General features: G+C 44.9%; 57 protein-coding genes (2 of these 57 only partly in view). 30 read left to right on the forward strand and 27 right to left on the reverse strand.

Annotation, left to right across the window (positions count from 1 at the left end; all coding sequences use genetic code 11):
- A protein-coding gene (locus tag AC2D6U_RS01470) for a zinc-dependent alcohol dehydrogenase family protein (RefSeq protein WP_484719160.1) crosses the window boundary here: on the reverse strand, window positions 1-883 show its 5' portion. It extends 161 nt beyond the left edge of the window; 883 of the gene's 1,044 nt are visible here — the first part of the coding sequence; it begins with the start codon at window positions 881-883; the stop codon falls past the left edge of the window.
- 101 nt (window positions 884-984) lie between these two features.
- Between AC2D6U_RS01470 and AC2D6U_RS01475 the strand changes: the two genes are divergently transcribed.
- On the forward strand, window positions 985-1,425 hold the full coding sequence (locus AC2D6U_RS01475) for a cytochrome B (RefSeq protein ID WP_484719161.1): 441 nt from the start codon (window positions 985-987) through the stop codon (window positions 1,423-1,425).
- Here AC2D6U_RS01475 and AC2D6U_RS01480 read toward each other — a convergent pair.
- From AC2D6U_RS01480 to AC2D6U_RS01505, 6 genes are all read right to left on the reverse strand, one after another.
- Window positions 1,422-2,882: a M20 family peptidase gene (locus AC2D6U_RS01480; protein WP_484719162.1), complete on the reverse strand. Its 1,461-nt coding sequence runs from the start codon at window positions 2,880-2,882 to the stop codon at window positions 1,422-1,424. The genes AC2D6U_RS01475 and AC2D6U_RS01480 overlap by 4 nt on opposite strands.
- Before the next feature lie 48 nt (window positions 2,883-2,930).
- Entirely contained in the window at window positions 2,931-3,353 is a 423-nt protein-coding gene (gene mscL / locus AC2D6U_RS01485; protein ID WP_484719163.1) for a large-conductance mechanosensitive channel protein MscL, read from the reverse strand.
- A 45-nt stretch (window positions 3,354-3,398) separates the two neighbouring features.
- Window positions 3,399-4,436, reverse strand: coding sequence for an AI-2E family transporter (locus AC2D6U_RS01490; RefSeq protein ID WP_484719164.1), 1,038 nt, complete (start codon window positions 4,434-4,436; stop codon window positions 3,399-3,401).
- 136 nt (window positions 4,437-4,572) lie between these two features.
- Window positions 4,573-5,427 carry a ChaN family lipoprotein gene (locus AC2D6U_RS01495; protein ID WP_484719165.1) on the reverse strand — a complete coding sequence of 285 codons (855 nt, stop codon included), beginning with the start codon at window positions 5,425-5,427 and terminating at the stop codon, window positions 4,573-4,575.
- Window positions 5,428-5,433: 6 nt separating this feature from the next.
- Window positions 5,434-6,192 (reverse strand): hypothetical protein, encoded by a 759-nt coding sequence (locus tag AC2D6U_RS01500; RefSeq protein ID WP_484719166.1) that lies wholly within the window; start codon window positions 6,190-6,192, stop codon window positions 5,434-5,436.
- Between the two features lie 52 nt (window positions 6,193-6,244).
- On the reverse strand, window positions 6,245-6,544 hold the full coding sequence (locus tag AC2D6U_RS01505; protein ID WP_484719167.1) for a GIY-YIG nuclease family protein: 300 nt from the start codon (window positions 6,542-6,544) through the stop codon (window positions 6,245-6,247).
- Window positions 6,545-6,932: 388 nt separating this feature from the next.
- Here AC2D6U_RS01505 and paaN point away from each other — a divergent pair, with 388 nt between their 5' ends.
- Window positions 6,933-8,600: a phenylacetic acid degradation protein PaaN gene (paaN, locus tag AC2D6U_RS01510; protein ID WP_484719168.1), complete on the forward strand. Its 1,668-nt coding sequence runs from the start codon at window positions 6,933-6,935 to the stop codon at window positions 8,598-8,600.
- 362 nt (window positions 8,601-8,962) lie between these two features.
- On the opposite strand, the gene AC2D6U_RS01515 is transcribed toward paaN, so the two are convergent.
- Genes AC2D6U_RS01515 through AC2D6U_RS01525 form a run of 3 tightly spaced genes read right to left on the reverse strand, consistent with a single transcriptional unit; the run spans window position 8,963 to window position 12,654 of the window.
- Window positions 8,963-10,057 (reverse strand): toxin-antitoxin system YwqK family antitoxin, encoded by a 1,095-nt coding sequence (locus tag AC2D6U_RS01515; protein WP_484719169.1) that lies wholly within the window; start codon window positions 10,055-10,057, stop codon window positions 8,963-8,965.
- Window positions 10,058-10,089: 32 nt separating this feature from the next.
- Window positions 10,090-11,814 carry a M28 family peptidase gene (locus tag AC2D6U_RS01520; RefSeq protein WP_484719170.1) on the reverse strand — a complete coding sequence of 575 codons (1,725 nt, stop codon included), beginning with the start codon at window positions 11,812-11,814 and terminating at the stop codon, window positions 10,090-10,092.
- A 48-nt stretch (window positions 11,815-11,862) separates the two neighbouring features.
- Window positions 11,863-12,654, reverse strand: coding sequence for an SDR family oxidoreductase (locus AC2D6U_RS01525; protein WP_484719171.1), 792 nt, complete (start codon window positions 12,652-12,654; stop codon window positions 11,863-11,865).
- Window positions 12,655-12,736: 82 nt separating this feature from the next.
- Here AC2D6U_RS01525 and AC2D6U_RS01530 point away from each other — a divergent pair, with 82 nt between their 5' ends.
- Window positions 12,737-12,976 (forward strand): GIY-YIG nuclease family protein, encoded by a 240-nt coding sequence (locus AC2D6U_RS01530; protein WP_484719172.1) that lies wholly within the window; start codon window positions 12,737-12,739, stop codon window positions 12,974-12,976.
- A 141-nt stretch (window positions 12,977-13,117) separates the two neighbouring features.
- Here the strand turns inward: AC2D6U_RS01530 and AC2D6U_RS01535 are convergent, their stop codons facing one another.
- The 3 genes from AC2D6U_RS01535 to AC2D6U_RS01545 all read right to left on the reverse strand — a co-directional run bounded on the left by AC2D6U_RS01535 (window position 13,118) and on the right by AC2D6U_RS01545 (window position 15,806).
- Complete coding sequence (locus AC2D6U_RS01535; protein WP_484719173.1) at window positions 13,118-13,624, reverse strand: dihydrofolate reductase; 507 nt, start codon at window positions 13,622-13,624, stop codon at window positions 13,118-13,120.
- Window positions 13,621-14,541 carry a methionyl-tRNA formyltransferase gene (gene fmt, locus AC2D6U_RS01540; protein WP_484719174.1) on the reverse strand — a complete coding sequence of 307 codons (921 nt, stop codon included), beginning with the start codon at window positions 14,539-14,541 and terminating at the stop codon, window positions 13,621-13,623. The genes AC2D6U_RS01535 and fmt overlap by 4 nt, the downstream gene beginning before the upstream one ends.
- 101 nt (window positions 14,542-14,642) lie before the next feature.
- A complete protein-coding gene (locus tag AC2D6U_RS01545) occupies window positions 14,643-15,806 on the reverse strand; it encodes an exo-beta-N-acetylmuramidase NamZ family protein (RefSeq protein WP_484719175.1) in 1,164 nt (387 codons plus the stop codon).
- Window positions 15,807-15,849: 43 nt separating this feature from the next.
- Here AC2D6U_RS01545 and AC2D6U_RS01550 point away from each other — a divergent pair, with 43 nt between their 5' ends.
- Window positions 15,850-17,070, forward strand: a complete 1,221-nt coding sequence (locus AC2D6U_RS01550; RefSeq protein ID WP_484719176.1) for an ABC transporter permease — start codon at window positions 15,850-15,852, stop codon at window positions 17,068-17,070.
- On the opposite strand, the gene AC2D6U_RS01555 is transcribed toward AC2D6U_RS01550, so the two are convergent.
- Window positions 17,032-17,820, reverse strand: coding sequence for a polyprenol monophosphomannose synthase (locus AC2D6U_RS01555; RefSeq protein ID WP_484719177.1), 789 nt, complete (start codon window positions 17,818-17,820; stop codon window positions 17,032-17,034). The two genes, AC2D6U_RS01550 and AC2D6U_RS01555, sit on opposite strands and share 39 nt — an antisense overlap.
- 126 nt (window positions 17,821-17,946) lie before the next feature.
- Here AC2D6U_RS01555 and AC2D6U_RS01560 point away from each other — a divergent pair, with 126 nt between their 5' ends.
- From AC2D6U_RS01560 to AC2D6U_RS01575, 4 genes are all read left to right on the forward strand, one after another.
- Window positions 17,947-18,459, forward strand: coding sequence for a D-glycero-alpha-D-manno-heptose-1,7-bisphosphate 7-phosphatase (locus AC2D6U_RS01560; protein WP_484719178.1), 513 nt, complete (start codon window positions 17,947-17,949; stop codon window positions 18,457-18,459).
- 203 nt (window positions 18,460-18,662) lie between these two features.
- Window positions 18,663-19,610 carry a hypothetical protein gene (locus tag AC2D6U_RS01565; protein WP_484719179.1) on the forward strand — a complete coding sequence of 316 codons (948 nt, stop codon included), beginning with the start codon at window positions 18,663-18,665 and terminating at the stop codon, window positions 19,608-19,610.
- Window positions 19,607-20,617: a sensor histidine kinase gene (locus AC2D6U_RS01570; RefSeq protein WP_484719180.1), complete on the forward strand. Its 1,011-nt coding sequence runs from the start codon at window positions 19,607-19,609 to the stop codon at window positions 20,615-20,617. The genes AC2D6U_RS01565 and AC2D6U_RS01570 overlap by 4 nt, the downstream gene beginning before the upstream one ends.
- Window positions 20,614-21,288, forward strand: coding sequence for a LytR/AlgR family response regulator transcription factor (locus tag AC2D6U_RS01575; protein ID WP_484719181.1), 675 nt, complete (start codon window positions 20,614-20,616; stop codon window positions 21,286-21,288). The genes AC2D6U_RS01570 and AC2D6U_RS01575 overlap by 4 nt, the downstream gene beginning before the upstream one ends.
- Window positions 21,289-21,340: 52 nt before the next feature.
- On the opposite strand, the gene AC2D6U_RS01580 is transcribed toward AC2D6U_RS01575, so the two are convergent.
- From AC2D6U_RS01580 to AC2D6U_RS01600, 5 genes are all read right to left on the reverse strand, one after another.
- On the reverse strand, window positions 21,341-21,676 hold the full coding sequence (locus AC2D6U_RS01580) for an avidin-fold protein (RefSeq protein ID WP_484719182.1): 336 nt from the start codon (window positions 21,674-21,676) through the stop codon (window positions 21,341-21,343).
- A complete protein-coding gene (locus AC2D6U_RS01585; protein ID WP_484719183.1) occupies window positions 21,673-22,005 on the reverse strand; it encodes a DUF2200 domain-containing protein in 333 nt (110 codons plus the stop codon). Before AC2D6U_RS01585 ends, AC2D6U_RS01580 begins: the two co-directional genes overlap by 4 nt.
- 127 nt (window positions 22,006-22,132) lie before the next feature.
- On the reverse strand, window positions 22,133-22,861 hold the full coding sequence (locus AC2D6U_RS01590) for a class I SAM-dependent methyltransferase (protein WP_484719184.1): 729 nt from the start codon (window positions 22,859-22,861) through the stop codon (window positions 22,133-22,135).
- A 223-nt stretch (window positions 22,862-23,084) separates the two neighbouring features.
- On the reverse strand, window positions 23,085-24,485 hold the full coding sequence (locus AC2D6U_RS01595) for a Gfo/Idh/MocA family protein (protein ID WP_484719185.1): 1,401 nt from the start codon (window positions 24,483-24,485) through the stop codon (window positions 23,085-23,087).
- A 75-nt stretch (window positions 24,486-24,560) separates the two neighbouring features.
- Window positions 24,561-25,985, reverse strand: a complete 1,425-nt coding sequence (locus tag AC2D6U_RS01600; RefSeq protein WP_484719186.1) for a sulfatase family protein — start codon at window positions 25,983-25,985, stop codon at window positions 24,561-24,563.
- A gap of 85 nt (window positions 25,986-26,070) precedes the next feature.
- Between AC2D6U_RS01600 and AC2D6U_RS01605 the strand changes: the two genes are divergently transcribed.
- Complete coding sequence (locus tag AC2D6U_RS01605; protein ID WP_484719187.1) at window positions 26,071-27,201, forward strand: DUF819 family protein; 1,131 nt, start codon at window positions 26,071-26,073, stop codon at window positions 27,199-27,201.
- A gap of 251 nt (window positions 27,202-27,452) precedes the next feature.
- Here AC2D6U_RS01605 and AC2D6U_RS01610 read toward each other — a convergent pair whose 3' ends face one another.
- The 3 genes from AC2D6U_RS01610 to AC2D6U_RS01620 form a co-directional block, all read right to left on the reverse strand.
- Window positions 27,453-27,830: a VOC family protein gene (locus tag AC2D6U_RS01610; protein ID WP_484719188.1), complete on the reverse strand. Its 378-nt coding sequence runs from the start codon at window positions 27,828-27,830 to the stop codon at window positions 27,453-27,455.
- A gap of 138 nt (window positions 27,831-27,968) precedes the next feature.
- Window positions 27,969-28,496, reverse strand: a complete 528-nt coding sequence (locus tag AC2D6U_RS01615; RefSeq protein WP_484719189.1) for a YfiT family bacillithiol transferase — start codon at window positions 28,494-28,496, stop codon at window positions 27,969-27,971.
- A gap of 90 nt (window positions 28,497-28,586) precedes the next feature.
- Entirely contained in the window at window positions 28,587-29,486 is a 900-nt protein-coding gene (locus AC2D6U_RS01620; RefSeq protein WP_484719190.1) for an aldo/keto reductase, read from the reverse strand.
- 289 nt (window positions 29,487-29,775) lie between these two features.
- Between AC2D6U_RS01620 and arsC the strand changes: the two genes are divergently transcribed.
- Together arsC and AC2D6U_RS01630 are read left to right on the forward strand one after the other, a co-directional pair.
- Window positions 29,776-30,117, forward strand: a complete 342-nt coding sequence (gene arsC / locus AC2D6U_RS01625) for an arsenate reductase (glutaredoxin) (protein WP_484719191.1) — start codon at window positions 29,776-29,778, stop codon at window positions 30,115-30,117.
- A gap of 280 nt (window positions 30,118-30,397) precedes the next feature.
- Window positions 30,398-31,045 (forward strand): DsbA family oxidoreductase, encoded by a 648-nt coding sequence (locus AC2D6U_RS01630; protein ID WP_484719192.1) that lies wholly within the window; start codon window positions 30,398-30,400, stop codon window positions 31,043-31,045.
- Window positions 31,046-31,357: 312 nt separating this feature from the next.
- Here the strand turns inward: AC2D6U_RS01630 and AC2D6U_RS01635 are convergent, their stop codons facing one another.
- From AC2D6U_RS01635 to AC2D6U_RS01655, 5 genes are all read right to left on the reverse strand, one after another.
- On the reverse strand, window positions 31,358-31,645 hold the full coding sequence (locus AC2D6U_RS01635) for a hypothetical protein (protein WP_484719193.1): 288 nt from the start codon (window positions 31,643-31,645) through the stop codon (window positions 31,358-31,360).
- Between the two features lie 166 nt (window positions 31,646-31,811).
- Entirely contained in the window at window positions 31,812-34,541 is a 2,730-nt protein-coding gene (fdhF, locus tag AC2D6U_RS01640; protein WP_484719194.1) for a formate dehydrogenase subunit alpha, read from the reverse strand.
- 6 nt (window positions 34,542-34,547) lie between these two features.
- Window positions 34,548-36,191, reverse strand: a complete 1,644-nt coding sequence (locus tag AC2D6U_RS01645; RefSeq protein ID WP_484719195.1) for an NADH-ubiquinone oxidoreductase-F iron-sulfur binding region domain-containing protein — start codon at window positions 36,189-36,191, stop codon at window positions 34,548-34,550.
- 87 nt (window positions 36,192-36,278) lie between these two features.
- Entirely contained in the window at window positions 36,279-36,899 is a 621-nt protein-coding gene (locus tag AC2D6U_RS01650; protein ID WP_484719196.1) for a class I SAM-dependent methyltransferase, read from the reverse strand.
- A gap of 24 nt (window positions 36,900-36,923) precedes the next feature.
- Window positions 36,924-38,309: a type III PLP-dependent enzyme domain-containing protein gene (locus tag AC2D6U_RS01655; RefSeq protein ID WP_484720573.1), complete on the reverse strand. Its 1,386-nt coding sequence runs from the start codon at window positions 38,307-38,309 to the stop codon at window positions 36,924-36,926.
- A gap of 171 nt (window positions 38,310-38,480) precedes the next feature.
- On the opposite strand from AC2D6U_RS01655, the gene AC2D6U_RS01660 reads away from it, so the two are divergent.
- The 19 genes from AC2D6U_RS01660 to AC2D6U_RS01750 all read left to right on the forward strand — a co-directional run.
- Window positions 38,481-39,455: a deoxyhypusine synthase family protein gene (locus AC2D6U_RS01660; protein WP_484719197.1), complete on the forward strand. Its 975-nt coding sequence runs from the start codon at window positions 38,481-38,483 to the stop codon at window positions 39,453-39,455.
- A 12-nt stretch (window positions 39,456-39,467) separates the two neighbouring features.
- Window positions 39,468-40,421, forward strand: a complete 954-nt coding sequence (rocF, locus tag AC2D6U_RS01665; RefSeq protein WP_484719198.1) for an arginase — start codon at window positions 39,468-39,470, stop codon at window positions 40,419-40,421.
- A 1-nt stretch (window position 40,422) separates the two neighbouring features.
- A complete protein-coding gene (gene argS, locus AC2D6U_RS01670; RefSeq protein WP_484719199.1) occupies window positions 40,423-42,225 on the forward strand; it encodes an arginine--tRNA ligase in 1,803 nt (600 codons plus the stop codon).
- Window positions 42,226-42,272: 47 nt separating this feature from the next.
- Window positions 42,273-42,725, forward strand: coding sequence for a glutathione peroxidase (locus AC2D6U_RS01675; RefSeq protein ID WP_484719200.1), 453 nt, complete (start codon window positions 42,273-42,275; stop codon window positions 42,723-42,725).
- A gap of 3 nt (window positions 42,726-42,728) precedes the next feature.
- Entirely contained in the window at window positions 42,729-43,625 is an 897-nt protein-coding gene (locus AC2D6U_RS01680) for a 1,4-dihydroxy-2-naphthoate polyprenyltransferase (protein ID WP_484719201.1), read from the forward strand.
- Between the two features lie 27 nt (window positions 43,626-43,652).
- Complete coding sequence (locus AC2D6U_RS01685; RefSeq protein ID WP_484719202.1) at window positions 43,653-44,411, forward strand: Crp/Fnr family transcriptional regulator; 759 nt, start codon at window positions 43,653-43,655, stop codon at window positions 44,409-44,411.
- Between the two features lie 162 nt (window positions 44,412-44,573).
- Window positions 44,574-45,293, forward strand: coding sequence for a hypothetical protein (locus tag AC2D6U_RS01690; RefSeq protein ID WP_484719203.1), 720 nt, complete (start codon window positions 44,574-44,576; stop codon window positions 45,291-45,293).
- Entirely contained in the window at window positions 45,290-47,680 is a 2,391-nt protein-coding gene (locus AC2D6U_RS01695; protein ID WP_484719204.1) for a heavy metal translocating P-type ATPase, read from the forward strand. The genes AC2D6U_RS01690 and AC2D6U_RS01695 overlap by 4 nt, the downstream gene beginning before the upstream one ends.
- 1 nt (window position 47,681) lies before the next feature.
- Window positions 47,682-47,870 (forward strand): cbb3-type cytochrome oxidase assembly protein CcoS, encoded by a 189-nt coding sequence (ccoS, locus tag AC2D6U_RS01700; protein ID WP_484719205.1) that lies wholly within the window; start codon window positions 47,682-47,684, stop codon window positions 47,868-47,870.
- Window positions 47,833-49,185: an oxygen-independent coproporphyrinogen III oxidase gene (gene hemN / locus AC2D6U_RS01705; RefSeq protein WP_484719206.1), complete on the forward strand. Its 1,353-nt coding sequence runs from the start codon at window positions 47,833-47,835 to the stop codon at window positions 49,183-49,185. The genes ccoS and hemN overlap by 38 nt, the downstream gene beginning before the upstream one ends.
- A gap of 166 nt (window positions 49,186-49,351) precedes the next feature.
- Window positions 49,352-51,511 (forward strand): cytochrome-c oxidase, cbb3-type subunit I, encoded by a 2,160-nt coding sequence (gene ccoN, locus AC2D6U_RS01710; protein WP_484719207.1) that lies wholly within the window; start codon window positions 49,352-49,354, stop codon window positions 51,509-51,511.
- A 6-nt stretch (window positions 51,512-51,517) separates the two neighbouring features.
- Window positions 51,518-51,718, forward strand: coding sequence for a cytochrome C oxidase Cbb3 (locus AC2D6U_RS01715; RefSeq protein ID WP_484719208.1), 201 nt, complete (start codon window positions 51,518-51,520; stop codon window positions 51,716-51,718).
- Entirely contained in the window at window positions 51,715-52,605 is an 891-nt protein-coding gene (locus AC2D6U_RS01720) for a cbb3-type cytochrome c oxidase N-terminal domain-containing protein (protein ID WP_484719209.1), read from the forward strand. Before AC2D6U_RS01715 ends, AC2D6U_RS01720 begins: the two co-directional genes overlap by 4 nt.
- Window positions 52,606-52,618: 13 nt before the next feature.
- Window positions 52,619-54,043, forward strand: a complete 1,425-nt coding sequence (gene ccoG, locus AC2D6U_RS01725; protein WP_484719210.1) for a cytochrome c oxidase accessory protein CcoG — start codon at window positions 52,619-52,621, stop codon at window positions 54,041-54,043.
- A gap of 2 nt (window positions 54,044-54,045) precedes the next feature.
- A complete protein-coding gene (locus tag AC2D6U_RS01730; protein WP_484719211.1) occupies window positions 54,046-54,486 on the forward strand; it encodes a FixH family protein in 441 nt (146 codons plus the stop codon).
- Window positions 54,486-55,193 (forward strand): sulfite exporter TauE/SafE family protein, encoded by a 708-nt coding sequence (locus tag AC2D6U_RS01735; RefSeq protein WP_484719212.1) that lies wholly within the window; start codon window positions 54,486-54,488, stop codon window positions 55,191-55,193. The genes AC2D6U_RS01730 and AC2D6U_RS01735 overlap by 1 nt, the downstream gene beginning before the upstream one ends.
- 78 nt (window positions 55,194-55,271) lie before the next feature.
- Window positions 55,272-56,120, forward strand: coding sequence for a universal stress protein (locus AC2D6U_RS01740; protein WP_484719213.1), 849 nt, complete (start codon window positions 55,272-55,274; stop codon window positions 56,118-56,120).
- A gap of 62 nt (window positions 56,121-56,182) precedes the next feature.
- Window positions 56,183-56,536, forward strand: coding sequence for a translation initiation factor (locus AC2D6U_RS01745; protein ID WP_484719214.1), 354 nt, complete (start codon window positions 56,183-56,185; stop codon window positions 56,534-56,536).
- A 23-nt stretch (window positions 56,537-56,559) separates the two neighbouring features.
- A protein-coding gene (locus AC2D6U_RS01750; RefSeq protein ID WP_484719215.1) for an alpha/beta fold hydrolase crosses the window boundary here: on the forward strand, window positions 56,560-57,060 show its 5' portion. Its footprint extends 387 nt past the window's final position; the window shows 501 of its 888 coding nt (coding positions 1-501); it begins with the start codon at window positions 56,560-56,562; its stop codon lies beyond the right edge, outside the window.

Consider the following 57,060-nt stretch of genomic DNA (forward strand, 5'->3'; position numbering starts at 1 on the left):
GCGCTTGCATGCCATGACTCCCAATGATCTCCAATTCGTTGGCCACTACTAATTGCATTGGTAGTTGAGGCTCAAAGTCAGCTCCAGCCAATAAGCCCACCTGGATGTGCTTACCTCGTTTTCTTAGCGATGCGATCGAATCATAGCAGGTTTGTCGATTGCCTAAGGCATCAATGGATACGTGGGCGCCTCCTTGCGTTAGCTCTTTTATTTGCTGAATATGTTGGTCGTTGCTTGAATTGATGATGACATCTGCTCCGAGCTCTTTGGCAAGCTTAAGGGCATTCTCATTGATATCCACCGCAAGGACTTGTGCGCCTTTTGCTTTGGCGATCATGATGGCGGACAAGCCCACACCGCCACAGCCATAGACCACCACCCACTGCTGGGCTGCCACTTTGCCTTGATGAACTACTGCTCGGTAGGAAGTGATGAAACGACATCCCAGACTGGCGGCTGTCTCGAAGCTCATTTCATCCGGGAGTTTGACCAGGTTTTCGTTCGCATAATGGATGCCTACGTATTCGGCGAAGCTTCCCCAATGCGTAAAACCGGGTTGGAATTGATTGTCGCAAACCTGTTGGTTGCCGGAATGGCATTGTGGACACTTTCCACAGCCCCCGACAAAAGGTACGGTCACCCGATCTCCGATCTTGAACTTTCTGACTTCTTTCCCAAGCGCGACAATGGTGCCGGCCAATTCATGTCCCGGAACATGAGGCAATCGGATGTCGCTGTCATGGCCCATCCAGCCATGCCAATCGGAGCGACAGAGCCCCGTAGCCTCTACGCTGAGCACTACGCCATTTGCGACAGGTGTTGGATCGGAAACTTCTTCTACGCTGAGGGCCCCTTGGAATTCATGATAAATGGCAGCTTTCATCTTATCTATGGATTAACGATGGATCGAAATTACATTCAATTTAACACTCGCAAACATTTCTTAACTTTCTATGCTTTATTTGTGCAACAAAAGAATTGACTATGTATAACGGACTCGTACATGCGCACTCAGGTTTACGTTGGGTAGTGCTCGCCTTATTGCTTTTTGCCATCTTCAATGCGTTCAGCAAAAAAAGCAAGGGGGCTGAATGGACAGACAAAGACAAGAAAGTGACTTTATTTGCCATGATCTTTACACATGTGCAATTACTGATCGGCTTGGTCCTTTATTTCATCAGTCCATTGGTGCAGTTCTCAGAAGGATTTATGAAAAACCCTGTCTATCGTTTCTATAGCATGGAACACATCGTTACGATGTTGATCGCCATCGCTTTGATCACGATTGGTTACAGTAAATCAAAACGCGCATCAGAAAGCGTAAAGAAATTCAAATCGGTAGCCACTTTTTACCTCATTGGTTTACTGCTGATCTTAGCAGGAATTCCTTGGCCTTTCCGTGATCTAGGCGCGGGCTGGTTCTAGTTTAGGGCATCCGTGTTCAGCATCAATTGTCGATAGAAACGAATGGCGTCCTTGTAATCCTCAACGGCAATGTGTTCATCGATCCCATGGAAGGAATCGATGTTTCCTTCATTGATATGATAGGGAACAAAACGATAAATGTTCGGGCTGATCTCCCTAAAATGCCTTGAGTCCGTAGCTCCCAGGACCAAGTTTGGTGCGGTCAATACATTCGGAAAAATTTCTTTAATGGTTTGATTGATCAAATTGTAGGCCGCTCCTTCTTTTGGAGAAACGGGAGATGGGTCGTCATTAAAGCCTTGAAAGCTTGTTTTGATGCGATCGTCATCGATGGTTGCCACCACATGGTTCATCACCTCTTCACCTGTTTGTCCGGGAATGATCCGAAAGTTGACGACTGCCTTGGCATAGGTAGGGATCACATTCTCTTTAATACCCGCCTCAAAAATAGTGGGTGCGGTGGTGGTCCTGATCAGTGCATTTCCCGAGCCTCCTGCACTTTCGTAGGTACTTGTGATGATGGGCTTAAAGAGCGCCCGATTGGCAAAGGCCATTTTATTGACGAAACCCATTTCCGGTCCTAGCTGGTCCATAAAGCCTTGCATCGGTTCAGTGAATTCGGCTGGCATTGGGTTGTCTTTGAGCTTTGCAATGGCATTCGCCAATACATCGATCGCCGTTTCTTTTGCAGGTTGTGAAGAATGCCCTCCTTTCATGTCGACCGTGAGGGCAATGGTGGTCGAGCCTTTTTCAGCAATGCCGATCATGGCCACATCTGCACTAATTCCAGGGATCAATCCCTGCGTCACTGCATATCCTTCGTCTAAGATCATGGCAGCTTCAATGCCTTGTTCTTTGAAAAAAGTCGCGATCGGTATTGCACCTAAAGTACCGCTGACCTCTTCGTCATGTCCAAAGGAAAAGTAGATCGTTCGTTCGGGTTGAAATCCATCCTTGAGCAGCAATTCTGCTGCTTCCAGGATCCCGATAACAGTGAATTTATCGTCTATGGTGCCTCGTCCCCAAATGATCCCCTCTTTTTCCTCCCCGGCAAAAGGGTCGACCGACCATTTGTCTGGAGAAGCAATGGGCACTACATCCAAATGGCCCATCAGTATTACCGGTTTTAAGGCATCGTTTTTCCCTGTCCACTTGTAGAGGTGACTGAACTCGTTGAAATATTGGTGCTCCAACAAGGAATCAACGGTTGGGTATCGGTTGATTAAGAATTCGTTAAACGCGCGAAAGGCAGCCGAGTCAAAATCAGCAGGATCTTCATGCGAAATGGTTTTGATCCGTAGGGCCTCCTTGAAGCGTTCTATGGCCGCATCGTCTATAGGAATGTGAGCCACTGGAACAACTTCTAATTGATTCGAGCTGAAGGTGAATGTTTTGTAGAGGATATAGCCCAAAAAGAGTAAGACCATGACCCCTAGAAGTTTGAAAAATTGCTTCATATGGAAAGTTAAGCAGTTTTTGTCAGCCAAGGAATAGTCCTTTGCGACTTATTTCTCTTTTAAAAGGTCTCGAATTTCGGTCAATAATAGTTCTTCCTTACTCGGTTCTTTGGGCTGTGCTTCTACTTTTTTCTCCCATCGCTCCTTCATTCGGTTGTACGTCCTGATGACAAGAAAAACCGCAAAGGCCACAAGAATAAAGGTCAGAACCGTATTTAAAAACTGCCCATAGGCAATGGCTACTTCGGGGATCGCATCATTCGCCCCAGGGGCACTCTCTGCGATGGCCTCTTGCAAGACAATTTTGAACTTATTGAAATTGACTCCCTTCAGTGCTAAACCCAAAGGTGGCATCAACACATCATTGACCAATGATTTGGCGATGGCACCAAAATAGGTCGCCATAATAAGCCCTACGGCTATTTCAAGTACATTTCCTTTGGCAATGAATTTTTTGAATTCGTTTAGCATACGCATGGTTTTAGTGAGCCAAGAAAATACTAAAACCAAATGACTCTATTGAGACTGGCTTCCAGACATCAGCTGTGCGAAACGCTTGGTCTGGTCGAATTGCTCCATAAGGATCTTAAAGAATACCGTAATCGGTATGGACATGATCAATCCGGGTACGCCCCAAATAAAGCCCCAAAGCATCAATGAGATCAAGATGGTGATGACATTGATGGAAAAAGATCGACCCATAAAGATGGGTTCTAAAACACCGCCAATGAGAGCCTGAATGCCAGTAATGGTGAGCACAAAGAGCAATAAGCCACTACCAAATTGTAGTTCCACAAAAGAGAAGACCGCCAAGATGAGCACACAGATCACCGAACCGATCATCTGAACAAAATTGATCAGGAAGGCAAACAGTCCCCAAAAAACAGGGAAACTCACACCAAAACCCCAGCAAGCCAGTCCGACACCAATGCCAGTGAGTAAACTGACACCAAACTTCACTTTTATAAAGGTAATTAGGTCTTTTTCGATCTTACGGAAGGTCTTGACCGACGTGAACTTACCCTTCAAAACGGTGGTGTTCATCAATTTTTGCACATTGATAGATTCTGCTAAAAAGAGCAGCACAAAGAAGAGCATTGTGAGCAACATGGAAACGGTACCACTCACCAAGTTGGCGGTAGGGAGTAGGTTTTTGCCAAGGTTCTCGCGCGTGATCAATGACTGTAAGGTCTGTTCACCCTGCAGAAACTCTACACCGAAAAAGGTTTCAATGCCTCTGATCAGCTCGGTCAGTTTGGCTTTTGCCTGTTCCAGGAAGACATCATTGGTAGACAGAATTTCCTTACTCGATAGTTGCACAACGAAACCTAAGGCCCTGAACCCGATCAATAACAAGACCACCACAATGATGATGTTCAACCATTTAGGGCTTCTTTTTGATTTGAGCCATCTCATCAATGGCAAAAAGACCAGCGCAATGAACATGGCCCCTACTAAAGGCACAAAAATGAAATCGAGCGTTTTCAACAAATAGAAGACAAAGGGCACGATCAGTACCAGCAATAGTTTATTTGTTGTTTTTATGTCGTTCATTTCATGTAAAGATCAGCCTAATAAACTTGGAAATTGCCTTTGGGTTGCATTTATCCTGAAATAATGACCAAAAACTTCCTTCCCGATTGGCGTCTAGCAACAACGCGTACGAGCTTGAGGATATTTTACCACCGTTCTAATAGGTCTTGGTCATGTTTTCGTCCACACAGATGATAAAGTCCGCCTGACCGATGTGGTCATCTGACAGTTTGCTAATGTCCGCTTGCTCAACCGTACTGATGGTCAATATGCTCATGCCGGGCTTGAACTGATTCACATACCATAAGATTCCCTCGTGAAAATCGGAGTGGTAAGCACCATTGTAATGAATGAACAGCTGGCCGCTCTCCCAATTTTGGGTAATGAAGTATGCCATAGTCGCATCTTTCGATGCTTGGGCTTTCACGAGGTTCGGTGTGGCATGTCCTGCCATCATATCTATGATGTTCTTGTATCGCGGCAACTCGGCATCGAAAGGAAAAGGCATTGGTGCGATCCAGGCTTTCTCCTGTGCATCGAGTGCATCAAGTGCTTCAAAACCTCCTCTATTGACAGCGCTTGCATGACGTCGTGGAATGTTTGTGGCAATAAACGCCAATTGATTGTTCTTGGCGATGTCGATGAGTGGCTTGTAGTCTGTAGCATAATTCTTCCATAGCCTGGCCAAGGTATCCAGGCCTTTTTGATCGATGAGGCCATTCAGGTAATCGTTCAGTTCTTTTTGATTGTCGGCCTCCATCATTTCGGCGCCCAATACCAGCTCGCGCTCCGTATTCAAAGCGGCCGTGACTTCATATTGCAGCCAGTGAGAGATGGGGTTGTTATGCAATTCACCAAAGAAGATCAGGTCTTGCTTGATGAGCGCCTTCATCATTTTGTTGTAGCTGACTTTTTTGCCTTTGCTAGTATAGATTTGATAAGGTCCATTCTGCTGCGCTAAAACGTGAACGGAGAAAAGAAGAACGGTGAGTAAGGTTAAAAAATACTTCATGTTACATTAGTTAGCTACGCGAAAATTAAGTTCATCTACCCCTGTATTTTTAGATCGTGGATCAAAAGCAGTGATCACCACTTCGTGACTACCTGTTTTTTCAAGGGTTAAATTGGAGGTAAAGGTGTTATCTGTGGAGTTTTCCATTTTGAGGGTTTGCCAAAATTCACCGTTGACATACACATGGGCTTCGACCTCCATCATATTCCCATCCCACAGTCCGTCGGGTGAAATGGTACAGCCACACATCATCACCATATTGGCTTTGATCTCAATGCTTTTGTCTTCTTCCAAAGAAAAACCTTGGTGCGTTTGCGGATAGAGACCATCAATCACAAAACCTGGTATTTCTAAAATAATGCCTTGCTCGTCCAGGTGTTTTCCGGGGATCAGCCAAACTTGCGTTGAGGTTATCACGCGAGATTCGTGATTGACTGGTGCCATGGCCTCGATGTTCACAAAGAGTGGCTTGCTGAGTGACAATGTGGTCTCAAAAGCAGCAGAACCAACATGGCTTTCATCAAAGCGTTCCTTGGGTGTGTTCATGATGGCTTCCGTGTTTCCGGTACCTCCTTTGGTCAAGCCTTTGGCAAGTACTTCAGCGGTTAAGGCATCTCGAATGACGATCAAGGAACCACCCATAGAGGTGCCAATGAATTTGGCGTCTTTGGCTTTGGTGCGGACGATGACCTTAGTTTCTTTAGCTTCTTGACCAAGTAGAGTAAAACAGGTAATCAAGAAAACAGCGATCAGTAGGTTTTTCATAGGTTAAAGTTAACAGAATCGTTCTTGTGACATTACTTGTAAATCTTGAAACTTAGTGAAAGCCTCCGATTCGATCGGATAGGTCCCTCAATTTTGGATTAAATGCGGTAATCAGTTCTTCTTTCCACCTTCTGTTCCAGCGTTTGAGTAACTTTTCTCTTTCTATGGCTGATTCAATGTGATCAAAGACTTCATAATAAATCAGGTCAACGCAGTTGTATTTCTTCGTGAATTCTGACCCAAGACCATTTTTATTTTGATATACCCTTGTTTCGAGATCACTAGTGACACCAATATAAAGAACAACTCTAGATTTATTTGACATGATGTAGACATAACCTCCTTTGGACATAGCGTGTGTGTTTTTATGCTAAAAGTGGTTTGTAGAGATTCCCAGTCAAGCTGGGAATGACGAATGCTTTTTTTAGAACGTCATCCCCGACCTGATCGGGGATCTCCATAAAACGTTAGGGATAAGATAGTCTGTAGATTTATAAATCTCAATATGATCTTTTCAGCATTGTGATGTGTGTTTTTAGGATAAAAGTGATTTGTAGAGATTTCCAGTCAAGCTGGGAATGACGAATGCTTTTTTTAGAACGTCATCCCCGACCTGATCGGGGATCTCTAAAGAACTTTACGGATAAGACCATTTGTTAATTCCCAAAACTCAACATTCTATCAATGGCATTGTTAATTGCGCATTGAAACCCTAAATTCGAACCAAACAAACGTTAGTTATGGGATTGACATCAGCACAAAAAGAGATACTCGACAAGGCGATCGACGCCTTGCATACCAGAACTTTTCACGCACAATATCCTGAGCATCCTTCTCCAAACATCTATGGAGAAACAGCCGATGAGGACGGGAAAAATGCTTTTAAAGCCTTAAGAAAAGGCAAGTTCGAAGAATTACAACAAGCAGGAGAAAGTGCATGGATAGGAGAGGAGCATTCGCCTTATTTTGACGAACCTGTGGGTGCCACCTATCCTCAATTTACCAACGAGGTATTGATCGAGCGTGCAGAAAAAGCATTCCATAGCTGGCGAAAAGTATCCAAAGAGGACAGAGCAGCTATGCTGATCGATTCGCTGGATCGTTTTTCAAAACGCTTCTTCGAGAATGCGTATGCGACCATGCATACGACCGGTCAAGGTTATATGATGGCCTTTCAGGCTTCTGGACCGCATGCAGCAGATAGGGCCTTAGAAGCAGTTGCGGCAGGCTACGAAGAATTAGGTCGTTTCCCAGCGTCAACAGTCTGGGAAAAGCCGATGGGTAAGTACAATTTGGTGATCAACAAGGAATGGAGAGCTGTTCCTAAAGGCATTGGTTTAGTGATCGGTTGCTCTACTTTCCCAACTTGGAATTCTGTCCCTGGCGTTTACGCGGATATGATGATGGGAAATTCAGTGATCGTGAAGCCACACCCGGGCGCGGTATTGCCAATGGCCATCGTGGTCGCTGAGATCAGAAATGCACTAAGAGATGCGGGCTTCGATCCTGAGGTTTGTCAGCTTGCAGTGGATACCAAAGATCATCCGATCGCGAAAGAATTGGCAGAGCATCCGAAAGTGAAGTTGGTTGACTTTACCGGTAACTCTGAGTTCGGTGCTTATCTGGAGTCTTTGCCAAAAGCGGTATTTACAGAAAAGACTGGTGTGAATTCAATGATCTTGGACTCAGTAGAGGACTTGGATAAGGTGATTCAGAACATCACGTTCTCCGTGGCGCTTTACTCGGGACAAATGTGTACGGCTCCACAGAACTTCTTCATTCCTGAAGGAGGTGTCAAAACTCCTGATGGCGTAGTGAGCTTCGATGAAGTAGCTCAGAAGATCGCTGATTTTACCGACGGCTTGATCAATAATCCAAAAGCAGGACCATTTGTAGCGGGAACCATTCAAAATCCAGCAACAGCAGATCGAACCAATGGGGCAGCGGCATCCATTGGTGGGAAGGTAAGACTGGAAACAAGAAACATCGAGCAGACCATTCCGATCTTCCAAAAAGCGAGAACACAAACGCCAACTTACATCGAGGTGTCATCTGCTGATAAAGACAAGTTCTCGAAAGAGATGTTCGGTCCGATCGCTTTCTTGATCAAAACAAAGGACACCAAAGAGTCAGTTGCTTTGGCGAAAGAGATGGCGGAAACCTATGGGGCGATCTCTTGTGGCGCTTACACCACGGACGCAGAAATGAAGGAATACATTGCCGATCAAATGTCATTGGCAGCAACACCGGTCTCGTTCAACTTGGTGGGTCAGATCTTCGTCAATCAGAATGCAGCATTTTCTGACTTCCACGTGACGGGCGGGAACCCGGCCGGAAATGCATCCTTCACGAATCCTAACTATGTGAATGGCAGATTCACTTGGGTGGGCATGAGAGAGCCAGCGTAGTCAATTAAGAATTAGCAATTAAGAGTAAAGAGCCACTAAAAAGTGGCTTTTTCCCTATTTAGATAAGAACGTCATCCCCGACTTGATCGGGGATCTCCTTAAAATTCATTGAGTTGGGTAAGGTCGTTGCTTCTCAAGAGTCAACTTGCTATAAAGCCCTCGTCATGTGTTTTTTGATGAAAGTGGTTGATTGAGATTCCCAGTCAAGCTGGGAATGACGAATGCTTTGTTAGAACGTCATCCCCGACTTGATCCGGGATCTGCGTTGTTTATGATTAGTATCATTCCTTGTCTTTTATTCCAAATGCTTGATGGAGACGACACCATTAATGGCTATTCATGATGCCGTATTTTGAGCTTGATTAATGCTTGATAGTTAATTCTTTATAGTCTCGTGGACCAAAATAAACTCTGCTTTTGATCAATTGACCGGCTTCATCCCACGCCTTAAAGTAATGACTAATTGAGTCGCTGTTGATTTGGTAATCCCATTGGCGACTCATTTGTCCGTTTTCATAAAACTCCTCTGAATAAATTTTCTTGAAGTCATCATGAAAGTCCTTGTTTCGATAATGAACTTGTCCAGAAGGATAGTATGCCGTTTCCTCATAAGTTCTCATGACATTGTCTTGCATGCTTAATATTCTAATGGTGCCATTCAGATAATACTGCGTGTCCTGAGTCATCTTGCCATTTTCATTAAAGATCCTTTCATAATGGATTTGCCCACTTTTGAAATAGTAATAACAAGTATCAAAGGGTAGGCCTTTTTTAAAATTCCACTCTCTGTAAAGGATGCTATCAGGTTTATACCAGTATTGCTTCCCTTCCAGATGTCCATTGCTGTAACTTTCGCTGAGCAAGATGTCGCCTTCCGGATAATAGACGATCCTGGAACCTTCTAGTCTTCCACTTTTATATGATTCAACTCGTTCCAAGCTACCATCGGGATAGTATGTTTTTCGCTCCCCATCTATCTGCGTTGAATCCCTTATGTGAAAGATTGATTTCAGTTTTGCGATTTCATCTTCTGAAGAGTTATGAAACCATTTCTTTATACCTAGCCGATTAGCATACATGCTTGTATACTCGCAAGCGAAGACTATTGGTTTTTGATATTCTGTTATGGTAGAAAATATGAGCCATGTTTCTCCTACACTTACACCCAGATCACAAGATGTCATCCAATCTGTTAAGCCATATAAACCACCATTGACAATTAGTCGATCGTGCTGATTTCCTTTAAATTGGATTAGTGTGGATATTGAAGATTCATAAAAATAATTATCTGCCTTTTGGTGATCGGACAAAAAAGTTGAATCAATTTTTACTAAAGCTATGTATTCATATTCTTCTAAGTCTTTCGCTGTTTCATAATCCTTATTCGGGACGCAATCACAAGCATAGCTATCTAAGCAAAAGAGTAAGAGGAAAGATGGTACTAATGTGTATTTCATATTGATTAAACAGACTCAAGGGATACTGACCCTTATTCTTTGAGTTTTGTAATCATTTTTAAAGTAAACTTGCTGACCTTTTGACTTGCATCAATAATTGCTTTATCAACCTCTTCTGAACTACTGATGTCAGTTACTTTCGCCAGTGAAGCCGTGTAATAGTTGCCCCAGGTTTCTAGGATGTCGATCTCCTTTGCTTTGGTAGATTCTCCTTTGGCGATCAAGGTTTGTCCGAGGTCAAACTCAATGGTCAATCGAGTCAAAGCAGAGGTAACAACGAGGTCTGCCATACCGATCGCAGTGGATTCATCACCATTGACCAGGACCATGGCACTGGCTAATGCTGCTGTTCCAACGTTGGTCAAGGTCTTTTTTGATACTTTGTCTATCCGGTCATTATCGGTATGATAGAACTGATCGGTGAAATGCCAAAGGAGCAAACCCGGAATGTCGGCGCGCAAGAAAGGGGTGTGGTCACTACCGCCTTCAAAAGGGTTGTTGTTCACCACCCAATTGGCATGCTGCCCTTGAAGTTTGAACATGTTGATCATAAAATCATTGAAATAGTGAGGACGCATGTCTTCTTTAGATAAAGGTCGACCTCCCCATTCTGAATGTTTGTCGTCTCCTCTGGTCCAGATGGCGCTAGGGTCAGGCATTTTTTCGATCAAGAATGAACCGCCTGTTTTCTCCGTGTCTTCACCCACCATGTCTAGGCTTATGCCCCAAATGATCTCGGCGGTGCGCTTCTCCTTTTCTTCGATATATCTTCTGGTCGAAATGATCTCATCTCCCCATAAGTAGGTGGTCGTTCGTTTGGGATCGATCTTGCCTTGCCGCATCAATTGGGCCGTTAAACTGGCCATTTCCAACTGAGCACCCACGCCACTGGCGTTGTCGTTGGCACCGGGTTCTTGAATGTGCGCACTAAATACCAAGCTTTCTTTTGGCAACTTGCTCCCCAGCACATTGGCCACCACGGTGAGCTCTTCCGAAGCATAGTGTTTTGTTTGAATGTCAATGTGGAGGGTTTTCTTACCCTTCGCAATGGCCTCTTTCAATCGTTCTTTGGCCTGATAAGAAAGGGCAATGGCCCAGGGTTCATTCTCCGCGTCATAGCGCAAAGACCTGAACTGAATCGAGGTTATGTTTTTCTCTGGTTGCAAGTAGCTGGGCATGTCGTAGGTCAATAGGCCAATGGCACCACCTCGTTGAACAGCAGCCGGATAAAGCTGCCTTGCGCTCATCTCTGCGAAAACCACCTTGCCTTTAACGTCTAGGTTTTGTAAGTCATCAAGCGTATGGATATGAACAACCTCTGTTTCTATGCCACCTGCTGGAGTGGAAAAAGAATTGAGGTAGACCATGTTGCGATTGGTCTCTTGTCTGAGAAGGGCTTGTGCTTCACCAACAATCGAAAGACTCGCTGTTACAGGCTCCCAAGTGGGACGTTCCATTTTCCGTGTTTCGATGCGGTAAACCAACCGATCGCAAGGAGCGGCATCTGCTTCATTCACATAACCAGATGCCTGGAGTTCTCGCTCGATCAAATAGACCGATTCATTGAATCCAGTATTTCCGGCTACGCGCCAGTATTTCTCAACAAAAGCCACCGTATTGTAGGCCAGGTCGCCTTTGAACTCGGGTCTGATCAGGTCGAAATAGTGCTGAGCCTCTTGGGCAATTGGGCCGACTTCTTGTTGGGCCAAGCCATTTTGAAGGAAAAGGATAACAAAGAGTAAACTAAGTTTTTTCAAAGGATGATGTTTATGTGCTGAATGCCGTTGTTGTCCGTCAAGAGTGGGTTACCTCACCTTGGCCGTTTTGATCAATTTAGCGAAAATGCCTGGAAAGAATCTTTTCACGTAGACCGCATAGGCTTCTTTACCGATATAGACCTCACGTTTTTCTTTTTTTATGACCCTGAGCATTTTTTGAGCACAGACCTCTGGAGGGATGCCGCGCTTGTGCGTCTCATCTACCGAACCATTGGGTGAGCCATCTCCTTTTAAGGCTACTTGCGAGAGCTTGGTGCCGATAAAGCCCGGGGCTAAAATGGTGAATTTGATCCCTTTATCTTCCAATTCCGCACGCATGCTATCAAAGAAACCATGAAGCGCATGCTTACTGGCGGCATAGCCGGATCGCCATGGTGTTCCGAATTTGCCTGTTAAACTGGTCACGGTGGCGATTTGTCCGCTGCCTCTCGCCAGCATGTGCGGAACGACGGCTCGGGTCAAGGCAATGGTACCAAAGTAATTGATGTCCATGATCTTACGATCAATGGCTAGCTCAGTATCCATGGCCATTGAGCGCTGCGAAACACCACCGTTATTGATCAGAATGTCAATTTGTCCAAAGAGGGCAATGGCTTGGTCGGCTTTTGCTGTCAATTCTTCGCTCTTTTCTAGATCAAGCGGTAAGATTTCAATTGAAGCCTGTCGTTCATTTGCCAACTTGACCCGTTCCAGCTCACTGGTCCTTCTTGCCGAGATGATCAGATTGACTTCTTCTTTTGATAGTAATTGCACAAGGGCTTCTCCAATTCCTGAAGAGGCGCCGGTGATCCATATGGTTTTGCTTTTGAGGTTTTTCATTTGAATGCTTACTAATATATCTAATCCAGAACGTCATTCCCGCGCAGGCGGGAATCTTCTTATTCATTCATTAAATTAATGTATGCAAAAGCTTGGGTATGTCTATATCATGTCGAATACGCATCGAACTGTTTTGTATATAAGTGTAACTTCAGATTTAGAGACCAGGGTTTATGAGCATGAAAATGGAGTTACTGGCGGTTTTACAAAAAGATACAATTGCAAAGACTTAACTTATTATGAGGTTTTGAGTGATATTGAATCCGCAATAGCACGAGAAAAAGCTATGAAAAAGTGGAACCGGGCTTGGAAAGAAAGATAGATCAGAGAGAAAAACCCTGAGATGCTAAGACTCAATGATGAAGTGCAGGGCTTCAATTGAGGGGATTCCCGCCTGCGCGGGAATGACAATTACTCAATAAGGATTATCTCAGGCGATAGAGAATCTCGGTGAATTATAGCGTTAGACCTTCTCGAAAGTAACAAAATCAAAAGCATATTGGTGCTTTTCATCAGCCGCGTGATGCACCCGCTCAGTTTCTTTCCATTGACCTTCATCAAACTCAGGGAAAAAAGTATCGGCTCCCTCAATCGTGGCCATTACCTCGGTGATCAGCATTTTATCCACAAGGCCTTTGTCTATGGATTCTTTGTAGATGGTCCCTCCACCAATGATAAAGACTTCTTTTTCCTGTCGTTGCCCTTCACAAAGTGCAAGAGCGGCCTCGAGGCTGTTAACGGCGAAATGGCCCTCAGGCGCTTGGTAATCTTGTTGCCGGGTGATGATCACAAACGTCCGCCGCGGCAATAAGCCAGGCAGTGAATCAAAGGTCTTTCTGCCCAAAATGACCACATGATCTAAGGTTACTTGCTTAAAGAAACGGAAGTCGTCGGGCAATCGCCAAAGAAGGTCGTTGTCTTTCCCAATGGCATTGTTCTTGGATACGGCAACTACTATCGTTCGTTTCATAGGCTATTTCCTCTTAAGAAGTCTTCGATGTTCATGCGTTTTTTACCCTGCATTTGCAGCTCGGTAATGGCCAGGGCATGATCACCGGTTTGAATATGCAAGTAGGTCTTGTTATCTGTGGCCATGTCTCCAGGCTGGTTTCCGGCCCGTTGACCATCGAGTTTTTCTGTTCTGTAGATCTTGAATTGCGTGCCGTTCAGGATGGTCCAAGCGGCAGGATATGGCGAAAGGCCGCGGATAAAATCATATACTGCTTGCGATGACTTGCTCCAATCGATCTCACAGGTTTCCTTAAAGATCTTCGGAGCATGTTTGATTTCCAGCTCCTCATTTTGCGGTACTTGCGGGTAATCTCCGGCTTGAATGGCTTCTACCGTTTTCAAAACGAGCCGCGCACCTTTTTCCATCAACCGAGGGTAAAGATCACCAACCGTATCAGCTTCTTCGATCTTTTCTTCTTCTTGAAAGATCACATGGCCCGTATCAATTTCATGTTTCAAGAAAAAGGTGGTTACGCCTGTTTTCTTTTCTCCATTGATGATCGCCCAGTTGATGGGAGCTGCACCGCGGTATTGCGGGAGTAATGAAGCATGTAAATTAAAAGTGCCGATCTCAGGCATGTCCCAAACGACTTCAGGGAGCATTCTAAAGGCAACCACTATTTGCAGATTGGCTCGATAAGACCTGAGTTCTTCAATAAATTCTGGATTTTTCAGGTTTGTGGGTTGAAGCACGGGGATGTGCTGCCTTACCGCATAGTCCTTCACGGGAGAGGTTGCTAACTTTTGTCCACGGCCTTTTGGTTTATCCGGCGCTGTGATCACTGCAACAACAGTGAATCCATTCTCAACTAGAATTTGCAGGCTGGGTACTGCGAATTCCGGTGTTCCCATGTAAATGATGTGGAGTTCTTTCATTGATGTCCAAATTTAGTAAGGAGATTCCTCCCGATTACTATCGGGATCAAGGGAATGACGTTCTTTTTTATATTCCTCCCGGTCTAAGTAGGGGGCGGATGCTACTCAAAATCAGGATAAAGCAAGTATTGTTTGCGCATGGCTTTGTAAGCATTCAGTTTTGGTTGCCAAAGCCTTTTAATGTCTTGTTCGCTTAGTCCAGCCTCTATCTGTTTCCGCAACTGATCTGTTCCGGCTAATAGGGTCAGGTAATCTTTGAAAAATTCCGTTTTAGGAGAAAGGTCTTGGTAAAAATCGATCAACCACTTGAGTGTAAAGCCTCTTGGCGATTCGGCCTGATAGAAGGCGTACCCAACGCACAGTTCACCCTCCAATGGCGGGTATTTGGATCCTGCATTGGGTTGAGGGGTAAAAGAAGTACCACCACTGCTGTATAGCGGATGACCTATCTGCTCGAAAGGGTGGTCTGTGCCTCTTCCTACACTCACCACTGTGCCTTCAAAAAGACCGAGACTCGGGTAAAGGGCAATGGCATTGTCATTGGGAAGGTTAGGAGAGGGCCTCACCGGTAAACTGTAGGACTGTGTGTGATCCCAACTTTTCAAAGGAATAACGGTGAGGTCAGCCGTTACACCATTGGCTAACCAAGCTTCTCCATTGATCATTTGGGCCAATTCGCCAACGGTTAATCCATGCACAACAGGAATGGGGTGCATGGCGACAAAACTATTCACATCCTCTTCTTTCACAGGCCCATCGATGTACATGCCATTCGGATTAGGTCGATCCAAGACGATCACCGTTTTGCCATTTTCAGCGGCGGCTTCCATCACATAATGCATGGTGCTGATGAAGGTGTAAAAACGAACACCTACATCCTGAATATCAAAGATGAGCACATCCACATCTTCAAGCATTTCTGCAGAGGGCTTTTTGCTACTACCGTAAATGGAGATGATGGGCAGTCCGGTTTGGGCATCACGACTGTCGTCGATGGTTTCTCCATCAGGGGCTTCTCCTCGGAAGCCATGTTCCGGCGCCATTACTTTTTTAATCGCAATACCGCGAGCAAGCAGGGTGTCGACCAGATGGGTGCTGCCCACCAATGAGGTTTGATTAACCACTAAAGCAACGGCTTTCCCTTCTAGCAAAGGCAGGTATTGGTCCATTCGTTCGGCGCCAACCTGCAAGCGGTTCGATTCATTTTGTGCTGAACAGGAGACAAAGAATAAAAAAACAAGTAAGCAGAGTCCGTTTCGAATCATTCGCTTCGTTTATATTTGAGCAAAGTCAAAAGTAAAGATAATCTTGAACCTCCCTTATTTCATATCAAAAAGAATCAGTGCTGGCGACAAAGGGAGTTTCGCTACCGTTATCCATAAAGTAGCCATTGCCAGTGTCGCTCTGGGGATCGCCATCATGTTGGTCTCTTTTTTGGTGTTGGGCGGCTTTCAGAATAGCATCAAAGACAAGATCTTCACCTTTTCCGGTCACATTCAGATCAAGAAATACACCTTTTCCAGTGATTACGATGAAATTCCTATCATCCTTACCGAGGAAGAAAAAGAAGCTGTACGCAACGATCCACATGTCGATTACCTCCAGTCCTATGCTTTGAAGCCGGGATTGATCAGTAGAAATGAAGAGGTGTTCGGCTTGCTTTTCAAAGGCGTCGGAAAAGACTTTGACACCACGAGCTTGCAGGATTACATCATCGATGGCCGCTTTCCCAGTTTCGAGACAGAGCAGCAGTTTTCAAGTGAAGTGCTCATCAGTGAATTCATGGCGCGGCAAATGCAAGTTCAGATCGGTGATGCCTTGCCGACAGTTTTTATCATGAATCCTCCAAGAAACAGACGCTTGTTGGTGACAGGAATCTTCAATTCTGGCCTGGCCGATTTTGACGAACAAGTGGTGATTGGAGATATTGAATTGATTCGTGTGCTCAATGGTTGGGCAGCGGGTTATGTTGGTGGCTACGAGGTTTTCATTAAGAACCTAGATAAGATCGCCGACGCGGACGACTCCATCCTCGGTAAGGTGGCGACAGATCACATGACGGAGCGCATGGATGAGAAATATGTGCAAGTATTTGATTGGCTGAACCTGCTCAGCCAGAACGTCTTTATTTTGATTGGCTTGATCTTATTTGTCGCTTGTTTTAACATGGTCTCCGTGCTTTTCATCCTCATCATGGAAAGAACACCGATGATCGGCATATTCAAGGCCTTGGGTGCTCCCAATAAATTGTTGAGGAGGATCTTTGCTATGAATGGGATACGACTTGTTTTCAGAGGCTTGTTCGTTGGTAACCTGATCGCACTGCTCTTCGGTTTCTTGCAATACCAGTTCAAGCTAATTCCGCTCGATCCGTCTACTTATTACATGGCCCATGTGCCGATCGATTGGGATTGGGTACGCATTATCGGTGTAAACCTGATCACTTTAGTGTTGGTAGGAGGTGTTTTGTTGATCCCAACGGCTATCATCTCACGCATCAACCCCGTTAAGGCGATTCGTTTCGATTAGGGCTTGCTGAGGCGTATTGCCTTTCCTGAAGTTCCGAAAGAGGCTATTGATCTTGATCTGAAGTACGCCAAAAACTGCTTCTTTGATGATACCTTGAGTCATTTTAGAGGCTCCTCGGGTACGGTCTGTGAAAATGATGGGTACCTCTTGAATAGCAAAACCGTATTTCCATGCCAAAAACTTCATCTCGATCTGGAAGGCATAGCCCATGAATTTCACTTTGTCTAGTTCTATGGTTTCGAGTACCGAGCGGTGATAACACTTGAAACCTGCCGTGGTGTCGTTGATCGGCATACCGGTGATCATGCGCACATAATGGCTGGCAAAATAAGAGAGCATGACACGAGACATTGGCCAATTGACGACGTTGACACCCGTCACATAGCGAGAACCGATAGCCAATTCTGCACCATCCTGTTGACAGGTGTTACGGAGCTTGACCAGGTCTTCCGGATTATGCGAGAAATCAGCATCCATCTCAAAGATGTATGCATACTCTCTTTGCAGTGCCCAGCGAAAGCCGTGGATGTATGCCGTACCGAGTCCAAGTTTTCCACTGCGCTCCTCAAGGAAAAGCTGGTCCTTGTAAAGCTGCATGCGGTCTTTGACCAAGTCAGCAGTACCGTCTGGAGAAGCATCGTCAATGATCAACAAATCAAAATCCTGTTCTAACGAGAAGATCGTATCGATCATCTCGACGATGTTCTCGGCTTCATTGAATGTTGGAATAATGACTAGGCTATCACTCATAAGGTGTTTTATTGTATCCGATGAGTCACGGCCTTGAATTGTGGCCATCAGGAGTGACTTGGCTAAATATAGAACTATGCCAATAGATAACGAAATTGTTAATTGAAGAATTTCGATATTGGGACTATGAAAAAATGCGTGTTTCTAGATCGAGACGGGGTACTGAATAAAGAGCTCGGCTATCAGATCACTGATTTTCAGGATTTTGTCTTGGAAGAACACTTGCAGCAGTCGATCTCTCAGCTTAAAGCGGCGGGCTACCTACTGATTGTGGTGACCAACCAAAGCGGCATATCAAAAGGAGCGTATAAGGAGGAATTTGTTCATGCCTGTTACGAACGTATCCAAGAAGAGGTAGGAGGCATGATCGATCACCTATATTTTGCGCCTGGTCATGAGAGCGTTTCCAACTCTTTGATGCGAAAACCGGATTCCCTCATGTTTGAAAAGGCCATCGCTAAGTTTAAGATTGATCCTGCACAAAGCTGGATGATCGGAGATAAGGAGCGCGACCTGATCCCAGCGAAGAAACTCGGAATAAAGACCATTTTGGTAGGGGAAGGTATTTCAGCATATGCTGATGCCAAAGCAGATAATATTAAAAAAGCTGTACCTATAATTTTGAGGGCATCTCAATAAAGGTTTTTAATAAGGATGAGTATTAGAGAGATTCCCAATCGAGTTGGGACTGAAGTTTTTAGACGGCGCAATCCGCAATACTCATGTCTCAATACCACCGAAGGCATGTTCGTCCGGAGAATTCACGTGTTCATCGACAAAATTTTCAGAACTTATGGTCAACAGACACCTTTGAGTCAACAACAAAACAAAATAGCTGAATTATGAAACGACTTAAAGTAACAATCGCATTTGCAGCCATCGTGCTGATCATGAACTCTTGTGTGTACTCGCTCTTCCCGATCTACACAAATGAAACCCTCGTGTTTTTACCGGAATTGATAGGCAAGTGGCAGACCAATTCAAGTGGCGACTATATTGAATTTGAAGCCGCTAACAATGACAAGAAGGACGTGAAAGCCACAATGAGTGACGTAGCATTCACCATGAATGATGATACCGATGGCAACCCGGAAACCTATAACTACGAGATTACCGGTGATGGCTGGGTAGCAAGAGGTGATGAGCCGATTACTGTGGAGGTCAATGGTGAACTCATTGATGATCCGGTGAAAGTAAAGGCCTATTATGATTCAATTTTTGGAGGGATGGAGTCGGATACTCAAAAAGCATTGGGAGCCATGGTCAATGAATTAGACTCAGCGGTGAATTCTGAGGGTAATGAGTTAGGCGATATGATGCGCGACCTTTCGAAAGGATTAGGTAAACTAGGGAAAGCATTAAAAGAGGTCGATGCCAAGATCAATGGGACTTCCTATGTTACGAAGAAAGAAAGTTATTTCATGACTGTAATGGAAGATGGATTGGCAAAGACTTATTTGGCACATGTTGTCGAGATCGGTGAGGACTACTTTCTAGACATCTATCCGATGCCCGAATTGCAAGACAATATCTTATCAGATAATCTCTTTCCCGTTCATACTTTCATGAAAATGAACCTAGAAAATGGTCAATTGAAGCTGACACCTTTCGATCTTGGAAAACTCAACGAACTGTTTGAAAGCAATTTGGTCAGATTACGACATGAGTATGTCGAAGGCAATGTGGTGATCACGGCACAGCCTGAAGAGATCCAAAAGTTCTTAGATCGTTATTCAAATGACGAGACGGTTTTCGAAGAAGCAGAGGTATATAGCAAAACGGCACTATGAATACGATAGTCAAGGTCTTGAACTCAAGATGGATACAGCACCCGGTTTTCTGGGTGCTTTCCGTGTATGCGATTGGGAATTACTTCAGTATTTCTAACATCTTCAAATTCATCGATTTTTTCTATGCCTTACTTTTCCATTTGCCCTTGGTGTTTCTTGTTTATGTGAACCTCAGGCTCCTGATCCCCAAGCTACTCGCTAATGGTAACTATTTCTACTACGCCTTAAGTATCCCTTTTTTACTAGCCGTCACGTTTGGCCTGCATGAATTTACCTTTGAGGTCTTGCTGCCCATCCTACCGACGGAGTTTTATATGGTGTCTTTTACCGAATGGCAGGTTTTGATTACCATTTTCTCGATCTATTTGGTGCTGACTACTTTGATAAAGCTATCAAAATCATGGTATGTGCTTCAACAAGTAGAAAAAGAAAAATTATCCATTGAGTTGAATTCGTTAAAGGCTCAGGTCAATCCGCATTTTCTCTTCAATAGCTTGAATAGTATTTATTCTCAGGCCCTGGTTAAAAGTGAGCAAACCGCTGAAACGGTCTTGAAGCTTTCGAATTTACTCCGCTACATGCTCTATGAAGTGGGTGATGACCTGGTGCCCCTGGCCAAGGAAGTAGAGATGCTCGAGAATTATATTGAGCTGCAAAAACTTCGGGTGGATGATGGTGCCCATGTCAATATGACGATTTCCGGAGATATCGAAGGTGTGCAAATTGCTCCTTTACTGGTCTTCCCTCTAGTTGAAAATGCGTTTAAACACGGCTTAAAAGGTGCTTCTGAAGAAGCCTTTGTGCAAATCGATTGGACCATTGGTGCCCAAATAGCTGTGAGTATTCGCAACAACCTGGGTTCGGTCGATGACATGGAAAAAGGTAAATATGGAGGGATCGGTCTTGAAAATGTCAAGCGGAGGCTTCAATTGATCTACCCGGGTCGACATGAGCTGAAGATCAACCAGAAAGACAATGAGTTTCACGTTAACTTGCTATTGAAATGATCACTTGTGCCTTAATTGATGATGAACCCTTAAGCCGAGATGTGCTCCGACAATTTGTTGCCGATCATCCGGATCTCGAACTTAATGGTGAATATAAGGATGCCTTAGAAGCCATGTCTGGACTAGAAAAGCAACCCGTGGAATTGATCTTTCTCGACATCAACATGCCGAAACTGTCTGGGATCAATTTCTATAAGTCCTTGACGAATAAGCCGAAGGTTATTTTCACCACCGCTTACCCGGAATTTGCGCTTGAGGGTTTTGAATTGAATGCGGTGGATTATTTAATGAAACCCATTGCCTTTGATCGTTTTCTTCAGGCCGTGCAAAAGGTGAAGGAACGAAGAGCGGCCAGCCATGAATCTGCTGAGCACATCATGTTGAAAGTGGATAAAAAATTATACCGTACCGCTTTTGATGATATCCTTTTCTTTGAAGCCTTTGGTGATTATGTCAAAGTACATTTGAATGATCAGGTGCTCATCATCACACATACCATGAAGAAGCTACTGACTGAGCTACCGGATGATCAATTCATCCGAACACATAAATCGTATATCATCAACAAAAGCAAGGTGGAATTCATTGAAGGCAATCAGATCAAGATGGGCGATCAAATGGTTGCCATTGGACAGGTATACCGCGAGCAGGTCTTGGCTGCTCTGAGCTAGTCAATGGAGCTGTTATCCATAGGTTCAATGACCATTTTGGGGTTATCGACCGTCAAATTTCTTCGAGTATTGAGGCCCCTCTACCACGATCTCCTGAGGTCCATTGCCATTTTTCATGCAAACTGATCTTGCCATTGGGCATCACTTCAGGTTTAGAATGACAAATGCCTGTCATCAAATCGCCCTTTAGGTTGACCTGATGATAGCGCATATCAATTTTCCCAAACTCATCCACTAATCCGATCAAATGTCCTTTTTTGATCGCTCCGCCACTGTATTCGGAGGTCAGAATTGCTCCTTTTTGCTGATATAGGAAAATGGTTTCTTCGGAAGTCTCGCCGTTATCGGTGTTCGAAATAGGTTTGAAACGCTTTTGGTGGTAGTTCATTCTAAAGGTTTACGTAAGATCTTGTCCATTTTTCTTCCCTTGGCTAACTCATCAATGAGCTTGTCAAGATAACGAACTTGTCTCGTCAGTGGGGTTTCAATTTCCTGGATCTTGTAACCGCAGATAGAACCGGTGATCAGATCGGCATTGGGGTTCACACTGGCCCGTTCGAAAAACTCTTGAAAGGTTACTTTCTCTTCTATTAATTGATTGAGGTCTCCTTCGCTGAAGCCTGTAAGCCATTGGATGACCTCGTGCAATTCGGCTTTGGTTCGTCCCTTCTTCTCCACTTTGGTCACGTAATGCGGGTATACCGAAAAAAATTTCATTTGCGCAATTTTAGCGTCATGCGCGGGTGTTGTTGTAGGCATGATTAAAAAGTTATGAAGACAAAATAATAATTTTCTGGCAAATAAGCCCGGTCATAGGTTAACTGTCAATCAATCTATGACTAGCTCACTTTTGCTTTAGGACAAAGACCATACAATGCTGCCAGGGCAGGTTGTCAATGTTTTCTTCAAGTACGAATCCTGCTGCTTCCATCTCTCTCACCGCCTGCCACTCACTCATTTTGTGGATGGGCTTGATGGGCACTGAGCGGTCTTCTGCGCGGTATTCAATGAGGTAGACCTTACCGTCAGGTTTCATGGCGTCTTTGATCGATAGCATGGTCTCATACGGGAAATTGAACTCATGGTAAACGTCTACCATCAGTACCTTATCGATACTGTTTTTTGGTAAGTTGACCGATTCCTCCGTTCCTTTGATCAACTCCACATTTGTTACTTTCTGCTGATTGATCTTGAGCTGCATGGCCGCGAGCATCTCCGTTTGGATGTCCACGGCATACACTTTTCCTTTAGAAACCTTTTCGGCCATTTTGAAGACATGATAGCCCGAGCCAGCGCCGATATCAGCGATCACATCATCCGCCTGAAGGTCCATGTTCTTAAGCAGCAAGCTGGTGCGTTCTTCTTTTTCTCGCTCCGGTCGCTCTAACCATGCCATGCCTTGATAGCCCATTACATAAGCGATCTGCCTTCCCATGTACCATTTGTCAATGCCTTGTGGATCACCCTTTTTGTAAGTATAGCGTTCTTCAGCAACCTTATCGGACTGGCTTTGCGCACAGGCAGCAAAGGATAAGAACAACAGGAGAAAGGAGAGACTTTTGATGGTTTTCATGGGCTAAGAACCGAATGAAAGAGCAAAAGGTTATGCGGCAGAATGCAGGGCTGCTTTTTTCTTGTTGGTGACAACACCAACATGGGCGGAAAGATCAGCACAATGAAATAGGTGACCCAGTAGGGTTTAAGCTTTAGTTTCATTATTGTGCCAGTTTTTGTAGGATACTTGTGAAGAAAAGGAGATTCCCGCTTTCGCGGGAATGACGTTCTCACAGAGTATACTATGCAATGATGCTCAAAGCCTTCGTTTCTTTCCAGCCGCCTCTGGTGAAGTCAGGGAATGCTTGTGGCATGCCTCCTTCGGCAACAGACTTTTCACTCAATGGCCCAACTGCCGACCAGAAGCAACCTTCGTACACATTTTGATCCAACGGTGTTCCAGTTCGAAGACATTCAATGATGCGGTAGCGCATGATGCCATCCATACCGCCATGCCCGGAGTCTTTTGTGCTTTCGTTTAGCTTTTTGTACAAGGGGTGATCGTATCGCTCTCGTAGTGCGGCCAAGGCTTCTTGTCCTTGCGCCCAGGAATGGTGACTTTTCGTAAAGCCTTCTACGCCTCCTTCTAGGGCTACCCGTGTTGGGAAACCCGCCAATGTACCGAGCGTGCCTTGAATCAAGTTCAATCGGGAATACGGTCTTGGGCTCGTTTCATCCCATTGCACCATAACGGTTCTACCCAGTTGTGTTTTGATGATAGAAGTGTTCAAATCTCCACCTTTGTAGTACAATTGATTCCACTTATGGTCCACAGCATAATTTTCTTTCGCATACTTTGCTCTTCCCATTGCCGGCGTAGAGTAGGATACCAAGGTGTCGAAGCTATCGTCTGTTCTTCCTAGGTTCATGTATTGCGCTACAGGTCCTAGCCCATGGGTTGGGTAGAGGTTGCCATTTCGGTTGGCATAATGGTGTGTTCGCCAAGAACCTGTGCCGCGTTCTTGTTCTTCCATTTGGAAGCGTAGTTCATGGATATAAGAGGCCTCACCATGCAAAATGTCGCCAATGAGTCCCTGTCGGCACATGTTGAGGAACATGAGTTCATCACGGCCATAGTTGACATTTTCCATCATCATGCAGTGCTTGCCTGTGGCTTCAGAAGTATCTACGATCTGCCACATCTCTTCCAGCGTGGTAGCAATAGGAACTTCGACAAAGGCGTGCGCTCCTTGCTTCATGGCCTCAATGACCATGGGCGCATGGTTTTTCCAATTGGTCGAAACGATCACCATGTCCGGCTTTTGCTCACTGAGCATCTGCTTCCAGAGATTTTCATCTCCATGATAGAGTTTGATGTTTTGATGGCGTTGGCCATTGCCCTCTTCCTTGCAACGCTCGGCAGAACGTTGTGCCCAGTCTTCGTAAAGATCACAGATGGCCACGATCTCCGTGCCTTCGAACGAGGCGAAATCTCGGGCATGGCCACTTCCTCTTGCACCGACTCCGATCAAGGCGATCTTAACGGTATTGAGTTTTGGTGCGGCAAAGTCCCCCATGTATTGAGCGCCTGTTGGGCGTTCCTGTTCTTGCGGAGCACAGTTATTGAATAGCGTAGCCGTGGCTACAGCAGCTGCTGAGAGGGAGGTGGTGCGTAAAAATTTACGTCTATCTAATTTGGACATGGCAGAAGAGTTAGGTTAACAATGCATAATCAGACCTTTTTGGTAAAAGTCAAAATGATTTTCCAAAAGAGGTTTTTAATTTCGGCTGATGATTCCGGGATCACGGTTTTCTTTCCCCTGTCGCTCAGTTAGTGCATCGCCGAGTCGTGCACGCATGTCTTCAGCCAAGGCCATTATTTTTTTGACCACTTCAGGATGCGCTTTGGCTACATCGTTAGTTTCGCTGATGTCTTTTGAAAGATCATAAAGAGCAATCTCTTCAAACCTGAGGTACTCATAGTTGACAGGTAAACCATCTTTGCCCCCTTCTCGACCATTCAGACTCCGGTAGTTATGAGGAAAATAAAGCTTCCAATTCTTGTAACGTACGCCTTGCAATTCATTGATATGGTAGTAAAAGAAATAGGCTTCCTGAGGCCCTTCTTCGCTTTCTCCTGTCCATACTTTCCAAAGGCTTTGACCATCAATCGTTTTTTCGGGCAACTGACTTTGGGTGATCTCAGCGATGGTGGGCAGGATGTCGATACTCATCATGGGCGTTTGGATCGTCTTTCCCTCTGGCAATACGGACGGCCATGCTATGATGGTTGGTTCCCGCTGACCACCTTCAAGGGCAGTGCCTTTTCCTTCGCGTAAGGGCAGTGCACTGCCGGAATGTTCACCGTAATTCAGCCAGGGACCGTTGTCAGAAGTAAAAATGACTAAAGTGTTCTCAGCTAATCCTTCTTCCATGAGCGTCTTCCGGATCTGACCAACTGACCAGTCGATCTCCATGATCACATCACCATAAAGACCCCTCTCAGATTTACCTTTGAAATCATCAGAAACAAAAAGGGGTACATGGGGCTGTGGATGGGCCACATATAAGAAGAAAGGGTTGTCTTTATTCCTCTTGATGAAATCCACGCTACGCTCAGTGATCTGACGAGTCAGCAAGGACTGATCGGTAAGCGTGTCAATGATCGTTTCGTTTTCATAAAGCGGTAACGGTCCAAAGTTGAAAACGGGGCCTTGCTGAGGATGATAAGGCCACATGTCATTCGAATAAGGAATGCCAAAATATTCATCAAAGCCCTGTTTTGTGGGCAAGAATTCCTGAGCGTCGCCCAAGTGCCATTTGCCATAAATGGCGGTGGCATAGCCATTTGGTTTGAGCAGCTCGGCAATGGTCGTTTCCTCCAAATGCAAACCTTTCTTGCTATTGGGCATAAATGCGCCATGGATGCCTATGCGGTTCGGATAACAACCCGTTAAGAGACCGGCTCGAGAGGCTGAACACACCGCTTGCGCTGCATAAAAGTCAGTAAGCTTGAGGCCATCGGCTGCCATTTGATCCAAATGTGGTGTCTCAAACCCCTGTGCACCAAAAACACCCACGTCTTGATAACCCTGATCATCAGTAAAAATGATCACAATATTAGGTTGCTGCGGAAGGTCGGGCGCCTGGGTGCAAGCCTGTAAAAGAGTGAGTGCTACAAAGAGGATAAGGAGTTGCTTCATCGCTAATCAATTTAAGGAATCTCAGGTAAATGCATTTCGATTCGATCAAAATTCCATTTATAAGGAATTCTGTATTTTGGGAGCTATGATCCAAAATCCGATCTATATCCTGACCGTTCTTTGTGGTTTGATCTTCCTAAGCGAATGGCTGACTAAGCACACCTTTCTCAAGCACATTTCGGGTGCGCTTTTGGTGATCATTTTGGGGGCGATCTTTGCCAACTTTGGTTGGATTCCTTCGGCCTCTAATGCCAGCCCGGTGTATGATGCTATTTTCAAGTATGTTGCCCCTGCCTCCATTTTTTTCTTGCTGCTCGGCGTTAACCTAAAGGAATTAAAAAAGGCCGGATTGCCTATGCTGATGGCCTTTGTCCTAGGTTCTGCGGGCACCATGTTAGGGGTGTTGGTGGCCATCAATTTGATCAATGGTGAGGTGGTCTTTGGAGATAACTATGCGGCGATCGCCGGCATGATGACAGGTACCTATACCGGCGGAAGTGCTAATTTCAATGCAGTTGCCCTCCATTATGATGTGGTTAGAGAAGGGGCGGTTTACACGGGTATCGTCGTGGCTGATAACATTGTGACAGCCATTTGGATGTTGGTCACATTGGCCTTGCCCGCTTTAATGATAAAGATCAAGCCTAATCCTGAATTGAAAATGAAAGAGGAGGAAGCACTTGAGGCCTATACTGAGCGAGAGCATGTCGGGCCCCTTCGATTAGGTGCTATGCTCTTTTTAGGGCTTGCCGCGATCCTAGTGTCAGATCTGTTGGCAGCGCCTAGCGGTATTCCTTCCGTTTTGATCTTGACCACACTGGCCTTGCTCTTGGAGCAGCTCAAATTGATCCAGCAGCTACCAGGCGCTAAGGTCCTAGGCATGTTCGCTGTTTACCTGTTTTTGGTGGTGGTAGGTGCTTTTTGTGAGGTCACGGCATTGGTGGAAGTGGGGGAGCATGCAATTGATATCTTGTTGTTTACAGCAGCCATCGTGTTGGTGCATGGCCTATTCCTGTTGGCATGTGGTGTCGTTTTCAAAACGGATTGGTCGATCATTGCCATTGCCTCTCAGGCCAATATTGGAGGAGCAAGCTCGGCACTGGCCCTGTCCAAAAGCTTTAAGCGAAACGATCTCTTGCTACCTGCCATTTTAGCGGGAAGTCTTGGAACGGGTTTGGGTACTTATTTGGGTTTTTTGGTAGCCGGATTGCTGTAAAGTAGCACGCTTTAAGCCGCAAGCTGCAAGGGGAGTAGCGAGTTGTGAGCTTCGAGTAGCGAGTGATGAGTTTAGATCTATTCTAGGACGTCATTCAGAGCGCAGCGAAGAATCTCCCTCAACGAAGGAGGAGAGGCCTCGTTTTTCTCATACCTCGAAACCGTCAGAGTGACGAGTCATTTGGTATCCTCATTCAGAAAGATGATGCCTTTTAAGAACGCCCTAATCTCCTGTTTCTGATCTCCTGTTAACTAAGCCTTCGGCTCAAAAAGTGCACACTTGGCGCCTCCTGGATCTTCGATGTAACATGCGCGGCCATAGGATCCCATATCTTTGATCTTGGTCAGCAGTTTTCCTCCTCTTTTTTTGACGGCTGCTAGGCTTTTGTCGAGATCTTCTACGTTGATGTAAATCATCCAGACGGCAGGAGGTATGTCGCTATTCACACCCTTGTGGTAGCAAACACCAGCAGCAGGTTGATCACCCGACATCATCGTGTAGTCGTCATAATCGCCTATTGAGACTGGTGACGACGTCCAGCCGACCACTTCGGCATAAAATTCTTGTACTTCTTTTGCATCAGTTGTGACCATGTCGATCCATCCGATAGTTCCGGGTTTGTTGTCCATGAGCTTTTATTGATAAGATAAGGATTTTTAGCGTGATTAGGTAAGGAAGTGAGGATATGAAGGGAAGGATGCAGGCTTCAAGTTACTGGATTTAAAGGTGTTAACCTCGTGGCTCGTAGCTTAAAGCTTACAACTTTTTTAAGTCCACCCCATTCTTTTCTTCAACTCTGTCACGTGCGCCAGGTGATGCTCGCCATGCCAGGCATACATGGCCAACACTTCTTTTAATACCTGCTTGCCATTGACGGGATGGATGTAGGCTTTTTCAAGATCTTGAGGGTTCATGGAATTGAGTAAGGCGACCCAGCGTTCGTGGATTAGACTGAGCAGATCCAATGAGGTCTGAATGCTCATGGTCTTCAAGTAAGGAAGTTCTGCCCATCCTTCTTCGTCATAAGCTTTGATCTGCGGAGAGTCCTCTGTCATGGCCCAATGAAAACGCACGTACGAATTGATATGTGAATCGGCCAAGTGATGAATGAGGTCTCTCACCGTCCAGCCCCCTTCTCGATACGGGGTGTCCAGTTGGTCCTGACTCATTTCCACCACTTCGATCGCAAATCGCCGAGGCAAGGTGCGGATCTGTTCTATACAGTCTTCGATCTGTTGTTTGGTGATGTTCTCGGGCTTTTGAAATTTTCCGATAGGGTATCTTGGATCACTCATGTTGGAAGTTATTCAATTTAGTGACGAGCCACAAGCGACAAGCTTCAAGGAGTTGCTACTCTTGCAGCTTGCGGCTTGCAGCTTGCAGCTCTACGGTACAGTCTGTCCTTTCGAAGCCGTCCATAATTCAAACCATTCCTGGCGACTGAGTTGAATGTCAAGTGACTCAACAGCCGCTTGGATACGCTCCAACTTACCCGAGCCGATGATGGGAACGATGCCTACTGGATGTGCGAGTAACCAAGCAAACATGATCTGATCTGTTCTTACTTCATGCTGTTTAGCGATCTTATGAATGACATTGCGCATGGTCAAGAAACGATGCGTTTCGGCCGTGAAGATGGCTCCGCCTGCCAAAGGCGACCAAGCCATCGGATGGATACGATGTTCCTGACAGTGGTCGACAGTGCCGTTCTCAAATTCTTGCAAGGCAGCAATGGAGATCTCGATTTGGTTTGTGACCAGCTTGAAGTCCAGGTAAGACTGCAAGGCATTGAATTGACTTGGCAAAAAATTGGAAACACCAAAGGCTTTTACCTTGCCTTCCTTCTTCAATTGGTCAAATGCCTTCGCTACCTCCTCAGGGTTGATCAGTGGATCGGGTCTGTGAAGCAGTAAAACATCCAGTTGCTCTCTTTTGAGCTTTTTCAAGGAATTCTCCGCCGATTTGACGATGTGCTCAAAGCTGGTGTTGTAATGCTTAATGTAAGTTGAAGGGCGCTTTTGAGACATTAACTGGATACCACATTTGGTGACAATCTTGAGCTTATTGTTCAGCTCAGGGACTTGTCCTAACGCCTTCCCGAAGAGTTCCTCGCAGCTGTAGTCTCCATAAATATCGGCATGGTCAAAGGTATCGATGCCTAGTGCCAGACAATCTTCTACCAGTTGTATGATGTCCTGATCTGACATGCGCCACTCAGACAAGCGCCATACGCCATGCACCAGGTTTGAGATACTGACTTCATCATTGAGTTGGATCTGCTTCATAGCGTTTTCTTTATTGATTGGTAAATAAAATAAATTATAGTCACATGAACCTGCCTGCGGCAGGTAGGCTAGTTTCAGAATTTAATTAACCCGAGTTCTTAATAATAAATGACGTCATGCCGGAAAAATAGGCCTTAAATTCTTCAAGGGCCTATTTTATCCGGTATCTCAGTATCGTTTAAATGAGATTGCGGATATTTTCCTTTGATTTTGATAAATTTTCAAAGGAAAATTCCGCAATGACTTTCTAATAATGAGTGAAGAAATTTCATAGTTTTTATTTTCGCATATGCTTACGATCTATCACAACCCCCGATGCAGAAAAAGTAGAGAGACCCTTCAGCTCATTGAAGACAGCGGTGAGCTAGTGGAGGTAATTGAGTACCTAAAGGAAGTGCCTTCAGCTCACGAGCTTCACAAATTAGTAGAGATGTTGGGCATTAAACCGGAACAGCTGATCAGAAAAGGAGAGGCCATTTACAAAGAGCAGTTCAAAGGCAAAAGCTTATCCGATAAAGAGTGGATCGAAGCCATGGTCGAATACCCGAAGTTGATCGAACGACCCATCGTTACCCGCGATAACAAAGCAGTGCTCGGTAGACCTCCGGAGAATGTGAAGGAGCTACTTTAGCCACGAGCCACGAGCCACGAGTCGCGAGAGTAGTTAGTGGTCAGAAGTTAAGAACTGAGAACGGGAACAAGTCAGAACATCATTCAGAGGGAGGTACGACCGAAGAACCTTCCTGCCGTCAGGTCTCCTTATCAATTTAAAAGCTTCTTCGTTTCTCTGCATTGAGCTACCCTGAGCACCAAACACGAATAACGATTAACGAATAACGATTAACCAATAACCGTCAACTGAGCACCAATTTCAGACTGAACTTTCTGAACTTCTTTGTAGTTAGTCTCACATGAGTGAAAAAGCCCCTATCAAAGTAGAGATCTGGAGTGATGTGATGTGTCCCTTTTGTTATATCGGCAAGCGACATTTTGAACAAGCACTTGAGCAGTTTGAGGACAAGGATAGAGTTGAAGTCGAATGGAAAAGCTTTCAGCTTGACCCTACCATTCCACATGACCTCAACTATGAAGGTGATATCTATCAATACTTAGCTGATAAAAAAGGATGGACCTACGAGCAGTCTGTACAGATGCATCAACGGGTAGTCGACATGGCAAAATCCGTGGGCTTGGATTATAACTTTGATAAAGCCAAACCGGCCAACTCACTCAAGGCGCACTGCCTGATACAGCTGGCCAAATTGCACGGTAAGGGTGATGAGCTGGAAGAGCTGCTCTTCAAAGCTTATTTTACTGAAGGTCGGGATTTCGGCGATGAAGAAGAGCTGGTGCAGATCGGTGAACAGGTGGGGCTTTCTGCTGAAATGGTCCGCGAAGCACTTCAGAGCAACACCCTGAAGAGTGCTGTGGCTCAAGACATCGAAGAAGGTCAGCAATTGGGATTGACAGGCGTGCCTTTCTTTGTGGTAAATCGCCAATATGGTGTGGCGGGTGCACAACCACCAGCGGCATTTACGGAGGTGCTTGAGAAGGTTTAGTGGCTGATCGAAGCTTCGGAGCACTTTCTTGCCTAATGAAAAATGCCAGTTCTGAGTGACGAATAATGCATTTTGAAAAGATGCCCAACCCTAAATAGCATTGACCGTTGGTTAATAAATTATTTATCTGTTTACCCGGAAGTCTTGACGCTATAGTTTTTGCCAAACAACGTCGCCCCCTGCTAATTTGTCTTCTCTGGTATAGCCATACCATCTCCCTCGACATTCGGTACCCAATGGATTTATCTTAAGCATAATGACACCCGAAAGTGAGACATAGTTTTGTCCCGACTCATAGATCAAATTAAGAATTTAGTTTCTTGAGAATTTTCCAGAGATGGGATAATTACCGTTTTGGTTATTTTGTCCTTCACCGAAAATGTTTTGCCCTCTTATTCGGTTGATGACTACGGTGTCTTCCAGGTAAACATCCTTAGCGCCATCTTGATACCAAGAGGCTTTCCAATGTCCTTTAATGTCTGGATAGCCTAGCTCTTTTCTTTTCCTACTTGATTTAATATCCTTTCCATAGACCGTCAAAACACCAACAGCTGTAGTTGCTCCTGCTCCGATTAAGGCCGAAAGTAAAATTGAGTCCATGTCTTAAACATACTTAAAAAAAAATCACTTTTCCCGGTTGAAAAAGAACGGGAATAATAAAATGGGTCATTCAAACATGTATTAGGTAGTATCTCTAATCAAATGATTAAACATTAAATCGTATCGAATTTCTTTCCAGGGCTACCGGATTGAACATTCATCATTCTCAAGCCTCTTGCTGCTTATACTTTCCTTTCGATTTACGGATTCGACAAGACACCACCTTGTATTCAGGACACATGGCTTCCGTATCGTGCTCATCACTGGTGATGATGTTCAGCATGATCTCAGGGAAATGGAAGGTCGAGCTGAGAATACCCGGCTTCATTTCGTCAGTGATCTTCGCCTTGATGTCCACCTTGCCGCGAGGACTTTCGGCACAGACCATGTCGCCGTCTTCAATGAAGTGTTTAGCGGCGTCTTCCGGACAGATCAACAACACGTCCTCTGTTAAGATATCGAGGTTGCCCGTTCTACGGGTCATGGCCCCGCAGTTGTAATGCTCCAGTTCTCGATTGGTGGTGATGATGTAAGGGTAGTCTTTTCCATGCTTTTCGACCTCTCGCGATTCTTCCCAATTGACAAAAGTGAATTTGCCTTTCCCCCCAGCTCGCTTGAATTGCTCGCCATGCAGAATCTGTGAATCGGTACCGTCGGCTTTGACGGGCCATTGCAGTCCGTTATCGCCCAATCTTTCCCAGGTAGCCCCTTCAAAGAAAGGAACGATTTTCGAGACTTCTTCAAGTACACCAGCACCCGAATAATCGGGTTGGTCATAGCCCATTTTGCGCATCATCTCTACGATGATCTGCCCATCGGCTTTGGTGCCCGGAAGCGGCTCCACTACTTTTTGTACGCGCTGAATTCTACGCTCACCATTGGTAAAGGTGCCGTCCTTCTCCAAGAAACTGGCACCAGGTAACACCACGGTGGCGTGTTTGGCGGTTTCAGTCATGAACAATTCTTGCACCACCAAAAGGTCAAGGCTGTCCATGGCTTTCATCACTTTTTGTGTATTCGGATCGGTTTGCACCACATCTTCACCAATGATCCAAAGGGCTTTCAACTTGCCTTCAATGGCAGCATTGAACATTTCTGGAATTTTATAGCCGATATGCATTGGTACTTTATCCGACTTGTAGAAGGTATTGTATCGATGATTCACTTCTGGATTAGTGACATCCATATAACCGGCACCCTGATGAGGTTGTGCGCCCATGTCTGCTGCGCCTTGCACATTGTTCTGGCCGCGTAGAGGATTCACCCCGCAACCGGGTCGACCAATGTTGCCAGTAATCATGGCTAGGTCAGAGATCAGCTGAACGGTAAAAGTCCCTTGGTAATGCTCGGTGACACCTAAACCGTGAAATTCCATGGCGGCATTGGCATTGGCATAGGACAAGGCAGCTTCTTGAACAAGGTTTTTGTCGACACCGGTGATGCGCTCATGCTCGTCCATGTCGAGTTTTAAGATCTCTTCCTTAAAGCCGGCATAATCTTCACAACGCTGATCAATAAAATCTTGGTCCTGACAGTTATTGGTGATGATGTAGTACAACATCATATTGAGCAAGGCCACATTGGTGCCAGGCCTTAGCTGCAAATGATAAGTAGCATATTTGGCTAACTCGATCTTTCTAGGATCTACCACTATACTGGTCACACCCTGCATAAATTTCTGCTTGATCTTAGCTCCTGTGACGGGATGAGCATCGGTAGGGTTGGCTCCGATCACAATGATGCAATCAGTATGCTCTAAGTCTTCGATGGAGTTAGTTGCTGCACCGGTACCAAAGGCACGCTGCATACCCAAGGCAGTGGGTGAGTGACACACGCGAGCGCAGCAGTCGATGTTGTTGGTGCCAACCACTGCACGAATGAATTTCTGCATGAGGTAATTCTCCTCATTAGGGGTGCGAGCAGAAGAAATACCGGCAATGCTGTCCGGGCCATCTTCAGCGATGTACTTGTTCAGTCGCTCAGCAATAAAGTCGTAGGCTTCGTCCCAAGAGGCTTCTTCAAACACACCGTTGCGCTTGATCAACGGAGAGGTCAAGCGATCCTTATGGTTATAGAATTTGAAGGCAAATCGTCCTTTTAAACAAGTATGTCCACCATTGGCTGCTGCCTCATATGGGGCTTGAATGGAGGTGATCTGTCCGTTCTTGGTACTAACTTCCAGATTGCAACCCACTCCACAGTAGGTGCAGACGGTTCTTGTTTTTTCTTCGGTGACGCGTGATTTGGATTCAAAGACATCACTAATGGCTGAGGTAGGACAAGCCTGTGCACAGGCACCACAGCTCACACAGTCTGAATCAAAGAAGTTATCATTGTCACTTTTGATGATGTGCGCATCGAATCCACGACCCGACATGCTGAGTACAAATTCGCCCTGCACTTCATCACAGGCACGCACACAGCGGTAGCAGTTGATGCACTTCGACATGTCTGATGTCATGTAAGGATGACTCAGGTCTTTCTTCCGATCGAGGTGGTTCGCGCCTTCCGGGTAGCGCACATCTCGAATGCCCACTTCAGCAGCCACATCTTGCAATTCACAATTACCGTTGACCTCACAGGTCAGGCAGTCTAGTGGGTGATCGGTCAAGACCAGCTCTACAATATTCTTTCTTAATTTTTGAATTCCTGTAGTATCAGGATAGATGTACTGCCCCTCCTGAATAGGGGTATGGCAAGAAGCCATGGTCTTGGTTTTGCCTTCTTTTTCCAAGGCCACATCAACAGAGCAGACACGGCATGAACCAAAGGCCTCAAGGTTGGGTGCGTCACAGAGGGTTGGCGGCCGATTGCCCGTGTTTCTTACTAAGAATTGAAGAATCGATTCTCCTTCTTGGATGGCATAAGCCACATTATTGATGTATGCTTTTTTCATCTTCAATTAGCTTAAATAGGTTTTCAATTCATCGTCAAAGTACTGCAGTGCATTCTTTATCGGCAGCGGGAGTCCACCACCTAATGCACAAAGTGAACCGCGTTCAAGGGTATCGATCAAATCGTCCAATAGCGCGCGGTCGACCTTGAAATCTTCGTTTTGTGCTTTTTGAAAAAGCTCTTTACCACGGGTAGAGCCGAGGCGACAAGGGAAGCATTTACCGCAACTTTCATGAGCGGTAAAAGCGAAAAGGTGTTCAATGTATTTCACTAAGGGATATTCTTGTGGGATACAGATCACGGAGGCGTGTCCAAGAAGGAAGCCGTTCTGCGAAAAGCTCTCGAAGTCTATGGTTAAATCATCGATTTTTCCAACAGGGACCAGCCCCCCTAGAGGACCACCAATGTGCATGGCTTTGATCGGCTGTTTGAATCCTTGGCCCAATTCGTCGATGACGGTACGCAAAGGCGTGCCCATTTCTACTTCATACAAACCTGGTCGATTGAAGAAGCTATCCAAGCAAACCAATTTGGTTCCGGTTGATTTTTCTGTGCCGTGTCCTGCATAAGCCTTGCCCGAGTTGGATAAAATGTAATGTAGCGCAGCAAGTGTTTCTACATTATTGACGACGGTAGGTTTGTTGAAAAGGCCTTGCTGAGTCGGATAGGGAGGTCGAGTCCGCACCTCTGGTCGTTGTCCTTCCAGCGAATTAAGCAAGGCGGTTTCTTCTCCACAGATGTAAGCACCCAGGCCTTTGACCACCTTGAGATCAAATGAGAAACCACTGCCCATCACATTGTCACCCAAGATCTGTAGATCGTAGAGCTTTTCGATCTCCTGATTGAGGATGTCGATGCTCTCCGGGTATTCGCCACGTGCGTAAATGACGCCCCAATTGGCGCCAATGGTAAAGCCCGCTGCGATCATGCCAAAGATGACCGCATGCGGTTGTTTTTCCATCAAATAACGATCCGAATAAGCACCAGGGTCGCCTTCGTCTGCATTGCAGATAATGAATTTCTGGTCTGAGACCTCGTATTTACAGGCTTCTAATTTGAAACCCATGGGAAATCCGGCACCACCTCGGCCTCGAATCCCTGAGTTTTTGATCTTTTCTAAAGTGGCATCAGCCCCTTGATCAAGTACTTGTTTTAGGCTGGCATAGTACTTATCCAAACCAGGGAAGTCTGTGGTGAGGATCTGCTTGCCGTAGTATCCGACATGATAGTCATCGGCGGTTCCTTTTTTCTCTGCCAATTCATTGACAGCCGCTTCAGCTGAATAATTCTTTCCTTCTGCGTGAAACGCATGATTCTCATGACAGCGTCCCAAACAGGTCATGTCACCGATCTCTTCTGTTGTATAATGCTTACCGAGTGCTTTTCGAAGGTTTTCTTGCGTACCGGCGAGCATACAGGCTGAGCCATTACATACATAGGCTTTCTTGCCTTGATTCTCTGCCTTAGCGAAATCATAAGCAGATATTGTTCCGGTGATGTTGGCTTTTCCGATCAGGTATTCTTCCGCCAATCCTTTGCGTTGTGCAGGATTCAGGTGGCCGCCGGCTTCTTCGGTCAATTGGCCAATTTTCTCAAAGAAGTTGTTGGCCATGCCTTTCCGACCGGAGAGGTGACTTAAATTTTTTGACATAGGTGGTGCGTTAAGCAATTCAATATAAGCAATTCTTCAATTTGAATCTTGCTTTGCCTGAATCTTCACAAGCAGGGGAGTTCTGCTTTATCGCTTTTGAAAGCTACAGAAGATGAAGTTTTGAGTGGTATTGAAAGGCGTGTGGTGGTTTACCTTTGCACAATCAAGTTGTTTAAAAGAACCGTTAAAAAGTGTAGTCAACAAGTTGGTTGAATATTGCTTGATCTCGATTCCGCTGCATTTTGTAGGGCCATCTGTTGAAAAAGTACCGATGACTAGATAGCCTCCCGTGTTGATGAATTGATTAGAGGTATTTACGTAATGGCTTATTTCCTTTTCTTCTGTAAGAAAATGAAAGGCTGCGCGATCATGCCAAAGGTCATAAGACTCAGAAGGTACAAAAGAAGCGGCGTCGGCAACGATCCATTTTACCAGAGCAGCTTTTTCACCCAGTCTTTCTTTGGCTCGGTCAATAGCCGAACTGGAAACATCGAGAATGGTGAGGTCACGAAAACCCAAAGAAAGCAAATGGTCGACTAGAAAGCTATCACCACCTCCGACGTCGATGATCTTTGCTGTTTTTGGTAGATTAAAGCCTAAAATGATCTCCAGTGAAGTCTCGGGTTTAGGTTGAAACCAACTGACCTCATCCATGGCTTTGGTCGTGTAGATCTTTTCCCAATGAGCTTGACGGTCTAGATGGTTCATCTTGATAGGACCTTACGCTAGAGATTAATACCCCAGAATGTTCAACATGGACTCATGGGTTTGCTCTTCTGCAAATAGGTTGTAGCTAAACTCTCCATTCTCGTCTTTGTCGATCAACAGGTGTTTGGGTGCCGGAATCAGACAGTGCTGTATGCCGCCATAGCCACCCAATGACTCTTGGTAAGCGCCAGTATTGAAAAAACCAACATAGAGTTTCTCATCTTCTTCGATCAGGGGAAGGAAGACTTCGGAAGAATGCGCCTCTGAATTGTAATAGTCCATACTGTCGCAGGTCAAGCCACCAAGATTCACTTTGTGAAAAGGGTGGTCCCATTTGCTAATGGCCAATAAAATGTACTTCTGATTGAGTCCCCAAGCATCTGGTAGGTGAGTAATGAAAGACCCGTCGATCATGTACCACAACTCCTTATCGTTTTGTTGTTTTTGATCGAGGATCGAATAAAAGAAAGCGCCGCTCTCACCAACGGTATACGAGCCAAACTCGGTAATGACGTTAGGTGTAGGAACGTTGTTTTTGTCGCAGATCCATTTGATGTTCTCAATGATTTGATCGACCATGTATTCGTAATCGTACTCGAAGGTCATCGAGGTTTTGATCGGGAATCCACCGCCAATATCAACTGTATCTAATTCAGGACAGATTTTCTTAAGCTCGCAATACTGGTACATAAAGCGGCTAAGTTCACTCCAATAATAGGCCGTGTCACGAATGCCTGTATTAATGAAAAAATGTAACATTTTGAGCTGTGCACAGCTGTCTTTAATTTCTTCTTTGTAATAGCTGATGATGTCGCTGTATCGTATGCCAAGACGGGAGGTGTAAAACTCAAAGCTCGGTTCCTCATCAGCAGCGACTCTAATGCCAATTTTAAAGTTCCTGTCGATGGTTTTTTTGTATTCGTCAAGTTCATTGAGGTTATCCAAGATCGGGATGCAGTTCTCGAAACCGTCATTGATCAGTTCACTGATGTATTTGACGTACAACGGACGTTTGTAGCCATTGCAAACGATCAGTAAATTCTTGTCTATTTTCCCTTTTTGGTAAAGACTTCGAACGATTTGGATATCAAAAGCTGAGGATGTTTCGATTTGGCAATCATTGGCCAAGACCCTGTCAAGAACAAATTCGAAATGGCTCGACTTGGTACAATAGCAATAGGTGTAATTCCCGTTGTAGCGATGTTTCTTGAGTGCATTTTCAAACCACTTCTTCGCGTTTTGAATATTCTCGCTGATCTTAGGTAGGTAAGTAATTCGAAGGGGCGTGCCGTATTGATCGAGTACTTTCTTCAGGGGGACACCATGAAACTCCAAGTATTTCCCTTTTACCTGAAATTCAGCAGTAGGAAAGTCAAAAGATTGGTCGATGAGGTCAAAATAGCTTTTCAATGCATTCAGTAGTTTATCGATCAAATATCACAACAATTCAAGAATTTCTTTCCTCATGCAGAATTTTTTTCAAAAAGGGTGGCGCCGAATATATTCAACAAGTTGAGATTAGCATTCATTAAAATTTCTCAATTTTACATTCAACTTATGGGCTAGAGTGCTAGTAAAAACATGTCAACATCACCAATCTCTGATTTCATAGAAAAGCATTTTTTGCATTTTAATGCGGCCAGCTTAGTGGATGCAGCCAAGGACTACAATAAACACTTAGCGGAAGGCGGTAAAATGATGGTTACCCTCGCAGGTGCGATGAGTACTGCAGAGCTAGGGATTAGCTTAGCTGAAATGATTCGCAACGATAAAATCGCCATCATATCCTGCACAGGGGCCAATTTGGAAGAGGATATCATGAACCTCGTGGCGCATTCGCACTATGAACGCGTACCCAATTACAGAGACTTGACACCTCAGGACGAATGGGGGCTTTTGGAAAAAGGACTGAACCGAGTAACGGACACCTGTATACCGGAAGAGGAGGCATTTCGACGACTTCAAGCACATATTCATAAGCAATGGAAGAAAGCCGAAGAAGCAAACGAGCGCTTTTTTCCGCACGAATTCATGTACAAGATGTTATTGAGCGGAGATTTAGAGCCATACTATGAAATAGACTCAAAAAACAGCTGGATGCTTGCTGCGGCTGAAAAAAATCTACCGATCGTAGTGCCGGGTTGGGAAGATTCTACCATGGGAAATATTTTTGCTTCCTATTGTATAAAAGGGGAGTTGAAACCGTCTACGACCAAATCAGGTATCGAGTACATGGTGTGGTTAGCCGATTGGTATACAAAGAATAGTGAAGGCCAAGGTGTTGGCTTTTTTCAGATTGGGGGAGGAATAGCCGGAGATTTCCCAATTTGCGTCGTCCCCATGTTGTATCAAGACCTGGAATGGGAAGGTGTTCCTTTTTGGAGTTATTTCTGCCAAATATCTGATTCAACCACTAGTTTTGGGTCGTATTCTGGAGCCATTCCTAATGAGAAGATCACGTGGGGTAAACTAGACATCAATACACCAAAGTACATCATAGAGTCTGATGCGACCATTGTGGCTCCTTTGTTATTTGCATATGTTCTTGGATGGTGAAACGAAAAGTAAATGAGAAAAATTAGATTAGTTGAAGTCAGGTCAGAATTAGCTGCAGGAACACGCGGAGCAAGCATGGGGGTCGATGCGATGAAGATCGCGAGCATTAAGAAGCAGTCGAACTTTTTCATGCGTTTTGAACCAGTCAATGTTCAAGATGAGAATAACCTGTTGTTCGCAGGGGAGCCACAGTTCAAACATGCGAAGTATGGAGAGGGGGTCTACACCATGGTCAGTCGTGTGTGTGATACCATTGCTTCTTTGCGAAAAGAGCAACTTTTCCCAATCGTTTTGGCGGGTGATCATTCCACCGCTGCCGGTACGATCTGTGGAATCAAACAAGCGCATCCTGACAAACGACTAGGTGTGATCTGGATCGATGCACATGGCGATCTGCATTCGCCGTATACCTCACCTTCAGGGAACATGCACGGAATGCCACTGGCCATGGTGACGGCTACGGATAATGAAACACAAGAGGTGAATGACGTAGAGGAAGAAACGGAAGCACTTTGGGAACGAATCAAACGGATCGGAGGGAATGGACCGAAGATCAATTTGGGGGACATCGTTTTCATTGGTGTAAGAGATACGGAAGCACCGGAAGACTATTTGATTGAAACGCACGGTATCAAGAACTTCAAAACGGAAGAGGTGAACCAAAAGGGTGTTTCTCAAGTGGCTCAAGAAGCCTTGAACATGCTGAAGGATTGTGACCAGGTGTATATTTCATTTGATGTTGACAGTTTAGACACCTCTGTTTCGACAGGTACGGGTACTCCGGTACCTAACGGCTTATCGATGCAGCAGGCCATGGACCTCAACATCGAATTGATCAAAGACAAGCGCGTTTGCTGCTGGGAGATCGTCGAGGTGAATCCAACCCTAGACACAGAAAACAGAATGGCCGATGTGGCCTTTGAAATTTTAGAGAATACAACAGAATCGCTAATCGCGAATTTCTAATATGGAATCAAGAATCAAAGAAGGAGTTGTTTCGGCCTTAGTAGCTCTTTATCAGCACGAGGTGAGCGTTGACGACATCCAACTACAACCCACACGGAAGGAATTTGAAGGGACCTATACCTTTGTCGTATTTCCATATGCAAGGGTGTCAAAAAAGAATCCTGAGGCTACCGCCAGCGATATTGGCAACTACCTAGTAGAGCATACAGATGAAGTAAGTGGGTTCAATGTGGTCAAAGGGTTTTTGAATTTGGTTTTGGCTGAAGGCTCACAGGTCAGTCAATTTGCTTCTTTCTTCAATCCATCGGATGTGACTGAATCAAGTCTTTTTGATCTACCCAAAACAGGTAAAACGGTAGTGGTTGAGTATTCCTCACCCAATACCAATAAGCCGTTGCATTTGGGACATTTGCGGAATAACTTCTTAGGCAACTCCGTGTCAAGAATTATGGAGGCTGCTGGTAATGAGGTGCATAAAGTCCAGATCATTAACGATCGCGGCATCCACATCTGTAAGTCCATGTTGGCTTGGCAGAAGTTTGGGAAAGGCGAGACGCCGGAAACTGCCGGAGTCAAAGGAGATCATTTGGTAGGAAAATACTACGTCGCGTTTGATAAAGCCTACAAAGCAGAGATCAAAGAATTGATGGGCAAGGGGCTCAGCCAAGAGCAAGCGGAAAAAGAAGCGCCCATTCTGAAAGAGGCGCAAGAGATGCTCATGAAATGGGAGGCCAAGGACCCTGAGGTCTATGCACTTTGGGAGAAAATGAATGCTTGGGTCTATGATGGCTTCAATGCAACCTATGAGCGCCTGGGTGTCGATTTTGATCGCTTGTATTACGAAAGTGATACCTATTTGATCGGTCGAGATCGCGTACTCGAAGGACTCCAAAAAGGTGTGTTCTTCAAAAAAGATGACGGATCCATTTGGGTTGATTTGACCGATGAAGGCTTGGATGAAAAACTCTTATTAAGAAAAGACGGTACTTCGGTTTATATGACTCAGGATATTGGAACTGCGCTTATGCGGTTTGACGATTATCCTAACTTGAGCCAACTTATTTATACCGTAGGAAATGAGCAGGAATATCATTTCAAGGTCCTCTTTCTGATCCTGAAAAAACTGGGCTATTCATGGGCTGAGGCGTGTTACCATTTGTCGTATGGCATGGTTGATTTGCCTTCAGGCAAGATGAAATCAAGAGAAGGTACTGTGGTTGACGCAGATGATCTGATCCAACAAATGGCCGATACTGCGGAAGCACGGACAAAGGAATTAGGTAAGATCGATGGGTTTACCCAGGAGCAGGCGGCAGAACTATATGATATGTTAGCCCTTGGCGCAGTCAAATACTTTTTGCTGAAAGTTGATCCAAGAAAAAGGATGTTGTTCAACCCGGAGGAGTCGATCGAATTTCAAGGGAACACAGGGCCCTTTGTTCAATACACTCATGCGCGAATCAGTGCCATTCTAAGGAAGGCAGCACAATTGGGTATTGACCTAAGTCAGCTCGATCTGGCCAATTTCACAGGAGCGCAGCAGGTAGAGAAGGACCTTATCCACCTGATATCGCTTTACCCCGAACGAGTGGTTCAAGCAGCCGAGCAGTATGCCCCTTCCGTTATTGCCCAATACGCGTACGACATGGCCAAGGCGTACAACCGTTTTTACACAGAACTGTCTATTTTCAATGAAGGGGACGATGTCACGCAACAGTTTAGGGTGGCACTTTCTGCCTTAAGTGCAGAAACTATCAAGAAATGTTTGGGGTTATTGGGCATAGATGCACCAAATAGAATGTGATGATGCTAATCAATGTATTTATAAGCTTAAGTTTACTCTTCTCGGATATGACATTTCATGATTTTAAAATGAACGGAATTGATGGTACAGCCATTGATCTTTCGCAATTCAAAGGAAAGCACGTCTTAGTGGTTAATGTGGCATCGAGATGTGGCTATACGCCGCAGTACGAAGACCTTCAGAACTTGCATGAGCAATATGGCGATAAGCTCGTGGTTTTGGGATTTCCAGCGAATGATTTTGGTGGTCAAGAGCCTGGTACCAACCTTGCCATCGCTGAATTCTGTGAAGCCAATTACGGGGTCAGCTTTCAGATGTTTGAAAAGATCGCCGTCAAAGGAACACAGCGGCACGCCTTGTATCAATGGCTTGAAGAAGAGTCTGGAGAAGCTCCAACTTGGAATTTCTGTAAGTATTTGATTTCTCCAGAAGGTAAGGTACTTGGTTTCTTCCCTTCTGCTGTTAATCCGCTCGATGAGCAGATCATCGGTAAACTATAGGCCTTGAAAGTCTGGATCAGCGCATTTCGTCTTCGTACACTTCCACTTGCCTTAGCTTCTATTGGGATGGGAGCTTTTCTGGCGGCTGCTGATGGGGTCTTTTGTTGGAATGTGTTCCTCTTGTGTGCGCTCACCACCATTTTACTTCAGATTTTATCGAACCTTGCCAATGATTATGGCGATGCGATCCATGGGGCAGACAGTCAGGATCGTGAAGGGCCTAAGCGAGCGGTCCAATCTGGGCAGATCTCGCCACAGGCCATGCGATTAGCGTTGGTGATTTTTTCGATCTTGGCCTTTGGATCAGGATTACTCTTGCTTTGGGTGGCTCTTGATGATTTTGGTAAAGTCTTCTGGATTTTTCTTGGCTTAGGCTTAGCCGCCATTGCCGCGGCGATCACCTACACAGCGGGGTGGAGGCCTTATGGTTATGCGGGTCTGGGCGACTTGAGTGTATTGATCTTTTTTGGTTGGCTGGCGGTTTTAGGTTCATACTATTTATTCGCACAAACATTTTCTTGGTTATTGGTCCTGCCGGCAACCAGTATCGGCTTGCTTTCTGTCGGAGTACTGAACGTAAACAATATCCGAGATATTGCCTCTGATCAACTTGCCGGTAAATTCTCCGTACCCGTACGCATCGGTCGTCCACGAGCGGTTATTTATCACTATATTCTGTTGACGTCAGCGGTCTTATCCAGCCTTATCTACGTGCTAGCAACGTATACCTCACCCATTCAGTTGCTGTTCTTACTCGTTTTGCCTCTGCTGATCAGGAATGCCTTGGCAGTACAAAAAAAGATTGTTTCAGCGCAGTTAGACCCTTATTTGAAGCAACTGGCACTTTCCTCCTTACTCTTTGTTTTGCTCTTCGGCCTTGGGCAACTTATTTCTGTTTAAATTGTTCTACATCTTTGGGAATTATTGATGAGCTTCATATTTTTAAATTACATCAATACCGCTATGAAAGGTCGAAAAACTAACCAGGTAGACGTACAATGCCAGTTTTGTCAGGCAAGAGGGAATTCACATTTTGATTCTCTTCCTGAGGAAGAGTTACTGGTACTCAATGAGCACAAAAGCTGTGTGACGTATAAAAAAGGGCAAACTCTTTTTTATGAGGAGACACGTCCGATGGGAGTTTTTTGCATCAATCATGGGAAAGTGAAGGTGTATAAAATGGGTTCTAACGGTAAAGAGCAAATATTGTACATTGCCCAAGCGGGAGACTTTCTTGGCTACCGTGCCCTCTTGAGTGAGGAATTTTATTCGGCATCAGCAACAGTGCTTGAACCGGCGGCTGTTTGTTTTATTCCTAAAAGTGATTTCTTGACCATTCTTCAGCGTAATCCATTTTTCTTTCAGAAGCTGATGAAAGCGGTCTGCCACGATCTGGGTGTTATGGAAGATAAGTTGGCTCAGCTGGCCCAAAAATCTGTACGAGAACGATTGGCGGGAACCATTCTGATGTTAAAAGAGACTTATGGCATGGAAGGCGGCGAAAGTGGCCCGATTGATATTGCCCTTTCCCGCGAAGACCTCGCAAATATTGTAGGAACTGCTACAGAGACGGTGATCAGGCTTCTTTCAGAGTTTAAATCGGATGGCATGATCGCCCTTGAGGGCAAACGAATACGAGTGGTGGACCAGAACCGCCTGGTGCATGAAGCCGACTTCTACGGCTAAAGCATGATTTATATCATATAATTCTCTGACTGCCATCACGCCAAAGCTCTTGGGCTTGAAGCTAACTTTGGTTCATAAGTTGGCAATACCTTGAAACATAAGATCCTAATAGCAGTAGATAAACGAACCTCCACGGAGTTATTACTCTCAAAGGTTGAGTCTTTGCTGAATACAACTCACATGAAGTATGTGTCAGCTTTTAAACTAGATTCCGTCCTATCCTCTAAAGCAGTCACTGCAGGCAAGAAGAGAAGGGCCAAGCAAAACGATCTATTGGAAAAGATCGAATTCGAAATGAATTTTCAAAAGGAGGCTACCTCAAGGTGGATGAACTTTGAAGCCATGAAAGAGTTCGATGATGTGGATCAACTGGTAAGCTATTCCACGGTTTGCGACTTATTGCTTATCGAAAGTCTTCATGCCTTTGAACAATACGATCGAAATGAAATGCAGGAGTTGATCGATCGAGTACATTGTCCCGTGGCCATTCTCCCTGAAAATGTCGATCACGACAGCATCATCATTGTGAATGACAGTTCGTTGGACATCGTTCAATTGACCAAATCCTTTCTCAATCTGTTTAAACCAGAACTGAGAAAACTTCCGGTTTCCGTATTCGTCGATACCCCCGAAAATGATGCACACATCAATAGAGAACGGGCCTTTATCGATTACCTCAAACTCTATTTCAAGAATATGGGCACGCAGTTGATGGACTGCGATGCAGCATCTTGCATTGAAGACTACCTGAACAAAGAACACTTAAAGCCCATCATCCTCATGAATTCCAAAAGTATGAGGAGCTTCAGTAAACGTAAATTTTTTAACTCCGGACCTATTGAAAATCTCATAGCTTTTGTAATTAAGAGTGAAGAAAAGTGAGTGAAACGGGAGTAGTGCAAAAGTTAAGTTGTTACCATTGTGGTGAACTCTGCCAAGAGGAACATATTCTTTTTGAGGAAAAGGACTTTTGCTGTCATGGCTGTCAAACGGTCTATCAGATCTTGAATGAAAATGATCTCTGTGAATACTATGACCTCGAAAGCGCACCAGGATTAAACCAAGCCAAAAGAGCACAGGGACTTTTTGATTATTTAGCTGCTGAAGAAGTCAAAAGGCAAGTCTTGGACTTTGCCAGTGATTCACAGGAACGAGTTACCTTTTTTATTCCAAACATTCATTGCAGTAGCTGTATCTGGCTTTTAGAGCACCTGGAAAGGCTACAAGAGGGTGTCTTGAAATCGGAAGTGAATTTCAATAAAAGACAGACATCCATTGTTTATGATCCGGCGATGGTGTCCCTGCAACAGGTAGCAGAATTACTAGACCGCATTGGCTATCCACCCCTCAACAACCTCGAGAAAGATGAGTCTGAAAACGAAAAGAGTTACGATAAAAAGCTCCTGGTCAAGTTAGGCGTGGCGGGTTTCTGTTTTGGTAATGTCATGTTGCTTGCCTTCCCTGAATACCTTGGCTTTGAAACGGTGGAGCCTGAATACCAACGGTTGTTTAGATGGGTCAGTGCCGTGATGGCATTGCCGGTGCTCTTTTTTTCGGCTAGTGACTATTTCACTTCTGCCTTCAAAAGTCTCCGACAACGTTACATCAATATCGATGTCCCCATTGCCCTTGGAGTGATCACACTGGCCATTAGAAGTTATTATGAAGTGCTTACCCAGTCGGGTTCAGGTTATTTTGATTCGTTAGTCAGTTTGATCTTTTTCTTGCTCATTGGCAAGTGGTTTCAAAACTTGACCTATCGGAACTTGTCCTTCGAACGGGATTATAAATCTTATTTCCCTTTGGCTGTTCAGCGCATCAAAGGCGGTCAACAGAAGGCTGTTTTGGTAAAAGATATCCAAAAAAATGATCAGCTATTGATCCGCAACAATGAAGTGATTCCGGCCGATTCGATCCTCATTGACGACCATGTGACCATTGATTACAGTTTCGTTTCAGGAGAAGCGGAACCGCTACAAAAGAAAAAAGGAGACCTGATTTATGCCGGAGGACGATTGGTGGGCAAACAAGCCCATTTTATCGTACAAAAGGATGTTTCTCAGAGCTATTTGACCGGCTTATGGAATCAATACGACGAAAGTAAAAAGACCGGTAGAACACTGATCGATCAAGTGAGTCAGTACTTTACGCTCGTGATCATTGTAGTTGCTAGTGCTGCCGCTGTCTTCTGGCAGTTCAACGACCCTTCGAAAACATGGTTGGTTTTTACTGCTGTATTGATCGTGGCATGTCCTTGTGCCTTGGCCTTGGCGACACCTTTTACTATGGGTTCTGTACTTCGTGTATTCGCACGCAATAAGTTCTACCTCAAAAGTGCAGAAGTGATCGAACGGCTGCAGCGGGTCAACACGATTGTGTTTGACAAAACAGGTACTTTGACTGAGAGCAAAGAGCATGCTGTTGTGTTTTCGGGTGATGAACTCACTAGGAATGAGCAAGCGATCTTAGCCTTAGCCATGGCAAGTAGTACGCATCCCTTAAGCCGCGCAATACTTGGAACCTTAGGGAAGGTGGATGCCTCGGATTACCAATTGGAGTCCTTTGAAGAGATTCCGGGCAGGGGCATAGTAGCCTGTGTCAACGGTTTGGAGGTGAAGATCGGAAGTCAGAAGCTTGGTCAGAATGATAGCTCAAATCCCAAACAGACGACCGTTCATGTTTGGTTTGGAGACCAGCTTCGTGGGTATTTTTCACTTAGCAATGAATACCGAAAAGGTGTGAGATCATTGATCGACAGCCTAAGCTCAAGGTTTGACCTGAAACTGTTATCCGGCGATAATGACAGTGAAATGCAGCGATTAAAAGAGTTTTTCCCGAAAGAAAGCGAAATGCATTTCGAGCAAAAACCACACGATAAATTGGACTTTATTAAATCGGTTCAAGCCAAGGGGCAACGAGTCATGATGATCGGTGACGGGCTGAACGATGCCGGTGCACTGAAGCAAAGTGAAGTAGGGTTGGCCATTGCAGAAGATGTGTCAAATTTCTCACCGGCAAGCGATGGTATTTTAGATGCAAAAGAACTGACAAAGCTCAATCGTTTTTACGATTTGGCACATGCTGCAAAAGGAGTGGTCGTCTGGAGCTTTGTTATTTCCTTTATTTATAACATTGGTGGCTTAAGCTTTGCAGTAGCCGGTTTATTAACCCCACTGGTTGCCGCCATACTCATGCCCTTGAGTAGCATAACCGTAGTGCTTTTTACCACTGTTGCGATACAGTTTTTCGCTAAAAAAATGAACTTGTAGCATGTCTGTAATCGTAGTCCTCATCATCACAAGTATCGTAGTTGCTGCCATTTTCTTAGGCGCATTCTTCTGGGCTGTTCGCTCCGGTCAGTATGATGATACTTATTCGCCATCCGTTCGCATGTTGTTCGATGAAAAGAAGAAAAAGAAGCATGAAAAAAATCGATCAGCTGATCAAGAAATACGATAGACCCGTTCCGCGATACACCAGCTATCCTTCCGTACCCGATTGGAATTTGAATTCCTTTTCATCAAGCGCATGGAAGGAGTCGCTCAGCATGGCTTATGAAACCCATGGCGACGAAGGCATCAGTTTATACATTCACTTGCCTTATTGTGAAAGCTTGTGTACCTATTGCGGCTGCAATACACGAATTACTGTCAATCATGAAGTGGAGTTACCTTATGTGCAAGCCGTGATCAAAGAGTTCCAATTGATCAAGAACATCCTCGGAACTCGGCCTAAATTGAACGAGATCCACCTCGGAGGCGGCACGCCAACTTTTTTCTCGCCTAGTCATCTACGTTTGCTGATTGAAGGGATCGTAAAAGAAGTGGAAACAGCAGATAATGCCGTCCTTAGCTTTGAAGGACATCCCAATAATACGACTAAAGCGCACTTGCAAACTCTTTATGCCTTAGGGTTCAGGAGGGTCAGTTTTGGAATTCAGGATTCTGATCCAAAAGTACAAAAGGCCATCAATCGGATGCAACCTGATGAGGCCGTCACGCGCGTCACAAAGTGGGCGAGAGAGATCGGTTATACTTCTGTGAATTTTGATCTCATTTATGGTTTGCCATTTCAAACCCAAGAGAGTATTGGCAAAACCATGCAACTCGTTAAAGTGCTTCGTCCTGATCGCATTGCGTTTTATTCCTACGCTCATGTACCCTGGAAAAGGCCCGGTCAACGGGCATACAATGACTCAGATTTGCCAAGTCCTGAAGAAAAGCACCAATTGAATCAATTTGGGCAGGCTCTCTTGAGTGAGATGAATTATGTGGGGATTGGTATGGATCACTTTGCTTTGGCCGATGAGGAGCTTTGCCTTGCGATGCGAGAAAAGACCTTGATTCGGAATTTTATGGGCTATACCACAAATCCAGGTCAACTGCTGATCGGTTTAGGAGTATCGGCGATTTCCGACATTAGCTTAGCCTATGCGCAAAATCCTAAAACCGTTGAGCAGTATTTGGCCCTAATTGCCGAGGAAAAGTTGCCTCAAGTAAAAGGTCATATGATGACGCCGAAGGAGATCAAGACAAAAGCACAAATTTTAGAAGTGGCATGTCAACAGCAGGTATCGGATCAACTTTATCAACAATTAGCGTCCGCTCAGAAAAGTCAAATCGATGAGTTTGTTTCGGATGGCCTCCTTGAACAGATCTCGGGGGGATATGAGGTGAGCGGTTTGGGTAGGCAATTCTTAAGAAATATCTGTTCAATTTTTGATTCGCACCATGCGAAAAATCGAGCAAAGTTTACCTTTAGCAGGTCGGTTTGAGTCTATCAAAATACGCTGTTTTACCCCTCTAGGAGTGATTCAGAAGTCCTGGGTACTCCCTGCCACTAAAAACATGATATAAATCAGTTTTTATTCTAATGTCCATCAGTTCGCCCACCGCCTGCTAAATATACCTTGGCATCAAATATTGCGAAACTTTAGGTAAATGGAATTAGAACAGTTTAAGTACGATAATAAAATCGTCAAGTACTTTTCAATCGCTACAGTAGTTTTCGGCGTCGTGGGGATGCTCGTGGGCCTTTTGATAGCGACACAGTTATTTCTCCCACAGTTGAACTTAGGCATACCCTACACCTCCTTCGGTAGGTTAAGACCATTGCACACCAATGCAGTGATCTTTGCATTTGTAGGTAACGCCATGTTTGCTGGAGTGTATTATTCAATGCAGCGCTTGCTAAAAGCCCGCATGTTCAGTGATCTACTCAGCTGGATTCACTTTTGGGGTTGGCAGTTGATCATTGTGGCCGCGGCCATCACCTTACCGCTCGGATTAACTACCTCCAAGGAATATGCGGAGCTGGAATGGCCGATAGATATCGCCATTACCCTCATTTGGGTGGTGTTTGGTATCAACATGATCGGAACCATTCTGAAGAGGCGAGAAAGACACATGTATGTGGCCATTTGGTTCTACATTGCCACCTTCGTAACCGTAGCAGTATTGCACGTGGTGAATTCGTTCGAAATGCCCGTCACACTATTCAAGAGTTACTCTTGGTATGCTGGAGTGCAGGATGCCTTAGTCCAATGGTGGTATGGTCATAATGCTGTGGCCTTCTTCTTGACGACACCATTCCTTGGGCTGATGTATTACTATTTACCAAAGGCGGCCAATCGACCTGTTTATTCCTATAAACTGTCCATTATCCACTTTTGGTCATTGATCTTTATTTACATCTGGGCAGGACCTCACCATTTACTTTATACGTCATTACCAGATTGGGCCCAATCGCTCGGAACGGTATTCTCTATCATGTTGATCGCTCCTTCCTGGGGAGGGATGTTGAATGGTCTCTTGACACTAAGGGGTGCCTGGGACAGGGTTCGTGAAGACCCAGTCTTGAAATTCATGGTGGTTGCCGTCACTGCTTATGGTATGTCGACACTCGAAGGACCTTTATTGTCTATCAAAGGGGTGAATGCCATTGCGCACTTTACGGATTGGATCATTGCCCACGTACACATTGGCGGATTAGGCTGGAACGGCTTCTTGATCTTCGGGATGCTCTACTGGTTGGTACCTAAAATGTGGGGAACCAAGCTATGGTCAACCAAGGCAGCAAACGTTCATTTCTGGATCGGAACATTGGGTATCATTGTGTATGCCTTACCGATGTATACTGCCGGTGTAGTACAAAGCTTAATGTGGAAGAACTTCAATGGAGAAGGTTTCTTAGAGTATCCTAACTTTCTTGAGACAGTTACGCAGATCATTCCTATGTACATGATGAGAGCCATTGGCGGTTTGTTATACTTTGCCGGAGTGATCATGATGGCTGTGAACTTAGTGAAAACTGCCGCCCAAGGTAAGTTCATTCCTGAAGAAGCAGCGGAAGCACCTGCTTTAGAGAAAAAGAAAATTGTTGGAGGCCACTGGCATAGTACAATTGAAAGAAAGCCAGTATTCTTTACCGTGATCACATTGGTCGCCATTCTAATTGGTGGTGTGGTAGAGATGGTGCCTACCTTCTTGATCAAATCGAACGTACCCAGCATTGCCAGCGTAAAACCGTATACGCCATTAGAGCTGCATGGTAGAGATATTTACATCAGAGAAGGGTGTAATAACTGTCATTCGCAAATGGTTAGGCCTTTCCGCTCGGAGACCGAACGATACAAAGGGGAATATTCAAAAGCTGGTGAATTCGTTTATGATCACCCATTCTTGTGGGGATCAAAAAGAACAGGTCCAGATTTGCACCGCGTCGGTGGAGCTTATAACGATACCTGGCACCTGAACCACATGTATGATCCAACATCGACATCGCCGGGTTCAATCATGCCACCATACCCTTGGCTCTATTCAGATCAAATTGATCCGGGTTTGACGGCTGGGAAGATCAATGCGCTGCGTAAGATCGGTGTGCCGTATGAAGAAGGCTACGAAGAAACCGCGAATCAAGACCTGCAAAAACAAGCAGCGAGTATCTTGAGCGGCTTGGCAAATGATCCTTCGGGGTCTCTTGAAACCATCGAGTCCTATTCAGGAGTAGAGGTGGGTGAAACATCAGAGATCGTCGCCTTGATCGCATACCTACAGCGATTAGGAACAGATATTAAAGCAGAAGCAACAGCATCAAAATAAAGCACCATGTTCAAGTATTATTTTGAAAGAGTACATAATGTGGAGATCTGGCCGATCATCTCCCTACTCATCTTCTTCGTGTTTTTTGTGGGCTTACTGATCTACGTTTGGAAGATCAACAAGGCACATGTAGCACATATGGAGGTGATGCCCCTGGCAGAAGATCAGCCTGAAAATGAAACACTAGACCAAAATTTTTTGAAATGAATTTTTTACGTCAACATACCAAAAGAAAGTCAGGATTGGCGGTAGCGCTCCTGCTTACTCCTTTTGCCTCGACTTTTGCACAAACCAATGGTAGCATTAGTCAAGAAACGGTTCTTTACATCACATTTGGTCTCGTACTAGCGGTGGCATTGCTTGTGTTGCTGGTTGCCATTTATGTGCTGCAGTTGCTCAAAACCTTTGTTAATCAAGGAATGACCGAAGAGCAAAAGGCAGCGGCAGAAGCACAACCAAGTTATTTTGCTCGGCTCTGGCAACAATGGAACGACTTAAAGCCATTGGAAGAAGAGGAGGAGATTCTGCTTGATCACAATTATGATGGGATCAAGGAGCTGGATAACCACCTACCTCCTTGGTGGAAAGGTCTTTTTTATGTGACCATAGGCTATGCAGTGGTTTACTTGTTGATCTTTCACGTATTCAGTGCCGCACCACTTCAAGAGGAAAAATATGAGATGGAGATGGCGGCAGCGGCAGCCTTTAAAGCTGCTCAGGAAAAAGACCTCGTGGTCGATTTCGATGAGAATACAGTGACTGCCACAACAGATGCTGTTGAGCTAGCTGACGGTAAGCAGTTCTTTGAGTTGCAATGTGCAGTGTGTCACAAAGCCGATGGCGGTGGTTTAGCCGGGCCAAATTTGACGGATAAATACTGGAAACATGGCGGCTCCATGAGTGATGTGTACAAGGTCATTAAGAATGGTGTTCAAGGTACAGCCATGATCTCATGGGAAAGCCAATTGAACCCAGTTAGAATGCGCAACGTGGCTTCTTATGTAATGACATTACAAGGAACTAATCCTCCAGGTGCATTACCTCCGGATGGGGAGTTATACGAGCCAGTAGCTGACGATGTGTCGAACGATTAATAGCAACTAACTCATGGATCAGGAGAAGATCAAAGATTTATACAATTACGATGAAGAGTACCGCGATTCAATCGCTACGGTTGACGCATCAGGTAAGCGAATCTGGGTCTTTCCTAAAAAGCCAAAAGGAAGTTATCATAACAAGAGGGTGGTCGTTTCGATCATCCTCTTGTCTATTCTATTCGCAGGTCCTTTCATTACCATTGGCGGCGAGCCGTTTCTCTTGCTCAATATCTTTGAACGAAAGTTCTCGATTCTAGGAACGGTCTTTTGGCCACAAGATTTCTTTATTTTGGCCTTATTGGCCATCACATTCTTTGTGTTTATCATTCTTTTTACCGTTGTATTTGGTCGCGTGTGGTGCGGTTGGGCATGTCCTCAGACCTTATTCATGGAAATGGTATTTCGAAAAATTGAGTATTGGATCGACGGTGACGCCGGTCAGCAACGTAAACTGAAAAAAATGCCATGGAATGGTGAGAAGATCAGAAAGCGCCTATTCAAGCACAGCCTATTTCTGCTAATTGCCATTTTGATCGGACACACCGTCATGGCCTATTTGATCGGGATTGGCCAAGTAAAAGAAATTGTCAGTCAACCACCAACTGAACACCTTGCCGGATTTATTGGTCTCGTGGCGTTTAGCGGAATATTTTATGGCGTTTTCGCTTACCTAAGGGAGCAAGCCTGTGTGGCGATCTGTCCTTATGGCCGTTTGCAAGGGGTGTTGTTGGTGAAAGACTCTATTGCGGTCATGTACGATTGGATAAGAGGTGAACCCAGAGGCCGCATCAAAAAGAATGAGGAACGAAGTGACAAGGGCGATTGCATAGATTGTAAGCTTTGTGTACACGTTTGTCCTACCGGAATTGACATAAGAAATGGGACACAACTTGAATGTGTAAATTGTACCGCATGCATTGATGCTTGTGATGATGTGATGACCAAAGTGGGGAAACCAACAGGTTTGATCCGTCCTACCTCATACAATGCAATAGCAGAAGGCAAGAATAAGATATTTACCCCTAGGGTTGCCGGATATAGCGGTGTGCTGGTGGTCTTGATCACTTTATTGACCGTGTTCATTTCCGGTAGATCTGAAGTGGAGGCTACCGTATTACGGGTGCCGGGAATGATGTTTCAAAAATTGGAAGATGGTCAGATTCAAAACATTTACAACATCCAATTTTTGAACAAAACGGCTGATGACATGGAGTTTCAGGTACGGGTCAAAGGTATTCCGGAAGCGACCATACAAAAAGCCGGTGATGATAGTGTGTTACTGCCGGCGAAATCTAAAGTAGACGGTGTTTACATCATTAAGATTCCGGAATCTGTATTAGCGGGTAGAAGTACCGCAATCCGATTAGAAATGGTTTCAGGTGATGTAGTCATCGATGAAATGAAAACAAACTTCTTAGGACCAACAAAAAAATAATCATGAACTGGGGAAAAGGAATCATCTTATCTTTTGTGCTTTTTATCGTTGTGCTTTTTACCATGGTATACATTAGCGTGACCACCGAATTCAGTTTGGTCGCTGAGAATTACTACGAGCAAGAGATCAATTATGAAGATCAATTGAATAGCATCAGAAATTACAATGCGTTAACGCAGCAACCGGAGTTCCAATTTGATCGGTCTAAAGGTGAGATCAGCTTGACCTTTGATCCTTCATTGGCAGAAGCCATCAAAGAGGGTAAAGTGGTCTTTTTTAGGGCGAGTAACGCACGGTATGATCAGGAAGTACCGTTAACCTTAGATGATCAGCACCGGTTCAAGGTATCTTCTTCCAGCTTGCTCAAGGGTGCGTGGACCATCAAACTCTCTTGGATGGATGACAGCCTCTCTTACTACAAGGAAATTAAATTCGTGATCTGATGCTATTGCTAGGTACAGCAATAGTTTTTGGCCTCCTGGGCAGCTTGCATTGCTTGGGGATGTGTGCTCCATTGATATGGGCAGTCCCTCAGCAAGAAAAGGCGAAGTCGCTGTGGTGGCGCAACAGAATACTTTACAACACAGGGAGAGGCTTAACATATGCTCTTTTAGGAGCATTATTTGGTTTGTTAGGCGAGTCTCTCTCGTTAGCAGGATGGCAACAAAAGATCAGTATTGGAACGGGCATCTTGATCCTTCTTTTTTTATTAAGTGCTAAAGGTGTTGTGCCTAACCAGTTTCAATTCAAGCCTCTTAAGCGATTGCTATCGATCGTTCGAAAGAAAATTGGTTCAATGCTGCAGCGAGGTGGTGCATCGGCGCAATTCAAATTGGGGTTGTTCAATGGCTTGTTACCCTGTGGATTAGTCTATATGGCGCTTTTGGCCTCCATATCCATGGGAAGCATATTGGGCGGTGCACTGTATATGTTTGTCTTCGGTTTGGGAACTTTCCCAATGATGCTCGGAGCGGCTTATTTTGGTCATGCCATGAAAGGGCTTAAACCAAACTTCTTTTCTCGGCTGGTGCCTGCATTTGTAGCAGTAATTGCTATTTTATTAATAATCAGAGGATTAGGATTAGGTGTTCCTTTCTTGAGCCCTGCATCTGTTGGAGAGGTTGAAATGACCTTATGCATCGCCCCATAATGTCATTCGTTTATATACGTTTAATCACTATATTACCCTTAGAAAGCAACTAAACGTATAGAGCAAAAACTACTGCATATGAAAACCATTTTGGTTCCTACCGATTTTTCCGAACAAGCCGGTTACGCGCTCGACTTAGCTGTACAAATAGGGAAGCAATCTAAAGCAAAGATCCTATTGCTCAATGTCATTGAGGGCATGCGTAATTTTTCGTTCAATACGATGGGGGAGGCAGAATCTTCAGCAGGTGAAGAGGCCTTTTTTATCAAGAAATTGATCGAACAAACAAGAGAACGTCTCTACGATGTGAAGGAATCGATGCTCAAGGAAGGACTTGAGATTGAATCCATCGTAGAAATGGGCAACCCCTATCAGAGTATCGGCTCCGTAGTGTCAGAGCACAACGCCGACCTAATCGTGATGGGGACTAAAGGAACCAGCGGTCTTGAGGAGTTATTGATTGGTTCCAATACAGAAAGAGTAGTACGCTTTGCAGAGTGCCCTGTGGTGACGATCAAAGAGAAGGTTGATCTTGCTAAGATCAATAAGATCGTGTTTGCCACTGACCTTTCTGATGAACAAACGGAGGTGATTGCGGCCATCAAGAAAATGCAGCAACAACTCGGAGCTGAATTGCATTTATTGAAAGTCAATACGCCAAATAATTTCCATACTCAACGGCAATCCGCAGAGGAATTCAAAAGTTTTATTGACCGCCATGATATCAAAGATGGTCATAGTCATGTCTATAACGAAGCAACTGAGGAAGATGGAATACTCTATTTCGCTGAAGATCTCGGAGCTTGTATGATCGCGATCAGCACACATGGACGAACGGGTATAATGCACCTCCTGAGTGGAAGTTTAGCAGAAGACCTTGTCAATCATGCGAAGAACCCTGTATGGACAATGTCCATGAAGAAATAAAAACCAGCATCTTAAGACTAAGCCGCCTTTAAAAAGGGCGGCTTCTTTTTTAGCTTTACACTATGGCGAAAAAGAATAAAAGAGATAAAGGCAGAATGGGGGTCGTTTATTCCACATCGGATGATTTCGATTATGCCTATGATAATGAAGAGGTTGAGGAAACCCTTCCGCCCAATGAGCAGCATTTGAAAGTAATGTTGGACAAGAAAAGCAGAGGAGGAAAACAGGTGACCTTAATTGAAGGATTTGTTGGGCTAGATGAGGACCTAAAAGCATTGGGAAAACTATTGAAATCAAAGTGTGGCGTAGGAGGAAGTGCCAAAGATGGTGAGATCTTGATACAAGGGGACTTTCGGCAGAAGGTCATGGAATTGCTGCAAAAGGAGGGATACCATTGTAAAAAGGTGGGCGGTTGAACTTGCGGTTGTTCATAGGGTGTATGCTGGCTCTCTCCGCTTGGTCTTGTTCAAGCGAACCAGGGTATGAAGAAGGGTTTGTTCAAAGTCAAACAGATAGTATCTATTATAAAACGGTTGGCAAAGGAGCTCCCTTGCTCATCATTCATGGAGGTCCTGTTTTAGATCATCAGTATTTATGGGATCATTTTTTGCCATTGGCGGACAGCCATCAATTGATCTTTTATGATCAGCGTGCATGTGGACGTTCTCAACTCGCCATTCCATCGAGTAGAATGACCTTTGCCGCCATGATCGCAGACATTGAGGCCATTAGGATTCATCTCGGCTTCGAAAAGATTGCAGTTCTGGGTCATTCTTGGGGTGGGCTTATTGCCATGAAATATGTGATACAGCATCAAGACAGGATCAACAAATTAATTCTCTCCAACAGCATGGCGCCATCCATGGCTTGGTGGAACGAGGAGAATCGAGCCCTTGCTGCTCGTTACTCGGCCACAGACAGAGAACAAATGGACAAGTTG

The organism is Roseivirga sp. YIW32 (assembly GCF_057219245.1).

Bases quoted from the DNA above. Each gene is read 5' to 3' on its own strand.
- ccoS (WP_484719205.1), top strand. From the start codon at position 47,682: ATGTCTGTAATCGTAGTCCTCATCATCACAAGTATCGTAGTTGCTGCC.
- AC2D6U_RS01615 (WP_484719189.1), bottom strand. From the start codon at position 28,496: ATGAGTGATCCAAGATACCCTATCGGAAAATTTCAAAAGCCCGAGAAC.
- ccoN (WP_484719207.1), top strand. From the start codon at position 49,352: ATGGAATTAGAACAGTTTAAGTACGATAATAAAATCGTCAAGTACTTT.
- mscL (WP_484719163.1), bottom strand. From the start codon at position 3,353: ATGCTAAACGAATTCAAAAAATTCATTGCCAAAGGAAATGTACTTGAA.
- AC2D6U_RS01480 (WP_484719162.1), bottom strand. From the start codon at position 2,882: ATGAAGCAATTTTTCAAACTTCTAGGGGTCATGGTCTTACTCTTTTTG.
- fmt (WP_484719174.1), bottom strand. From the start codon at position 14,541: ATGAAAGAACTCCACATCATTTACATGGGAACACCGGAATTCGCAGTA.
- AC2D6U_RS01560 (WP_484719178.1), top strand. From the start codon at position 17,947: ATGAAAAAATGCGTGTTTCTAGATCGAGACGGGGTACTGAATAAAGAG.
- AC2D6U_RS01735 (WP_484719212.1), top strand. From the start codon at position 54,486: ATGCTATTGCTAGGTACAGCAATAGTTTTTGGCCTCCTGGGCAGCTTG.
- AC2D6U_RS01555 (WP_484719177.1), bottom strand. From the start codon at position 17,820: ATGAGTGATAGCCTAGTCATTATTCCAACATTCAATGAAGCCGAGAAC.
- AC2D6U_RS01505 (WP_484719167.1), bottom strand. From the start codon at position 6,544: ATGTCCAAAGGAGGTTATGTCTACATCATGTCAAATAAATCTAGAGTT.
- argS (WP_484719199.1), top strand. From the start codon at position 40,423: ATGGAATCAAGAATCAAAGAAGGAGTTGTTTCGGCCTTAGTAGCTCTT.
- AC2D6U_RS01600 (WP_484719186.1), bottom strand. From the start codon at position 25,985: ATGAAGCAACTCCTTATCCTCTTTGTAGCACTCACTCTTTTACAGGCT.
- AC2D6U_RS01730 (WP_484719211.1), top strand. From the start codon at position 54,046: ATGAACTGGGGAAAAGGAATCATCTTATCTTTTGTGCTTTTTATCGTT.
- AC2D6U_RS01575 (WP_484719181.1), top strand. From the start codon at position 20,614: ATGATCACTTGTGCCTTAATTGATGATGAACCCTTAAGCCGAGATGTG.
- AC2D6U_RS01630 (WP_484719192.1), top strand. From the start codon at position 30,398: ATGAGTGAAAAAGCCCCTATCAAAGTAGAGATCTGGAGTGATGTGATG.
- AC2D6U_RS01545 (WP_484719175.1), bottom strand. From the start codon at position 15,806: ATGATTCGAAACGGACTCTGCTTACTTGTTTTTTTATTCTTTGTCTCC.
- AC2D6U_RS01525 (WP_484719171.1), bottom strand. From the start codon at position 12,654: ATGAAAAACCTCAAAAGCAAAACCATATGGATCACCGGCGCCTCTTCA.
- AC2D6U_RS01635 (WP_484719193.1), bottom strand. From the start codon at position 31,645: ATGGACTCAATTTTACTTTCGGCCTTAATCGGAGCAGGAGCAACTACA.
- AC2D6U_RS01590 (WP_484719184.1), bottom strand. From the start codon at position 22,861: ATGAAAACCATCAAAAGTCTCTCCTTTCTCCTGTTGTTCTTATCCTTT.
- AC2D6U_RS01585 (WP_484719183.1), bottom strand. From the start codon at position 22,005: ATGAAATTTTTTTCGGTATACCCGCATTACGTGACCAAAGTGGAGAAG.
- AC2D6U_RS01580 (WP_484719182.1), bottom strand. From the start codon at position 21,676: ATGAACTACCACCAAAAGCGTTTCAAACCTATTTCGAACACCGATAAC.
- AC2D6U_RS01715 (WP_484719208.1), top strand. From the start codon at position 51,518: ATGTTCAAGTATTATTTTGAAAGAGTACATAATGTGGAGATCTGGCCG.
- AC2D6U_RS01535 (WP_484719173.1), bottom strand. From the start codon at position 13,624: ATGAAACGAACGATAGTAGTTGCCGTATCCAAGAACAATGCCATTGGG.
- AC2D6U_RS01685 (WP_484719202.1), top strand. From the start codon at position 43,653: ATGAGCTTCATATTTTTAAATTACATCAATACCGCTATGAAAGGTCGA.
- AC2D6U_RS01515 (WP_484719169.1), bottom strand. From the start codon at position 10,057: ATGAAATACACATTAGTACCATCTTTCCTCTTACTCTTTTGCTTAGAT.
- AC2D6U_RS01740 (WP_484719213.1), top strand. From the start codon at position 55,272: ATGAAAACCATTTTGGTTCCTACCGATTTTTCCGAACAAGCCGGTTAC.
- AC2D6U_RS01675 (WP_484719200.1), top strand. From the start codon at position 42,273: ATGACATTTCATGATTTTAAAATGAACGGAATTGATGGTACAGCCATT.
- AC2D6U_RS01565 (WP_484719179.1), top strand. From the start codon at position 18,663: ATGAAACGACTTAAAGTAACAATCGCATTTGCAGCCATCGTGCTGATC.
- AC2D6U_RS01660 (WP_484719197.1), top strand. From the start codon at position 38,481: ATGTCAACATCACCAATCTCTGATTTCATAGAAAAGCATTTTTTGCAT.
- AC2D6U_RS01570 (WP_484719180.1), top strand. From the start codon at position 19,607: ATGAATACGATAGTCAAGGTCTTGAACTCAAGATGGATACAGCACCCG.
- AC2D6U_RS01605 (WP_484719187.1), top strand. From the start codon at position 26,071: ATGATCCAAAATCCGATCTATATCCTGACCGTTCTTTGTGGTTTGATC.
- AC2D6U_RS01500 (WP_484719166.1), bottom strand. From the start codon at position 6,192: ATGAAAAACCTACTGATCGCTGTTTTCTTGATTACCTGTTTTACTCTA.
- AC2D6U_RS01595 (WP_484719185.1), bottom strand. From the start codon at position 24,485: ATGTCCAAATTAGATAGACGTAAATTTTTACGCACCACCTCCCTCTCA.
- ccoG (WP_484719210.1), top strand. From the start codon at position 52,619: ATGGATCAGGAGAAGATCAAAGATTTATACAATTACGATGAAGAGTAC.
- AC2D6U_RS01720 (WP_484719209.1), top strand. From the start codon at position 51,715: ATGAATTTTTTACGTCAACATACCAAAAGAAAGTCAGGATTGGCGGTA.
- AC2D6U_RS01490 (WP_484719164.1), bottom strand. From the start codon at position 4,436: ATGAACGACATAAAAACAACAAATAAACTATTGCTGGTACTGATCGTG.
- AC2D6U_RS01610 (WP_484719188.1), bottom strand. From the start codon at position 27,830: ATGGACAACAAACCCGGAACTATCGGATGGATCGACATGGTCACAACT.
- AC2D6U_RS01645 (WP_484719195.1), bottom strand. From the start codon at position 36,191: ATGTCAAAAAATTTAAGTCACCTCTCCGGTCGGAAAGGCATGGCCAAC.
- AC2D6U_RS01620 (WP_484719190.1), bottom strand. From the start codon at position 29,486: ATGAAGCAGATCCAACTCAATGATGAAGTCAGTATCTCAAACCTGGTG.
- AC2D6U_RS01745 (WP_484719214.1), top strand. From the start codon at position 56,183: ATGGCGAAAAAGAATAAAAGAGATAAAGGCAGAATGGGGGTCGTTTAT.
- AC2D6U_RS01475 (WP_484719161.1), top strand. From the start codon at position 985: ATGTATAACGGACTCGTACATGCGCACTCAGGTTTACGTTGGGTAGTG.
- fdhF (WP_484719194.1), bottom strand. From the start codon at position 34,541: ATGAAAAAAGCATACATCAATAATGTGGCTTATGCCATCCAAGAAGGA.
- hemN (WP_484719206.1), top strand. From the start codon at position 47,833: ATGAAAAAAATCGATCAGCTGATCAAGAAATACGATAGACCCGTTCCG.
- AC2D6U_RS01650 (WP_484719196.1), bottom strand. From the start codon at position 36,899: ATGAACCATCTAGACCGTCAAGCTCATTGGGAAAAGATCTACACGACC.
- AC2D6U_RS01495 (WP_484719165.1), bottom strand. From the start codon at position 5,427: ATGAAGTATTTTTTAACCTTACTCACCGTTCTTCTTTTCTCCGTTCAC.
- rocF (WP_484719198.1), top strand. From the start codon at position 39,468: ATGAGAAAAATTAGATTAGTTGAAGTCAGGTCAGAATTAGCTGCAGGA.
- paaN (WP_484719168.1), top strand. From the start codon at position 6,933: ATGGGATTGACATCAGCACAAAAAGAGATACTCGACAAGGCGATCGAC.
- AC2D6U_RS01530 (WP_484719172.1), top strand. From the start codon at position 12,737: ATGCAAAAGCTTGGGTATGTCTATATCATGTCGAATACGCATCGAACT.
- arsC (WP_484719191.1), top strand. From the start codon at position 29,776: ATGCTTACGATCTATCACAACCCCCGATGCAGAAAAAGTAGAGAGACC.